Genomic DNA, 43,120 nt, shown 5'->3' with positions numbered 1-43,120 from the left:
GAGAACGACAGCTTTCTGAATTAATTGTTGCTGCGTAGCGGTAACAACAAAGAATTTGCTTGGCGACCATAGCATTTTGGACCCACCTGATCCCATGCCGAACTCAGAAGTGAAACGAAATCGCGCCGATGGTAGTGTGGGGCTTCCCCATGTGAGAGTAGGTCATCGCCAGGCTTTAAATATAGATGTATAGTATTTGACTACTGTAGATCGACAATTTGTGGAGAGATGGCTGAGTGGTCGAAAGCACCGGTCTTGAAAACCGGCAACCGTTAATAGCGGTTCTAGGGTTCAAATCCCTATCTCTCCGCCACATTCGAAAAGCCCGCTGAGAAATCAGCGGGCTTTTTCGTATTTGCTATATAGCTAGAAAAAGGAAGCGTCTGCTTCCTGAACTATTTTCTATCGCAAACCTTAATCAACAATACTTTTCTTTGCTGTTACCTCACTCCACAGTGCTTTTAACAGCGGGTTATCTAACTGTGAGCGTTTACAACAGACACCAAGTTTAAATGGTTTCATTGGAGCAATCGTCGATAGCCGTTGTACCTTGTCTCTGACCGGACTGTTATTGATTACAACATCAGGCGCTATCCCAACACCACACCCAAGAGATACCATACTAACTAGTGCCTCATTACCTGCTATCTGAGCATAGATATTAGGCTTGATCTTCATTTGTTTAAACCAGTTATCTGCCCTAACTCGAGATGTTCCCGTTTGTGGCAAGATAAAGGGGATCTTATTCCAGTCTGGCGATTCTTTTTGCAGTTCTTCGACAAAACTACTGATCCCTGCCGGTCCAATAAAAGAGAGTGGAATTTCACTGATGGTAGCGAACTCAACACGTGGCGAAAGTTGTTCAGGCATGGCCGAAATAGCAATGTCGACTTCATCATTAAGTACTTTATCAATCGCCAGTGCAGGATCGCCAGTTAACAGCTTAAACTCAATATAAGGGTGTTTAACACGAAAGGAGCTCAATAACTCAGGTAAATGACTATAGCTTGCGGTCACTGAGCAGAAGAGCTTTATCTCCCCTTTTAATTCAGCATCTTCATTATTAATCGCAACTTGAAATTGTTTCCACTCATTGACGATTCTCATTGCAACCGGCAATAACTGATTTCCGATGGGAGTGAGTTCTACTCGGCGGTTATCCCTAACAAACAGAGCATGACCAATATCTTGTTCAAGTTTTTGAACTTGGCGACTAAGTGCTGATGGACTTACATGCATAGCTTCTGCCGTTTGGCTGAAATTTTTGCTTTCACATAAGTGCAAAAATAGGCGAAGTGTTCTGATATTCATGGGATTCTCTCTATGTTGCACTTTTTGCAATAACTAGTTGTGAATATATCACTTTAAGCAATTTAATGCCTGAATTAGTATGAAGTCATTCGGTGCCACACCATACCAATGACAGAAGAGCACCGCTTAGACGGAAAGTATCAAAGGAGCATCCTACTATGGCGAATTATTTTAATACCTTAAACTTGCGCGAAAAGTTAGACCAGATCGGTCGTTGCCGCTTTATGGCTCGTGATGAATTTGCAAACGAAGCTGAATATCTCAAAGGTAAAAAAGTCGTCATCGTCGGTTGTGGTGCTCAAGGCCTAAACCAAGGCTTGAATATGCGTGACTCTGGTCTAGATATCTCTTACGCACTACGTGCTGCTGCGATTGCAGAGAAACGCCAATCTTTCAAAAACGCGAAAGATAACGGCTTTGTTGTTGGTACTTATGAAGAACTTATTCCTCAAGCTGATTTGGTGATGAACCTTACTCCAGATAAGCAGCACAGTAACGTGATTGAAACCGTAATGCCACTAATGAAAAAAGGTGCTGCATTAGGTTACTCTCATGGCTTCAACATTGTTGAAGAAGGTATGCAAATCCGCGAAGACATTACAGTAGTGATGGTTGCACCTAAATGTCCAGGTACAGAAGTTCGTGAAGAATACAAACGTGGCTTTGGTGTACCTACATTGGTTGCTGTTCACCCTGCAAACGATCCAAATGGTGACGGCTTAGAAATCGCTAAAGCTTGGGCTGCAGCAACAGGTGGTCATCGTGCTGGTTGTCTACAATCTTCTTTTGTTGCTGAAGTTAAATCAGATTTGATGGGCGAGCAAACTATCCTATGTGGTATGTTGCAAGCTGGCTCTATCGTTTGTTATGAAAAAATGCTTGCAGAAGGTGTTGACGCAGGTTACGCAGGTAAACTACTTCAATACGGTTGGGAAACTATCACAGAAGCTCTGAAATTCGGTGGTATCAGCCACATGATGGATCGTCTTTCTAACCCAGCGAAAATCAAAGCATTTGAACTTTCAGAAGAGCTAAAAGGCCTGTTGAAACCGCTGTACTACAAACATATGGATGACATCATCTCAGGTCACTTCTCATCAACTATGATGGCTGACTGGGCAAATGATGATGCAAATCTTCTAGGCTGGCGTGCAGAAACTGCAGAAACTGGTTTTGAAAACTACCCAGAGTCTGATGCAAAAATTTCTGAGCAAGAATACTTTGATAACGGTATTTTGATGGTTGCGATGGTTCGTGCAGGGATTGAATTGGCATTCGAAGCAATGACTGATTCAGGCATCATTGCTGAGTCTGCATACTACGAATCACTACATGAGCTACCATTGATTGCAAACACCATTGCTCGTAAACGTCTATACGAAATGAACGTGGTTATCTCAGATACAGCTGAATATGGTAACTACCTATTCTCTAACGTTGCGACTCCTCTGCTTCGTGAGAAATTCATGCCTAACGTTTCAACAGATGTTATTGGTAAAGGTCTAGCTGATGCTTCTAATCATGTTGATAACACACGCTTAATTGAAGTTAACCATGTTCTACGTCAGCATCCTGTAGAAGAAGTTGGTGAAAAACTTCGTGGTTACATGAAAGACATGAAACGCATCGCTGTTGGCGACTAATTGATGTCTAAAGGTTCGTTACCCATAAAAATAATCAACGAACCTTTAAAAAAATAACAAGCAAACACAATAAAAAACAAAAGGCTTGGTCTGTCGTGACCAAGCCTTTTTCTTTGTCTCTACTCAATCCAATGAGAGGATATGTAGTAAAAATTAAGCGTCTTTTGCCGCTAGTTTTTCTTCAATCTCTGCCAGTTTCTTTTCCATGTCTGTCAGTTTTTGACGGGTGCGCAAGAGAACTTGTGTTTGCACATCAAACTCTTCACGACTTACCACATCAAGTTTGTTCAATTGACCTTGAATAACTTGACGTACCTTTTGTTCAACATCCGCACCTAGCTCTTTGACTGGTTGAGGCATTGAGTCATGAATTTGCTTTGCAATCTGCTCTAATTTATTTGGATCAAACATTCGGGTTACTCCTATCCTTTACTCCGCATTCTATGCAATTCATAGGCGAAAGTCGTCATTATGGGAGAAAAAAAGATGACTTTCTGTGTTACTGACAATTTTCAGTCCAATTGGATAATCGTAGTGTCTTTGAGACATTAGTGCTTGCCGGTTACTGATAGAGATAATTGATAGGATTTCATGGCAACATGAACAATGAGCCATTATTATTAGCGGCTCAAGAACAGAGAAAGAGTGCACTATGAAGCTAAACCCTAGACAAGATGAAGCCGTTAAGTACGTATCAGGTCCTTGCCTGGTTCTAGCTGGCGCAGGTTCAGGTAAAACTCGTGTTATTACCAATAAGATTGCCTATTTGGTTCAAAAATGTCGTTATAAAGCACGAAATATTGCTGCGGTAACCTTTACTAACAAAGCCGCTCGTGAAATGAAAGAGCGGGTATCTCAAACACTAGGTAAAGCAGAGTCTCGTGGTTTAATGGTGTCGACATTCCATACTCTAGGTCTCAATATTATCCGCCGTGAATATAAGCAATTAGGATTGAAAGCTGGCTTTTCTCTGTTTGATGATCAAGACCAAATGGCGTTGCTAAAAGAATTAACAGAAAAGCAGTTAGATGGTGATAAAGACCTATTGAAGCAGTTGTTGAGTACCATCTCCAATTGGAAAAACGATATGGTGACCCCAGACCAAGCTAAAGCCTTGGCGCAGGGTGAGCAGCAACAGCTTTTCGCATTCTGTTTTGAAATGTATCAGACTCAGATGCAAGCCTATAATGCTTTGGATTTTGATGACCTCATTTTGATGCCAGTTCGGTTATTGCGCACTAATGAAGAGGTTCGTCAGCGCTGGCAGAATCGTATTCGCTATCTCCTTGTGGATGAATACCAAGATACCAATACCAGTCAATATGAATTGGTTAAGCTGTTAGTCGGAGAACGTGGCCGATTAACAGTGGTAGGTGATGACGATCAGTCTATCTATTCGTGGCGTGGCGCTAAGCCGCAAAACTTAGTGTTACTCGGTCAGGACTACCCCGACTTACGCCTCATTAAACTTGAGCAGAACTATCGCTCGACCAGTCGTATATTACGTTCTGCCAATATACTGATTGCGAATAACCCACACGTATATGAAAAATCGCTCTTTTCAGAAATACCTGACGGTGAAAGGCTTAAAGTCATCACTGCAAAGAATGAAGAGCATGAGGCTGAAAAGATTACCGCAGAAATTGTGGCACACAAATTCTTAAATCGAACTGAATATCGTGATTATGCTGTTCTCTATCGAGGTAACCATCAATCTCGGTTGATTGAGAAAAGCTTAATGCAAAACCGTGTGCCATATAAAATTTCGGGTGGTACGTCATTTTTTGCTCGTGCAGAAATTAAAGACATCATGGCTTACTTACGTGTGCTAGTGAACCCTGATGACGACAATGCTTTTCTACGTATTGTTAATACTCCTCGGCGTGAAATTGGCCCTGCAACACTCGAAAAATTGGGTAGCTACGCCAATATGCGGAGTAAAAGCCTATTTGCGGCCAGTTTTGAAATGGGCTTAGAACAACACCTTTCGGGCCGTGGTTTAGAAAACTTACGTCGTTTTACGCAGTGGCTAGTTGCGATTGCTGACAATGCTGAGCGTGGAGATTCGGTGGAAGCCGTTCGGTCACTGGTTCGTGATATCCATTATGAAGATTGGCTGCATGAAACGTCATCAAGCCCTAAGGCGGCTGAAATGCGCATGAAAAACGTCTCAGAGCTCTATTCATGGATTACGTCTGACTTACAAGGCGATAACTACGATCAGGAAGAAAAGTCGCTCAAGGAAGTGGTACAACGTCTTACGCTGCGTGACATGATGGAACGAGGTGAAGAGAACGATGACAGTGATGCGGTTCAGTTAATGACGCTACACGCCTCTAAAGGTCTTGAGTTTCCTTATGTCTACCTAATGGGAGCGGAAGAAGGGATTTTGCCCCATCAAACCAGCATTGATGAAGATAACGTCGAAGAAGAACGGCGCTTAATGTACGTGGGTATTACTCGAGCACAAAGGGAATTAACGTTCACTATGTGTAAAGAGCGTCGCCAATATGGTGAGCTTATTAAGCCTACTCAGAGTCGTTTTCTTGATGAACTTCCATATGATGATGTTGAGTGGGAAGTAAAGAAAAAGCCGCTTTCTCAACAAGAGCGAATGGAAAAAGGTCAGGCTCATATTGCAAACATCCGCGCTATGTTTAAAAAATAGTATTTGTCTGGAAATTCCTTTGGGGATCTGGATAGAAATTTGTTAACATGGCGCAGATTTCAAAGGTACTTGATTAACAATTTTTTTTGCCCCGATCAATGAGTTGCCAATTTCTTACACAGTGATTGAGGGTGTTTATGCTATTATTAGCAGCCATTTGACGAAAAACCCGTCAATCGGTAAAAAAAGTTGAAAAAGTACTAGACGCCGTAGTGTGATATCCGTATTATTCCACTCCGCCGATAGGGCATGCGCCCGTAGCTCAGCTGGATAGAGCGTTGGCCTCCGGAGCCAAAGGTCGAAGGTTCGAATCCTTTCGGGCGTACCATTCTCGGAGGGAATGTCGGTAAAAATTTGTAGTGGTGGCTATAGCTCAGTTGGTAGAGTCCCGGATTGTGATTCCGGTTGTCGCGGGTTCGAATCCCGTTAGCCACCCCATTCGTCGGTGAATAGCGCAGTTTGGTAGCGCATCTGGTTTGGGACCAGAGGGTCGGGGGTTCGAATCCCTCTTCACCGACCACTATTTATAGTTAGGCTTATTAAGCGTGACTAATTCGGCAAAAGCCGGTTAAAACACAAATTGATGGTGGCTATAGCTCAGTTGGTAGAGTCCCGGATTGTGATTCCGGTTGTCGCGGGTTCGAATCCCGTTAGCCACCCCATTTGTCGGTGAATAGCGCAGTTTGGTAGCGCATCTGGTTTGGGACCAGAGGGTCGGGGGTTCGAATCCCTCTTCACCGACCACCATTCGAAGCCTCAGCAGAAATGCTGGGGCTTTTTTGTATGTGCAATTTTTTGATGCTTGTGTTGCTTATCCATCACATATTGGCCATTACGATAGCCTCGCTGCGTTGAACTCCTCTTCACCGAACTTACCATTCAAAGACTTAGATATGCTCTTCCTGATTAGGCGTCGCCAAAGAAATATGGATTTTTCTCGTCTATCTTATTAATTTTTAGAGCAAAATGAGAATTTGCCCACATTAAAGTGATGAACTTTGCATAAAATTGCAAAATGAATGCCGATAGTAGCGGTAACTTTAGATCTGGATCTCTTTGTTATTACTAGCTCATTGTAATGATGTGTGTGGCTTTAATTTTAAGTATTTATGCGAATGATGCATGTTTTTATATTGGGTTTTAATATTAATTAAAGATTGTTTTTAGGCTTTAAATTCTAATTATTATAAATATGTTAGTTTTTTATCTCATTTAATGGTGATAAATTTTATTTATTATCATTGATTAATATTTGAGTAGAGTTTCCACTCTAATGCAATTTTACGCACATAATGAAATTTATTTTATTTTGACCATGTTTGTTTTTTTGGTTTATACCTCTAATTTGTAGCATATTTATCATGTGCCATAAAAGGGTGGTGTTTATCTATTTATTTACATAAAGTGAATTAATATACGATTAATGTGTTGTAAATACACATATATCGCATTTTTATACTATTTGAGTTGCTTTTTATACGTAGATTTGTCAAATTGTTTGGCTAATAAGTGCCAGAATATTGTACTGGCAAGAATGGATTCACATATACCTGATCACATCTGTACTTTAGAGTCTCTAGAGGCATTCAGGTATTCAGACAGGGCAAGAAAACTGTCGAAGCAGTAGAGGTCTGGTTTCAATGTCTCTTTTAGAAGTAAAAAACCTTCGGATAGAATATCCGTCGCGTCATGGTGTGTTCGCCGCAGTCAAGTCACTTTCATTCTCTATCGAACGTGGAGAAATTGTTGGCGTCGTTGGCGAATCTGGTGCTGGTAAGTCAACAGTAGGTAATGCTGTTATTGATTTACTTAGTCCTCCTGGGCATGTAGCTGATGGTGAAGTCTTCCTTGATGGTAAGAAAATATCAGGTTTGAGCAACGAAGAGATGCGGCAGGTTCGGGGATCTAAGATAGGCTTTATCTTCCAAGACCCGATGACTTCTCTAAATCCTCTTTTCACTGTTGAACACCAGTTAAAAGAAACGATTCATGCCAATATGAAAGTCAGTGATAGTGAAGCCTACGAGCGCGCTCTTTCATTAATGAATCAAGTGGGTATTCCACAGCCAGAAAACCGCCTTAAACAATACCCTCACCAATTTTCGGGTGGTATGCGTCAGAGAGTCGTTATTGCTATCGCTCTTGCGGGCGAACCCGATCTGATCATTGCTGATGAACCTACAACAGCACTTGATGTTTCTATACAAGATCAAATTCTTAACTTGATTCGTGAGTTATGTATTGAGCATAACGTTGGGTGCATGTTGGTAACCCATGATATGGGTGTCGTTTCTAACGTCACCGATCGTGTTGCTGTGATGTACCGTGGTGAATTAGTTGAAATAGGTCCAACTAAGAAGGTGTTAGGTCATCCTGATCACCCTTACACTCGCAGTTTAATTTCAGCTGTGCCTCGTTCAGATATTAAGCTGGAGCGGTTCCCTCTTGTTAGCTACATCGAAGAAGCTCAAGAACATCAAGCCATTGATATAAAAAATCACTGGCTGGGTCAGCGTGAAGTTCATCGTGACTACACAGGGCCACTTTTAAACGTAGAAAACGTGAATCTACGTTTTGTGACTAAGGATTCCTTATTTGAAAGTCGACGTGAGTATATTCAAGCGTCGAATAATGTGAGCTTTGAAATCTATGAAGGTGAAACTTTCGGTTTGGTGGGTGAATCCGGTTCAGGTAAATCAACGATAGCGCGTGTTATTGCCGGTTTATATCAGCCTAATTCTGGTTCAGTGCATTTCGAAGGGATTGATCTTACTGCGTTAAAATCTGAAAAAGAACGTCGTCCATTACGTCGTGCAATGCAGATGGTATTTCAAAACCCTTATACGTCTATGAATCCACGGATGAAAGTCTTTGATATTGTGGCTGAACCGATCCGCTTTCATAGCTTAACAAAAAATGAAGCAGAAACTCGCAGCGTCGTTGACGACTTACTCGAGCACGTTGGTCTTGGCAAAGCTGCAGGCTTGAAATATCCCCATGAATTTTCCGGTGGTCAGCGTCAACGTATTTCGATCGCTCGCGCTTTAGCAACTCGGCCGCGTTTATTGATTTGTGATGAACCTACCTCCGCATTGGATGTGTCTGTGCAAGCGCAAATTTTAAATTTGTTGAAAGACTTACAATCAGAGCTTGGGTTAACGATGTTGTTCATTAGTCACGACTTACCTGTGATTCGCCAGGTGTGCGATCGAGTGGGAGTGATGAAAATGGGCACATTGCTAGAAACAGCATCAACAGAGCAGCTGTTTACCAATCCACAGCATGAATATAGCCAGCACCTAATCTCTCTGATGCCGGAATTTACTGGTTTAAGAGAATCAATTAAGGCCTCTTAATTGAGGTCTTAAGGCACTCACCTGAGTGTAACACTTAGAAAATTATTAGATAAAAAAGCAAATACAAACAACTAGGGACACAATCCCGCATAAGGAGTTATGCAATGAAAACCATGAAAAGCAAGATAGCCTTGGCGCTGGTCGCTGCAGGCCTAAGTTTTGCTGCTTTAGCCGCAGATATTACCGTTGCTTATGATGCTGACCCAGTTTCTCTTGACCCTGAAGAGCAGCTATCTGGTGGTACGTTACAACTTTCACACATGGTATTTGATCCACTAGTTCGTTATACCCAAGATATGCAATTTGAACCTCGCCTGGCTACAAGCTGGGAACGTATTAATAAAACAACGATGCGTTTCCACTTGCGTAAAGGGGTAAAATTCCACTCGGGTAACGACTTTACCGCGGACGATGTGGTGTGGACATTTAACCGTCTAAAAACGTCACCAGATTTTAAAGGTATCTTTGACCCATATAAAGAGATGGTGAAAGTGGATGATTACACTGTCGATCTCGTTACAAAAGGTCCATACCCTCTAGTTCTGCAAAACGCGACTTACATTTTCCCAATGGACAGCAAGTTCTACAGTGGCAAAACTAAAGATGGCAAAGATAAAAGTGCAATCGTAAAACACGGCAACTCATTTGCTTCAACTCATGTTTCAGGTACTGGTCCATTTGAGATTACTTACCGTGAGCAAGGTGTTAAAACTGAATTCAAACGTTTCGATAATTACTGGGATAAAAAATCCAAGGGTAACGTAGACGATCTGACTTTGGTGCCAATTAAAGAAGATGCGACTCGTGTTGCTGCGCTTCTATCTGGTGATGTAGACATGATTGCACCGGTTGCTCCTAGTGACCAACGCCGCGTTAAAACAGCCCCTGGTATTAACTTGGTGACCATGTCTGGTACTCGTATCATCTCTTTCCAATTGAATGAAGCGTCTAACCCTGCATTGAAAGATAAACGTGTTCGCCAAGCAATTGCTTACGCGATTAATAATGAAGGTATTGTTAAGAAAATCATGCGTGGTTTTGGTACCGCTGCTGCACAACAAAGCCCGAAAGGTTATGCGGGTTATAACCCAGATTTAAAACCTCGCTATGATCTGAAAAAAGCGAAAGAATTAATGAAAGAAGCGGGTTACGCAAAAGGCTTTAGCCTTTCTATGATCGCACCAAATAACCGTTACGTTAACGATGCGAAAATTGCTCAAGCGACTGCCGCTATGTTGTCGAAAATTGGCATCAAAGTTGACCTGAAAACCATGCCTAAAGCGCAATACTGGCCTGAATTTGATAAATGTTCAGCAGATATGCTGATGATTGGTTGGATGTCAGATACAGAAGATTCGGCGAACTTTACTGAATTCTTGACCATGACTCGTAACGAAGAAACAGGTAAAGGTCAGTACAACTGTGGTCACTACTCAAACCCAGAAGTTGATAAGCTGATTAACGACGCTAACGTAGAAACGGATCCTGCGAAACGTGGCAAAATGCTACAAAAAGTGGAAGCTGTACTTTATAACGATGCAGCATTTATCCCTCTACACTGGGAAAACCTAGCTTGGGCGGCGAAATCTTCACTAGATATTAAACCTATCGTTAACCCAATGAACTTCCCTTACTTCGGTGATTTAGTCGTTAAAGAAAAATAACGTCTAACACTGCTTACACGGCTTTCTAGTGAAAGCCACTGTGCCTATCTAAGAAGTTAGATAGGCTCAAGTAAGGTTTTGGTGCTTAGCTTTGTTTCAGTCGGGCTAAGTGCCATTTTTGAGGCTGAATTGCTTTGTTTTGCTGCAATGTGCAGCAAAAGTCATGGATAGTTTAAGGGGCAAGGAATGTTTTCGTTTCTGGTCAAGCGCCTGTTTCAGGCACTGATAGTGATGTTTGTGATCAGTATAGTGGCGTTTGCCATTCAAGATAACTTGGGGGATCCGCTACGTGAATTAGTGGGTCAATCGGTGTCTGATGCCGAACGGCAGGCTCTGCGCGATGAACTTGGTCTTAACGATCCATTCATTACCAAATATCACCGTTTTATCGTGGGTGCTCTGCACGGCGATTTAGGTACTTCTTATTTCTATAAACGCCCTGCGTTAGATGTCATTTTAGATAAGTTGGTAGCAACTCTTGAGTTAGTGTTTGGAGCTTCCATCATTATCATTGTGCTCTCGATACCGCTCGGGGTTTATTCAGCAATACATCCTAAAAGGTGGCTGACGAAAGTGATTATGGCAGGAAGTAGTATCGGGATATCCATTCCTGTGTTTTTAACTGCCATTCTCTTGATGTATGTATTCTCTATTGAACTTGGCTGGTTGCCGTCTTATGGGCGAGGTGACACAGTAAATGTATTAGGTTGGCAATCGGGTTACTTTACGAAAGATGGGCTGCTGCATTTAATTTTGCCGTGTGTGTCACTCGCTTCTATTATGCTGCCTCTTTTTATTCGTTTAGTACGCTCTGAAATGCTGGAAGTATTGAGTTCCGAATATATCAAATTCGCACGAGCTAAAGGGTTAGCCACCAATAAAGTTCATTATCAACATGCATTAAAAAATACGCTTCTTCCGGTACTGACAGTGGGGGGGGTGCAGCTTGGTTTGATGGTGGCTTATACCATTTTGACCGAAACAGTATTCCAATGGCCAGGTACAGGCTTCCTTTTCCTTGAAGCGGTTAACCGCGTGGATACACCATTGATAACCGCTTACGTTATTTTTGTTGGCCTGATCTTCGTGGTAACCAATACCATTATCGATTTGTTATATGGGCTAATTAACCCAACCGTTAATTTAACAGGGAAAGGAGCATAATCATGAGTAACACTTACGTGGCTCCGTCTCGTTGGGAGCGTTTTAAAAAATCGGATTTTCTTTATTATTTCTTACACGACAAAGTCGCAATGTTCAGCTTTGCTATTTTTCTTGTCTTTGTTGTGTTGGCGCTATTAGCTCCATGGATATCACCGACGAATCCTTATGACCTGACATCGATTGATATTATGGATTCAGAATTGCCTCCATCTTGGATGAGTGGTGGTGAGGCCCATTTCCTTTTGGGAACGGATGACCAAGGACGCGATATTTTATCGACCATGCTGTATGGATCTCGTTTATCGTTAACCATTGGCTTTCTCGCTGTGGCGGTACAGCTGTGTATTGGGGTTTTTGTTGGCTTATGCTCAGGTTACTTTGGCGGTCGTGTTGATAGCTTCTTGATGCGTGTTGCAGATGTGCAGCTTTCATTTTCAACAATGATGGTTGCTATTATTGTTTCCGCTATTTTTAAAGCCAGCTTTGGGGATGAATTGTATAGTGAATATGCAGTCACCATGTTGGTTTTGATTATCGGTTTTGCCGAATGGCCGCAGTACGCACGTACGATTCGTGCATCTGTATTGGCAGAGAAGAAAAAAGAGTATGTCGAAGCGGCAAAAGTGATGGGCTTTAGAGCTCCCCGCATTATGTTTCGTCATATTTTACCAAACTGTTTATCACCAATTTTGGTTATCTCAACCGTTCAGGTGGCAAATGCCATTATGTCGGAAGCGGCGCTTTCTTTCCTCGGGTTAGGTTTGCCGGTCGATCAACCTTCATTAGGGTCACTTATTAATATCGGTTTTTCTTATATTTTTTCCGGCTCTTGGTGGATTACCGCCTTCCCTGGTATCTTGCTGGTGGTGCTGGTTTTAGTGATAAACCTGCTTGGTGACTGGTTACGTGATGTATTTAACCCTAAATTGTACAAAGGGTGATCGGATTCAATTGATTTTATTAGCTAAATCTAACTAAACTAAGAGCCGTAAGTGTTAATTACGGCTCTTTTTTTGCATCCCTGAAAGTATCGTGAACATTTGCCGCTTTAAATCAAGGGATAAGATGGAGATGAGAATGGAACGTCACCACAAAGTTACCCAAGCATTACTTTTGAGCCTGATAGTTATTGCCGCTCCGCTGTACTCATCTTTAGTCAGTGCTCAAAGCTTTCTCTGTGATGCTAAACAAACCAGCAGTAATGCTCTGCCGGTGCTCGATAAGTCATGCCCGATTGGGGATGGTTTATGGGGAGATAGAACACCCAAACATAAAGGCTCTCAGTTTTGGATCCAATGCGGCATGATGCGTGATCATTTGTCGCTAGAAAAAGCAAAACCGTTATATCGCAAGATCACGACTGATGTGTGGTTAAAGCCTGAAAACAACGGAGTTCGTTGCTTAATCGGCCCTTATGAAGACTACAAAAAAGCGAAAGCGGATATGTTGCGAGTAAGGACCTTGCCTAACTACAAAAAAGTATTTATTCGCGAAGTCTCTCAGAAAGGTAAAACCATGAAAGCTCCTGCCATGGTGAAAAAAGCCCCGCAAACCATGACTAAAATGATGGCGGTTGAGAAAAAAGTCCCAGCTAAACGTGTTCCAGTAACGAAGCCGATAGAGCCACAGAATAAAATTCAGATTCGCCGCCAAGCTCAAGTGGGTAAGTTAAACTTTGCGGTACCTTATATTAATGATGATAAAATTCAATTTTATATGGATCAGGATTTACCGTGGAATCGCTTGGATTACGATCATGCAGAGAAAACGTGTAGCCGTATTAACATGCGCCTTGCTACTGAGTTAGAGTGGCGAGATTTGCTGCAATCTGGTGTGATGCAAAAAGAGCGTTGGCCTATCAATTTACCTTATTGGGGCTGGAATCATCGTGGCCTATTTATGAATGGTAAAACCAATAATTTAAAAGGCACATCGTTACTTAATGTTCTCTGTGTGACTTCTAAATAGACGGTATTGTTAAAAAAGAAAACCCCGTGCATTTGCATGGGGTTTTTTTATTGAAGAACGGCTATCAGTTAGTCTTCGATGGTTTTCATCGCTTCTTTCACTGATGTTGATTTCTCTTGGTCTGCCGCTGTCCAGCCACCACCTAATGCTTTGAATAGGTCGATACGGCTGGTTAACAAGTTCAAGTGAGCAGAAAGTTCACTTTCTCGAGCACTAAACAAAGAGCGCTGAGCATCCAATAAATCGATATAGCTATCATTACCTTTTTGGTAACGCATTTGAGCTAACTTGTAATAGTCTTCATTGGCTTGTAGGTTGGCTTTCTGCGCCTTCCACTCTTCCATGTAGTATTCCTGACCTACTAAGGCGTCAGACACCTCTTTGAAGCCAGTTTCAATTGCTTCTTGGTAAGCAATAATTGAAGATTGTTTCTCAATTTTTGCTGCATCCAAGTTAGCTGAATTACTACCCCAATCAAAGATTGGGAGAGAAAGTGACGGTGCAAATGTCCAGTAACCTGAGTCCGAACTAAACAAGTTGCTCATTGAGCTACTCATTGTCCCTGCATTTGCGGTTAAGCTGATGCTTGGGAAGAATGCTGCACGAGCAGCGCCAATGTTCGCGTTTTCAGATTTTAGAGTGTGTTCTGCTGCCAAAATATCTGGACGATGCAAAATCAACTTAGAGTTAGAACCGACTTTCAACTCAGACAGCATTTTGCCGTCTTCTGTTGGTAGGCGATCTTGACCTTTCCATTTAACTGGCGCACCAACAAGTTGGCGTAAGGTGTTTTTCTCTTGGGCAACGGCGAGTTTATATTGCGCGACAGTAGCACGCGCACTATGCAGCGCGGTTTTACTTTGTGCCAATGTTAATGCATCGCTGTAACCTGCTTTGTAGCGAGTCTCAACCAAGTTTAAGGTTTTTTGATAGGCTTTCACTGTGTCTTGCGATAGCTCTAACAATTCCTGATTAGTAATCAAGGTCATGTACGCAGAAGCCACTTGAGCAACCAAACTGATCACGGCACTACGGCGAGTTTCATCAGACGCTAAGTAGCTCTCTAATGCTTGATCGCTCAAGCTCTTAACTCGACCAAAGAGATCGAGTTCATAGCTTGTAATACCGACAGTTGCTAAGTCTTTATTGCTGTAAACTTTTCCTGCACCAGTATAGGCATCAGATGTTCGAGTTCGAGCAAAACTGCCTGAAGCATCTAATCCAGGATAACGTGCGGCATCCTGAACACGATATTGTGCTTTAAGTGATGCTACATCAAGGATGGTTTGTTTCAGGTCTTTGTTGTTTTTGAGTGCCGTTTCAACCAGCATTTGCAGGTGTTTATCGGCCATAAAACTGCGCCAATTTGGCAGCGCAGTTTCCATGTCTTGTTTGCCAGCAGTTTCAGACCAACCCTGTTGCTCCGATGATGAAGATGGTTGCTGATAATCTGGTGCCAAACTACAGCCGCTTAGAGCGGCTGCAACGATTAATGGTAACAGTTTAATTTGCATCACTGTTCTCCTCTACCGTGTCTTCACCAATTTTGTGACGTTTCGTTTTGAACAAACTCATCACAAGGACAAAGAATACTGGTACAAAGAATATCGATAGAATAGTCGCGGATAACATACCTCCAACCACACCCCAACCGATAGCATTTCGGCTAGCGGCGCCAGCACCAGTACTTAGTGCTAGAGGTAACACGCCGAGAATGAAGGCGAAAGAGGTCATCATGATTGGACGTAAACGCATACGACATGCATCAACGGTAGCCTCAACCAGTCCCATGCCATCGTCATACAAGGCTTTGGCGAATTCTACAATCAAGATGGCATTTTTTGCCGATAGACCAATGGTCGTCAACAAACCAACTTGGAAGTAAACGTCGTTTGACAACCCTTTGAACGTTGCTGCTAATACCGCCCCTAAAATACCTAGTGGTACAACAAGGATAACGGAGAATGGTACGCTCCAGCTTTCGTACAATGCCGCGAGAGACAAGAATACGATCAACAATGAAATACCATATAGCATGCCAGAGTTCGATGAGGATTGACGTTCTTGGTAAGAAATACTACCCCAGTCAACCCCAATACCATCTGGCAGTTTTTTAACAAGTTTTTCAATTTCTGCCATCGCTTCACCAGAACTGTACCCTGCAGCGGCAGTACCTTGAATGTTCATTGACGCAGTACCGTTGAAACGTTCCAGACGTGGTGAACCATAATCCCAGTGATAAGTTGCAAAGGCACCGAATGGGACCATATCACCATCTTCGTTACGTACGTGCCATAACTCAAGATCCTTAGGATTCATACGGTAAGGTGCGTCAGCTTGCACGTATACTTTTTTGATACGACCGCCATCGACAAAGTCATTAACGTAGCTAGAGCCCCAAGCTGTAGATAGCATTGAGTTAATATCACTAACCGATACACCCATTGCCATCGCTTTTTCATAGTCGATATCGACTTTGAACTGAGGACCATCTTCCATACCGTTAGGACGCACAGCCGTTAAGACGGGATCTTGTGCTGCCATACCTAACAACTGGTTACGAGCTTGCAATAACTTCTCATGACCTAAGCCACCATTATCAACAAGGTAAGCATCAAAACCACTGGATGTACCTAAGCTAGGAACTGCCGGAAGGTTGAAGGCAAACACTTGCGCTTCTTTGATTGTAGCTAGGAATCCCCAGGCTCGACCAATAATGGCATTAACTGATTGATCTTCACGAGGACGTTTATCCCAGTCTTTCAGTTTTACAAACGCCATCCCCATGTTTTGACCACTACCTGCGAAACTAAAACCGGCGATGGTAAATACAGAGTCGACGTTCTCTTTTTCTTTGGTGAGGAAGTAGTCTTGCAGTTTTTTACCTACCGCCATAGTACGTTCTTGAGTCGCACCGGTTGGAAGGGTAATCATTGCCATAACAACGCCTTGGTCTTCTTCAGGCAAGAAGGAAGTCGGTAGACGTTGGAACAAGACAAGTAAACCACCGACGATCACCACATAAACGACCACATAGCGGATTTTTTTCGACAAACTACCCGCAACAAATCGTTGGTAGCGATCTGTACCACTATTGAAGCTATTATTAAACCAAGCAAATGGCCCTTTCGTGATATGGACTTCACCTTGACGGCGAGGTTTTAAGATCGTTGCACACAATGCTGGTGTCAGAATCATCGCACACAGAACAGATAGAACCATTGCTGATACGATCGTTAGTGAGAACTGACGGTAAATAGCACCGGATGCGCCACCAAAGAAAGCCATTGGAACGAATACGGCACTCAATACCAGAGCGATACCCACCAAGGCGCCGGTGATCTGACCCATGGATTTACGTGTCGCTTCGAGTGGCGATAAGCCATCCTCTTCCATCACACGTTCCACGTTTTCGACCACCACGATGGCATCATCCACCAGCAAGCCAATCGCCAGCACCATACCAAACATGGTTAAGGTGTTAATCGAGTAGCCAAAGCTAGCCATAATACCGAACGTACCAAGCAGTACGACAGGCACAGCAATGGTTGGTATTAATGTCGCGCGGAAGTTTTGCAAGAACACAAACATCACGATGAATACCAACACAACGGCTTCTGCGAGAGTGTGAACAACTTCTTCGATAGAGATTTTAACGAATGGTGTGGTATCAAATGGGTAAACAACCTTCATTCCGTGTGGGAAGTAAGGTGAAAGTTCAGCCATTTTTGCTTTCACATTCTCAGCGGTATCAAGGGCGTTAGCACCACTGGAAAGTTTGATCGCGATACCGGTTGAGTACTTGCCATTATAACGGGCAACGGCGGTATAGCTTTCACCACCAATCTCAACGCGAGCGACGTCTTGGACGCGTACCTGTGAACCATCGCTTTGAACTTTTAGCAGGATATTTTTAAACTGTTCAACAGTTTGTAAACGTCCTTGAGCCGTAATGGTCGCAGTTATTTGTTGCCCCTTCACAGCCGGAGTACCACCTAAAGAGCCGACAGACACTTGCGTGTTTTGGCTTGAAATGGCGCTAGTTACATCACTTGGTGTTAGATTAAATTTGTTCAATTTGTTTGGATCTAACCATATACGCATTGAGTGCTGAGCACCGAATACTTGAACTTCACCAACACCTTGTACGCGGCTTAATGGGTCTTTAATGTGGGATACGGCATAATCAGATAATTCATTGTTATTCATTGAGTTATCGTCAGATATGAAGCCGACCACCATTAAGAAACTCGACGTCGATTTCGCTACAGTAATACCATAGTCGACCACCGAATCGGGTAAGGTGGATTCCACCGCACTCAGTTTGTTCTGTACTTGGACCTGAGCTATATCAGGGTCGGTACCTGTAGCAAAGGTTAACTGAATTTGGAATTGACCTGATGAGTCACTGCTAGAAGACATGTACAACAGGTTATCGATACCATTCATGTTTTGTTCGACAACCTGAGTAACACTACTTTCTACCGTTTTGGCAGAAGCACCAGTATAGGTACCAGAAATGGTAACTGATGGTGGAGCGATCTGCGGATATTGCTCAATAGGTAGGGTTTCAATAGACAGAATCCCCGCGAGCATAATCAAGATCGCGACAACCCAAGCAAAGATGGGTCTATCGATGAAAAAACGAGCCATAAAACAGAATTCCTATTTTTTGTCTACTTCTTTCGGTGCAACTAAGCTACCTGTCTGGATTTTTTGTAAACCAGTAACAACGACTTGATCGCCGTCCTTAAGGCCACTGGTTACTAACCAGTTTTGACCCATCACACGGTCAGCTTCGACAACACGGTCTTCAACTTTGTTATTGCTGTTGACGATATTGACGTGTGCACGACCTTGCGTGTCACGAGAAACTGCTGCTTGAGGAACCAAGAACGCTTTTGCTTTGTAATCTACTGGAACAGTTGCACGAACATATAATCCAGGTAACAGAGTGTCGTCAGGGTTTGGAAGTAGTGCACGAAGGTTTACAGTACCTGTTGACTCGTTAACAGAAACATCTGCAAATTGTAGGGTTGCTTTCTGGTCAACTTTGCTACCATCATCCAGTGTTAGTGTAATACCTGTTAACTTAGGATTTTTCGCATCATCACCGCCTTGTGCTTTAGCGCGTTGGCGAAGTTTTAGCACAGTGCTACTTGGCTGAGAAATATCAACGTAAAGTGGGTCAAGCTGTCTAATGGTTGCTAGGTAGTCAGATTGGTTTGCCGTTACCAAGGCACCTTCAGTCACGGTTGATTTACCGATACGACCAGAAATTGGCGCTTTGATTTTGGTGTAATCCAAATTAATTTGTGCTGTTTTTACAGCGGCTTTCGCAGCAAGAACAGAAGCTTGTGCCGCACGATAAGTGGCCATGGCGTCTTCATAATCTTGTTCACTGATAGCTCGGTTTTTTACCAAGCCAGCGTAACGATCTGCTTGCAGCTTAGATTTAACTAAGGTGGCTTGAGCAGAGGCTAAATCTGCTTTAGCACTTTCTAGGTTTGCTTCATAAGTTGCTGGGTCGATTTGGTAAAGAACATCGCCTTTCTCAACGTTACTACCTTCAACAAACAGACGTTTAATAATAATACCTTCAACTTGAGGACGTACTTCAGCAACGCGGTATGCGCTAGTGCGGCCTGGTAATTGATCGGTAATTTCAATTGGCTGAGAGTGAAGAACAACCGTGTCGACAGCAACTGCTTGAGGTTGTTGATTGGTGACGTTGTCTGAGGCTTCCTTCTGGCAGCCTGTCAATGCCAACGCTAAGCCTATGGCAATCATAGAATTGCGGTATCTAGGCAAGACTTTCGTCATAGTTTATCTCCTGATAACAATTATTTTGTGCTTACCACTGACGTGCTGCATTATCTATAGTTTCACAGCAAAAATGACAGACTAAGCACCTAAGTCTTTATAAACGTTAAGTTCGGTGAATAATGGTATTTGGATAGAATCATAAAATTCTAGTCTGGGGAGGGTTAATACAAGGTTAACACTCCGTGTTGACCGTTTTAAACTTGATCGCTGTGTATATTCCGTACGCTTAAAATCAGCATAACGGCTTAAGTATAGATAGCAAGGTTTTGTTAATGCTCATCTTCCTCTTTTATCACCATAAAACAATGGTCTTACGCAAAAAATAATCACTCGATTAGTAGTGTAAATAGGTGATTTTTGAAATGAATAGCAGAATTTTATTTATATAAAGCAAAGTGATAAATATTTTATACTGTATGAGTGGGCTATATGTTGAATATCAGCACGTGATTCTTTTATGAAATTTTTAAGGCGTAAAGGAATGAAAATATCAAGGAAGGATAAATTGACGAAAGAGATAAGAAAAAGCATGGCTAACCAGATAGCCATGCTTGAAATGTAAAGCTTTGTGCCTAACGCATTGTTACAAATTCTTCCGAACCTGTCGGGTGAATTGCTACCACAGAATCAAAATCTGCTTTGGTTGCGCCCATCTTCATTGCTACACCGAAACCTTGGATCATCTCATCCATAGTGAAACCAATGCCGTGTAGACCAACTACTTTTTCTTCAGGGCCCGCACAAACTAGCTTCATCTTACAAGGTTGGCGGTGTTGAGTCACTGCGGTGTACATGGCGGTAAAGCCTGATTTGTACACTTTAACGTTTTCTTCACCGTATTGAGCGATAGCTTCAGGTTCAGTTAGACCAATGGTTCCGATTGGAGGGTGGCTAAATACCACGGTTGGTACCAGATCATAGTCCATCTTGGCATCTTTCTTACCATTGAATAGACGTTCTGATAGTTGACGACCTGCTTTTACCGCCACTGGGGTCAATTCAATACCGCCTTCCATGATATCGCCAACGCAGTAAATACCGTCAACGTTAGTGGTTTGGTATTCATCAACTTTAATGTAGCCGCGTTCGTTAGTCGCTACACCTGTTGCTGCTAAATTGATCGCATCTGTTGCTGGGTGACGACCGATCGCCCAAATTAGTTGATCGACGTTTTGGCTGTTGCCGTTATCAAAGTGAACGGTAAGGCTACCATCGGCTTCTTTGATCACTTCTTTTGGCACGCTGTGCGTATGAAGTTTTGGACCTTCTGCTTCCATGACTTCAACCAAGGTTTCGATAACCATAGGATCGAATGAACGCAGTGGGGATTCTTTACGGCAGAATAGATGTGTTTCTGTACCAAGTGCATTGAGCACACCAGCAATTTCTACAGCGATGTAACCAGCACCAATAACAGCAACACGTTTTGGCTGTTCTTTCAGTTCGAAGAAGCCATTGGAATCAATGCCGTACTCCGCGCCTGGGATGTTTGGAATGGTTGGACGGCCACCCACTGCGATAAGAATATGATCTGCGGTGTAATGTTCGCCATTTACTTCTACCGTTTTGGCATCTACAAATTTTGCAAAGCCACGGATAACTTCCACTTTGTTATTACCCAATACGCGGTCGTAAGATTGGTGAATTCGACCAATATACGCTTGGCGGCTTTCAACAAGCTTGCCCCAATCAAATTTTTTGATGTCAACATCAAAGCCGTAGTCGGCTGCGTAGAGGTTCATTGCTTCTGCAACTTGCGCTCCATGCCACATTACTTTCTTTGGAACACAACCAACGTTGACACAAGTGCCGCCAAGATCTTTGGTTTCAATCAGCGCGACTTTGGCGCCGTACATGGCTGCACGGTTAGCTGAAGCGATACCGCCACTGCCACCACCGATACAGATATAATCAAAATGCGTTGCCATTACTTTCTCCATTTTTAGTCACTCCGATACTCGGTTGAGAACGAGTTCAATGTCGTGAGCGCCATTTCATTGTTAACCTAATGAGATTGGGATCGAATTACCGAACTCAAGTTTTCTTACCGCTTTTTCGTTTCTGCTATTTGTTATGCCTGATTATTCAGGAACAATCCAGTCTACCTTAAAGTGGCCTGTTGCTGGTGCAATCGCTTGTTGCAGAAATGGAAGAACAACTTTCATCTGGCTCTCTAATTTCCACGGCGGGTTAATCACGATCATGCCAGAGGCAGTCATGCCTCGTTCATTGGTATCGGGAGATACACCCAGTTCTATTTGTAAAATTTTACGAATACCTAAAGCTTCTAATCCTTCGATCATATCTTCGATATCGCAGCGATTGACCACAGGATACCAAATAGCGTAAATGCCTGTTGCCCAACGTTTGTAACTTTGTGCGATAGCATTCACTACGTCACGATATTCGTGAGCTAACTCATAAGGTGGATCGATTAAAACTAATCCACGACGCTCTTGGGGCGGTAAGCTGGCTTTTAAGCGAGCAAAACCATCTTCTTTAAAGATTTTTACTTGTCGATCGCGATGGAACTCTTGTTCTAAAAGTGGGTAGTCACTCGGGTGTAATTCCGTTAACACCATGCGATCTTGTGGACGTAAGTGAGTACGTGCTACGCGAGGAGAGCCTGGGTAGTAACGCAGTTCGCCATCGTTATTGAGTTCGCGGATTGCATCGAGGTAACTTTGAATGTCTTCTGGAATATTATTTTGCTGCCATAAGCGCGCAATACCTTGTTTGTATTCGCCTGTTTTTTCTGACCATTCATGGGTGAGATCGTAACGGCCAACACCTGAATGCGTATCATGATAAACGAAAGGTTTCTCTTTCTGTTGTAACGAAGACAAGATCAAGCTTTGTACGATGTGCTTAACGACATCGGCATGGTTGCCAGCGTGGAAGCTGTGACGATAACTTAGCAAATTATTCTCTCAAAACCCGGTTCGGGCGATCATCAGTAGATAAAATATAAACATGATTATATACGTTAACGTTCGGCTTTTGGAGAGTCATGCAGGAGAGCTTCGAGTATCAATTGTGAACTTATCGTAAGCATCACTATTGAAAATTACTTAATCTACCTATATTTAACTAATTGTCTCGGTCGAAATTTAGCGACCCACCGTTTTACTGAAAAAGGAACGTCATATGTCTAATCCACTTCTTACTTTTACGGATTTGCCACCGTTCTCAGCGATTAAACCGGAACATGTTAAGCCGGCTGTTGAGAAAGCAATTGAAGATTGTCGGACACAAATTGAAGCTGTTCTTAAAGAGAATACTCAGCCTACTTGGGACAACGTGATAGCGCCGATCGAAGAAGTGGATGATCGCCTAAGCCGTATTTGGTCACCTGTGAGTCATATGAACTCAGTGATGAATAGCGAAGAGCTGCGTGAAGCTTATGAAAGCTGTTTACCTTTATTATCAGAATATGGCACTTGGGTTGGTCAACACAAAGGTCTGTTCCAAGCCTATAAAGCGATTAAAGCGAGTGCTGAATTTGCGGGTTACACTCAGGCACAAAAGAAAACCATCACAAATGCACTACGTGATTTTGAACTGTCTGGTATTGGTCTGCCTGTTGCAGAGCAAAAACGTTATGGTGAAATCAGCAAACGCCTTTCTGAGCTAGGTTCGAAATTCTCTAACAATGTACTGGATGCCACCATGGGGTGGAGCAAACAGGTTACCGACGAAAAAGAACTGTCTGGTATGCCAGAGTCTGCATTAGCAGCGGCGAAGGCTGCATCTGAAGCAAAAGGCATCGACGGTTATCTATTAACACTGGATATTCCTTCGTATTTACCTGTTATGACTTATTGTGATAACCAAGCACTACGTAAAGAACTTTACGAAGCGTATGTGACTCGAGCTTCAGATCGTGGCCCGAATGCGGGTAAATGGGATAACACTGAAGTGATGGCGGAAGAGCTAAAACTACGTCATGAAATTGCACGTATGCTTGGTTTTAACTCTTATAGTGAAAAATCACTAGCGACCAAAATGGCTGAATCGCCAGAACAGGTACTGAAATTCCTTAACGACTTAGCGGTGAAAGTGAAGCCTCAAGGTGAACGCGAAGTTGAAGAGCTACGCCAATTCGCTGAACAAGAGTTTGGTGTTACCGAGCTGCAGTTATGGGACATCGCTTATTACAGTGAAAAACAGAAACAGCACCTATTCCAAATCTCTGATGAAGAGCTGCGTCCTTACTTCCCTGAAGACAAAGTTGTTAATGGTCTATTTGAAGTCCTAAACCGCGTGTTTGGTATGAAGGTTGTTGAGCGTACAGGCGTCGAAACTTGGCATGAATCGGTCCGTTTCTTCGATATCTTTGATAGCAACGAGCAACTGCGCGGTAGTTTCTATCTTGATTTATACGCCCGTGAACATAAACGTGGTGGCGCATGGATGGATGAATGCCGTGTGCGACGCATTACCAAAGATGGCGAGCTGCAGACTCCAGTTGCTTACCTAACGTGTAACTTCAACCGTCCTGTTGGTGATAAGCCTGCGTTATTTACCCACGATGAAGTTGTGACGCTCTTCCATGAGACGGGGCATGGTATTCACCATATGCTGACTCAAGTTGGCGTTGGCTCTGTATCGGGTATTAATGGTGTACCTTGGGATGCGGTTGAGCTGCCAAGTCAGTTCTTAGAAAACTGGTGCTGGGAAGAAGAGGCGCTTGCGTTTATTTCTGGTCACTACGAAACGGGTGAGCCGCTACCAAAAGAGATGTTAGATAAGATGCTCGCTGCGAAAAACTTCCAGTCTGCGATGTTTATCTTGCGTCAGCTTGAATTTGGTTTGTTTGATTTCACTCTGCACACCAATTACGACCCAGAAGTGGGACCTCGTGTATTGGAAACGCTAGCGGAAGTGAAACAGAAAGTCGCGGTTCTACCAAGCTTAGAATGGAATCGTTTCTCACATGGCTTTAGTCATATCTTTGCTGGTGGCTATAGCGCAGGTTACTACAGCTATTTATGGGCTGAAGTTCTTTCTTCGGATGCGTATTCACGCTTTGAAGAAGACGGTATTTTCAATGCAGAAACTGGTCAAAGTTTCTTGAATAACATTCTTGAAATGGGTGGTAGCGAAGAGCCTATGGAGCTATTCAAACGCTTCCGAGGTCGTGAGCCAAAAATTGATGCGCTTCTGCGTCATGCTGGAATTGCTGCATAAGCTAATTCTTATTAAATCAGCCTCGCATTTGCGAGGCTGTTTTGTTTTTGGCGCAAAGAAATGGAGCGTTGCAGCCTTGATTTTTATTCAAGCAGAGTAAATTTCTGTAAATGTTATTAGCCAGCTTTTAGCGTCAATGCCTTCAACTCGATGAGAATTTTAGAAAAATTCCCATCTTAAAATAAGAAACACTGTTCAAAATAATTTTATTTTAATTCTTTGTTTACCAAAGCTATTTTGTTACATCACAAGATGAATTTCAGAGGGGTAGGTGCTGGGCTGTCTCGAATGTTGGCACCAGTTTCACCACTTGTTAGGCGATTTTCTCCACGTTTTTGCTGGGTTTTCCTTCGTGAATTTTGCTGTAAAATCGTTCAGCAAGATGAATTGTTTAGGAGTCATCATATGAAAACTTTAATGAAAGGTTTGCTTGTGCTAGCAGTGGTTGCAGGTATGTCTGGTTGTATTCCAATGCCAGGAATGCATGGTGGCCCACATTTCGGTAATGTTATGCCAACCAATCAACCGACTGATCTGCCATCTTAAGTTGAATAAAAATTTTTCCGCATCAGCCCCTCTCGCTGATGTGGAATGTTTCCTTTCTCGCAAATTCCCTTCTCTTGAAAAAGAAATTGCCTACAACACGAGCATCTTGGTGCCATTTAGGGTTATACTCTTTGCCATTATGTATAAATAACCAGTAGCTTAACCATGATTGATCCCTCTCTTTTACTCGACGGTTTAAACGACAAACAACGTGAAGCTGTAGCCGCTCCACTCGAAAACCTTCTCGTACTGGCGGGGGCAGGTAGTGGTAAAACGCGGGTGCTGGTGCACCGTATTGCTTGGTTACTCTCTGTTGAGCAGGCGTCACCATTTTCCATCATGTCGGTGACCTTCACGAATAAAGCGGCAGCCGAGATGCGTGGCCGGATTGAAGAGCTAATGATGGGAAGTGCTTCAGGCATGTGGAATGGCACATTCCATGGTATTTGCCATCGCATTTTGCGCGCCCATTATCTTGATGCCAAATTACCTGAAGATTTTCAGATTATTGATTCAGAAGACCAACAGCGTCTATTGCGTCGTTTAATTAAAGCGCAGAACTTAGATGAGAAACAGTGGCAACCTCGTCAGGTATCTTGGTGGATCAATGGTAAAAAAGATGAAGGATTACGTCCTTCTCATATTGATGCTTACCATGATCCTGTGACGCAAACCTATTTGCAGATTTATAGTGCTTATCAAGAGGCGTGTGATCGTGCAGGTTTGGTCGATTTTGCCGAAATATTACTGCGTGCATTAGAGCTGCTGCGTGATAACAAGTTTATCCGAGAACATTATCAAGCTCGCTTTAAACACATTCTGGTCGATGAATTCCAAGATACCAACAATATCCAATATGCATGGCTGCGTATGATGGCTGGCGCTGACACTCATGTCATGATTGTCGGCGATGATGACCAATCCATTTACGGTTGGCGTGGTGCTAAAGTTGAAAATATTGAGAAATTCACCTTAGAGTTTCCAAGCGTTAATACTATTCGTCTTGAACAGAACTACCGTTCAACAAAAACGATTTTGGAAGCATCGAACACCTTGATCTCAAATAATACTGAGCGAATGGGTAAAGAGTTGTGGACTGATGGTAGCGAAGGCGAACCTATTTCGGTGTATTCAGCTTATAACGAATTAGATGAAGCGCGTTTTGTCGTCAATAAAATTAAAGATTGGCAAGACAAAGGTGGGGCACTCACCGACAGTGCTATTTTGTATCGTAATAACGCCCAGTCTCGCGTGCTGGAAGAAGCCTTGCTACAAAGTAATCTGCCATATCGTATTTATGGTGGGATGCGATTCTTCGAACGCCAAGAAGTGAAAGATGCCTTGTGTTATCTCCGTTTAATGGCTAACCGTCACAATGATGCATCGTTCGAGCGTGTGGTGAATACACCAACGCGCGGGTTGGGTGAAAAAACCTTAGAAACGATTCGTTTTGCGGCTCGTGATCGCGGTTGTACTTTATGGGAAGCCAGTGTTGCTCTTCTTGAAGAGAAAGTACTTGCTGGCCGGGCAGCAACGGCTTTAAGCCGTTTCGTAGAACTAATTAATGCGCTGGAAGATGATACGGCTGAGTTACCACTTTTCGAACAAACCAACCATGTGATTCATGCATCAGGCTTGTACACTATGTATGAGCAAGAGAAAGGTGAAAAATCCAAAGCTCGTTTAGAAAACTTAGAAGAGTTGGTCACAGCAACTCGCCAATATGAAAAGCCTAAAGAAGCTGAGGAAATGACGTTGTTAAACGCATTTTTGACTCATGCAGCTTTAGAGGCCGGTGAAGGTCAAGCCGACGAGTTTGATGATGCAGTGCAATTAATGACGTTGCACAGTGCAAAAGGTCTAGAATTCCCGCTTGTATTTATGGTTGGTGTTGAAGAAGGCATGTTCCCAAGTCAAATGTCAGCTGAAGAAGCAGGGCGTTTAGAAGAAGAACGTCGCTTGTGCTATGTGGGTATGACTCGGGCGATGGAAAAGCTCTATATCACGTATGCAGAAATGCGTCGTTTGTACGGGCAAGACAAATACCATAAACCATCGCGCTTTATTCGTGAGATGCCAGAGAACTGCCTAGATGAAGTGCGCATGAAAGCACAGGTGAGTCGACCTGCTTCTAGTGGTCGTTTCAGTCAAACGGTGGTGAAAGAAAGTTTTAACGAGACAGGCTTTACTCTAGGTGCTCGCGTGAAACATCCTAAGTTTGGTGAAGGCACTATCATTAACTTTGAAGGCAGTGGTGCTCAGAGCCGAGTACAAGTCGCGTTTAATGGCGAAGGGATTAAATGGCTAGTTACCGCTTATGCGAAGTTAGAAAAAATGTAGTCAGACGTTTTAAGTAAGAGAGCGCCTTAAACCTCAGTATGCATCAGCGACTGGGGTTTTTTATTGGGTGACTATTTTATAGAGGGAAAGCAGATTATTGTGCGTTTTGGTCAGTGCATTGCAGGGATAGTACTGACGGAAAATGATAGCGTGACTAAAAAGAAAAACCCCGAGGGCAAAAGCCCATCGGGGTCATAGTCTTACTCGCAGCAATCCAGCTACTAATAGGTGCTCCCTGCATCTATTCCTTGATAAGTGTGCTGAATCCTTCAGCTTAATCCGTTCGTCGCCTTCCTAGCGGTGTCCTTGACCTATCCTGGTCCACTAACTATCCTAGTTAGCTCTCATCACTTGTTCCTTGAGCGGTGTCCCTGACATCATCCTGATGTTAAGTCCTTACCTCATCCAGAGGTGTTTCCATTGTCATTCCCTTGTAGCTACCATCCTAGTAACTAATCGAGTCCGTTCAATGTCCACTTCGCTATCCTTGCCGATTACTCATCCTAAGTAATCGATTCTTCATCCTGAAGATAACCAAATCCGTGGTTTTTCCAATCCGTGTCAGCATCCTGTCGACAAGATTCATCATACTGATTTACCCCTAACGAGCAATGGCAGATCGAGATATTATCCCTAGTGAAATCGAATACAAATGATGTTTTTTATTTAAAAACAACAAGTTAATATTTTTAATGGTATTTAATCCCACGTAAAAAGAGAGTTTTCCTCACGTCCTTGTGAGAGATCTCTTACAAATTGATCGGGCGATCTGCCATGTAAGGCTTATTCGCCTATCGCAACCCCTTCACGGCGAGGATCGGCAGCGCCTTCTAAACCGTGATCAGTGACACGTATTGCGTGTAAACCTGAGTTAAGATCTTGCACTTTGACTTGATAACCCATTTTCTGTAAACGGGTCGTCAATGTTTCTGCACCTGTGCCTTTCTCTAACTCCATTGGGCCAAATCGATTGAGAATGTGAGGCAAGCTGACGGCTTGTTGAATATCCATTCCCCATGCAAGGTGAGCAATGATGGCCTCTGCTACATAACCAATAATTCGGCTACCACCTGGTGAACCGATCGCCAAGTACGGTTGTTTATCATGCAAGACAATCATTGGGGACATAGAAGAACGAGGACGTTTACCTGGCTCAACTCGGTTTGCAACTGGCTTACCGTCGACTTGAGAGCGGAATGAGAAGTCTGTGAGTTCATTATTTAAAATAAAGCCATGCACCATTAGACGCGAGCCAAATACATTTTCGACGGAAGTAGTCATCGAGATCACGTTACCTTCGCGGTCGACAATATTGAAATGACTAGTACAAGGCAGTTCTATTGACTCATCAGGACTACGCACTTGGGCATGTTGCCAAATTGGTGTGCCAGCTGAAGCGTCTTTAAGAGGTTTGCCTGGATGGATAAGAGCAGCACGCTGTTTAATGTAATCCTTATTCAATAAGCCTTGTTTTGGCATTGGTACAAAATCTTCATCTGCGATGTACATACCACGGTCAGCAAACGCGAGGCGTGATGCATCGCCAATGACTTGCCATGACTTAGCACTATTGGGGCCCCATTTGGGCAGATCAAAATATTGAGTCATCCCCACTATTTGTCCAACAGTCATGCCACCTGAAGTAGGAGGTCCCATGCCACAGATATCGTAGCTGTTATAACCGGTACAGACGGGCTCGCGTTCTTTCACCTGATAAGTATCGAAATCTTTTTGGCTTAAGACTCCCGGATTTCCCTTAGCAGTTTGAACATGTTCAACAATGTCTTTGGCTATTTGTCCATGATAAAACGCATCGGCGCCACCTTCAGAAATGGCGGTTAATGTGGCTGCGTACTCTGGGTTTTTTAATAAAGTACCGACGGTTTTCGGTGAGCCATCAGCATTAAAAAAGTAATGGCGGGTGTCAGGATAGCGACTCAGCTTTTCTTGATCTCCCGCGATAAGTTTGGCTAAGCGAGGACTGATTTTAAAGCCTTCTTGAGCGACTTTGATCACTGGCGCGACTAATTGTTTCCATGGGAGTTTTCCGTATTTCTCATGGGTGGTCCAAAGCAGTTTTACGACACCAGGAGTCCCAACAGATCGACCACCTACGACAGCATCATAAAAAGAGAGTGGCTCTCCTTTTTCGTTTTGAAATAGAGTGGGTTTAGCATCAAGTGGAGCCGTTTCTCGTCCATCAAAGGAAGTGAGTTTTTTGTGTTTTGCATCCCAATAGACCATGAATGCACCACCACCAATGCCAGATGACTGAGGTTCAACTAACCCTAACATCAATTGCATCGAAACCATGGCATCTACGGCATTACCACCTTCACGTAATATTTGGGCACCGACTTGCGATGCGTGTGGGTTTGCTGCTGTAACCATCCAGTGCTGAGATGTCACTAACGATTTATCTTCAACTCCGGTACTTTTTTCTGGTGCAAATGCATCAGCGGCTTGTCCAGCGGCATAAGTGCTTGAGGTCAGGGCTAGCCCGGAAAGGGCGAGCCACTTAATCATCCACTGCATATAATTCATCTCCTTGTTTTTAATCACGTTTGAGAGTGACAGCACCTGAGATAAAGATCTAGAGCCAGAATGATAATTATTCGTTCTGGTTCATATTTATTCTGAATGTGAGTGATGGCACTAATACATTCATTAAGATTTACATGGGGATTGATGGTAAAAAATGGAGTGGCCAACCACAATTAACGGGTGTTATTGGGGGATAGATCGAAACCGCGACGAATTTGCGGTTTTATTCACCATCGAACCCCACTACAATACCGAGTCTTATTTTTTATCATTAGTGTGTACGCCTTAGGCTTACAACAGAGATCTTCATGACTGCTACCTTATCCTCCGAACAATCCGACTCTTCACCAACACCGGCTTCTGTTTTACGTGATGTCTTTGGCTATCAAAGTTTCCGTGACGGGCAGGCAGAGGTGATTGATGCGGCGGTAAATGGACGAGATAGTTTAGTTATTATGCCCACGGGTGGTGGGAAGTCTCTCTGTTATCAAATTCCAGCGTTAGTGCACGATGGTATTACCTTGGTTATTTCGCCGCTGATTTCTTTGATGAAAGACCAAGTCGATCAACTTAAGGCAAATGGCGTTGCGGCTGAGTGTGTCAACTCGACAATGTCTCGTGAAGCCCTGATGTCAGTCTATCAGCGCATTCATGCAGGTCACCTCAAGTTATTGTACGTGTCTCCAGAACGTGTTCTGACCAATGATTTCATTGAGCGTTTAGAGACAATGAATCTCTCTTTGATCGCGGTTGATGAAGCCCACTGTATTTCTCAGTGGGGACATGATTTTCGACCTGAATATGCAGCATTAGGCCAGTTAAAGCGTCAGTTTGCGCATGTACCTGTGATGGCATTAACGGCTACTGCTGATGAAGCCACCCGCAGTGATATTCTGGCTCGTTTAAGCCTGAACGACCCTCATGTTTATCTGGGCAGTTTTGATCGCCCAAACATCCGTTATACCTTAATGGAAAAGCATAAGCCGGTCTCACAAGTGATTCGCTATTTGGCTACGCAGAAGGGGCAGTGTGGCATCATTTATTGTGGCAGTCGCAAGAAAGTCGAAATGCTGACTGAAAAACTGTGCAATAACCACATTCGTGCCGCTGGGTATCATGCTGGGATGGAAACGGATGAGCGTGCCTGGGTACAAGAGGCATTTCAACGAGACGATGTTCAGGTTGTTGTCGCTACCGTTGCCTTTGGTATGGGGATTAACAAACCCAATGTGCGCTTTGTTGTACACTTTGATATTCCTCGTAACATCGAATCTTATTACCAAGAAACAGGCCGCGCTGGGCGTGATGGCTTACCTGCAGAAGCTGTTATGCTGTACGATCCAGCAGATATGACTTGGCTGCGTCGTATGTTAGATGAAAAGCCAGATGGGCCGCAAAAGCAGGTTGAAACTCATAAATTAAATGCGATGAGCAGTTTCGCGGAAGCGCAGACTTGCCGTCGTCAGGTACTGTTGAATTATTTTGGAGAATACCGCGAAGAGCCGTGTGGTAACTGTGATGTTTGCCTAGACCCACCCAAGCGTTTTAACGCCACAGAAGAGGCTCGTAAAGCGCTTTCTTGCGTATATCGAGTGAACCAGAATTATGGCATCGGCTATGTGGTTGAAGTGTTACGAGGTATGCAAAATATCCGTATTCGTGAAAATGGCCACGACAAAATCTCTACCTATGGGTTAGGACGTGATCATAGCCATGACTATTGGGTGAGTATTTTTCGCCAGTTAATCCATAAAGGTTTGCTACACCAAAATATTACTCGGAACTCAACATTACAGCTAACCGAAGAAGCTCGCCCGGTTTTGCGTGGTGATGTGGAACTTGAACTGGCTGTTCCACGTTTAGATACTGCCGCTCGATCAGCGAAAGCAGATAAATTATCGAGTAAAAATTACGATAAGCCGTTATTTGCTAAGCTACGTAAGCTAAGAAAAGCCATTGCCGATGAAGATGGATTGCCACCTTATGTGGTATTTAGTGATGCAACCTTGATTGAAATGGCTGAGATGTTGCCAACGTCATACGGTGAAATGCTGGCGGTCAATGGCGTCGGCCAGCGTAAATTGGACAAATACGCAGATCCATTCCTTGATTTAATTCAGGAGCATTTGACTCATCATGGCTAATTGGAGTGTCAGAGATTATCAACCCGATTCCGGCAAACTGGTGTTAGCCGCGCCACGATTTGAGTTTGATGATTTTGAATCAATTGCGGAACAATTACTCTCGATATTATCGGCGCAAGTGGTTGAAAAACAGAGTCACGCGGATTTACATATTTGGTTAATTGACTTTGAAGGTTGCCGTTTGCTACTTAAAGCGGAGTATTACAGCGAAGCCGTTTGGCTTGAAACGTTATCTGCTCATGAAGGACAAGAAGAGCTACAGTTCATTACCCAATTTATTACTCAAATCACTTCCAATCATTGATGGCGATTCCACAAAATTCCTTTTTCTCGCATTTTTCGTGATTTTCTTCAAATTTTGGACTTAATTACTTTAACGAATTCTAAAATAAACATGGACATTTATTAATCACATTGTGTTTAATGGAACTAATCCCACACTTAATTGAGTGGAATGAGCATCTAAATTCATAGAAGTTTGTCTTCTTGGCAAAGGAGTATGCCATGCTTATACGTCAAAAGTTGTATTTGGGCAGTGCCACCTTATTTATTGCAGCATTAGCTGTGTTATACGCTGTCGTGCATTTTCAAGTTACCCCTCTTATTCAAAAGCAAGCCATCCAAAAAGCACAACTACAAGCACAAGTTATTGCTGATAATTTATCTGAGAACCTCACGGAAAATGCCACGTTGACACGTAGCATGGCGGCACTCGCACAAAGCTTGCCTCTTGATCGCCAGATGATTGAGCAGCATGTTGCCTCGTTAGTGAAAAGTGGTAGCGGGATCGCTGGTGGTGGTATCTGGCCTGAACCAAATAAATTGGATACCAATAAAGCCAAAGACTCGCTATTTTGGGCGAAAACAAGTTCCGGTGATTTTTCTTTGCTAGATGATTACAACGCGGCAGATGCTGCTCCTTATCAGCAAGAAGCATGGTATACCTCGGCAAAAGCGGCTAAGCCAGGGCAGTGTGTTTGGTCTGAAGTGTATGTTGACCCTGTTTCCAATGTTCAGATGGTCACCTGTTCTGTAAAAATAGAGCGTGATGGTGCCTTTTGGGGGGTGGCGACAATAGACGTAGAGCTCTCAGGGATTGAGAAACGTTTAATTACAGAACATGAGCAGAATGGTAGTTATGGGCTATTGGTTGACCAAGCTCAACAGTTAATCGGTATGCCGTTATTGCGTTCAAACGATTTAGCGATGAAAACGTTGCAGCAAATTCAGCAACAAGATAACTCCCTTACACCTCTAGTCGCGGCATTGATGAATAAGCAGCAATCGGTAACAGAGCTACCGAAAGGTGTCGTTCCTGATGAATCTGCATTATTAGTACACAGTGAGCTCTCTAAACAGGGATGGGTTGTGGGTGTGATTGTTCCTGATAGTGTAGCTCTAGCTGCGGTGAACAGTTTGCAAATCACACTGTATATTGCCTTTATTGTCTTGCTGATTGTCTTTGTCGGCGTATTGCTATTTTCTGGTAGTAAGTTAGTTGGGCAAATTAAGCTCATTACCCAAAAAGTGACACAAATTACGTCCGGCAATACGACTGATAAGTTGGTCATTACAACGCGCGATGAAGTTGGGGAACTGTGCGAAGCGATTAATGATTACGGCGACCATCTCGTCGCTATTTTGCAAGAAGTACATCGCGAAGCAAAAGTGGTTCAACAAAATTCAAGTGCTTTAGATACGTTAAGCCAAGAAAGCCAGCAGCGTGCGAGCGGTTTGATGGAAGAGAACACGGCATTAGCTACAGCGATCAACCAAATGTCCGCGACGGCCTCCACTATTTCTCAAGACGTTACGGCAGTAGCGGAAGTCACTGGTGAATCGACGGCGATGGTACAAAGTGGTTTCACCTTGATTGAGCAAAGTACTCAGTCGATCAGTGAAATGTTTGAAAAGCTGACCCTATCTGTTGACAGTGTGGAGCAGTTGTCGAAAAATTCTCAAGAGGTTGGTCAGATCCTCGATGTCATCATGGGGATCTCCGAACAAACGAACTTACTGGCATTAAATGCGGCCATTGAGGCGGCTCGTGCTGGTGAAAGTGGTCGTGGGTTTGCAGTTGTGGCTGACGAAGTAAGAACACTAGCGAGTCGTACACAACAATCCGCATCGGAAATTGAAGCAATGATCGCACAGCTACAAAATACGGCAAAAGAGAGTGTTGCGATTTTAACTGCTTGCCAAGCTGATTCACAAAAAGTAAATGACAGTGCTTCTCATACCTTTGAACAGTATGAACGTATGGTAGATATTTTTGCTGATATAGAGCAGCGCTGCGCGCAAATCGCAGTTGCCACCGAAGAGCAGGTGAGTGTTACCGATAATGTTGCGGAAATGGCGGTCCGTATTCGTGATATTACTGATCAAAATGCGAAGGATGCGGATGAGTTCCGTCGCGTGAGTCAAGATACTCGCGAGCAAGCTGATCGCTTGTATCAAATTAGCCAAAAATAGATCGATGAGCTCTAAAATAGAAACGCCCCACCGTTCATTTGAACGGAGGGGCGTTTTAATATTCACCCGTTATAAACGTTAAATATCACCAATAAAACCACCTGTTTGATGGTTCCATAGCTGAGCATAGGCCCCATTTTTAGCGAGCAGTTCTTGGTGTGAACCTTGCTCGATAATTTGGCCTTCATCCATAACAATCAATCGATCCATTGCTGCGATGGTTGATAGGCGGTGTGCTATCGCGATAACGGTTTTGTTTTCCATCAGTTTTTCTAGGTTATCTTGAATTGCGGCTTCCACTTCTGAATCGAGTGCGGATGTTGCTTCATCCATGATAAGTATCGGGGCATTTTTTAAGAGAACGCGGGCAATTGCGATACGTTGGCGCTGACCACCTGATAATTTGACGCCACGTTCACCCACTTGAACGTCATATCCGTTATTACCCATCTCGTCTTTTAGCTCTTCGATAAAGTGGTGTGCTTGCGCTTGTTTCGCCGCTTCAATCACTTGTTCTTGGCTGGCGGTTGGGTCGCCATACAAAATATTGTCGCGAATTGAACGATGCAATAGCGAGGTATCTTGTGTAATGAGGCCAATTTGTTGGCGGAGTGACTCTTGCGTTACTAGCGAAATATCTTGGTCATCAATACGAATGTTACCTGCTTGAATGTCGTAAAAACGCAGCAGTAAATTCACTAAGGTTGATTTACCCGCACCTGAACGGCCTACAATACCGACTTTTTCTCCAGGTTTTAATTGCAGATCGAGCTGCTCAAAAACGGATTTTCTATCCGTGTAGCGAAAATCAATATGGTTAAAATGAATAGCCCCTTGTTTCACAACCAAAGGTTTTGCATCCGCACTGTCGACGATTTCAATATCGTTGGAAATGGTGTTCATGCTATCAATAACTGTCCCGATACTTTCAAACAGAGCTCGAACTTCCCACATAATCCATTTCGACATGCCTTGTAGGCGCAACGCAATACTGATAACAATTGCGATGACACCAACGGTGACGGATTCGCTCAGCCACAGCTCGATAGATAAGGCTGCAACAGTAAATAACAGTAGATAGTTAATGATATCAACACTGTATAGCAATGCGGTTAAAGTACGCATTTGGCGATATACCGTCTGTAAGAACTGCTTCATGCCAGATTCTGCGTAATCTTTTTCGCGTGATGCGTGCGAAAACAGTTTAACGGTGGTGATGTTGGTGTAGGTATCGACAATGCGACCAGTCATATTCGATTGGGCATTGGCTTGAGCGGTTGAGATTTCTTTTAGGCGCGGCAAAAAGTAAACTTGAATCAATGCATAAATCACCATCCACACCAAAATTGGAATCACTAATACTTTGTCTGCTTGACCAATCATCACCAGCATCGAAATCAGGTAGACAATGATGTACACCGAAAGGTCGACTAATTTCATGACTGTCTCTCGTACGGCATTCGCGCTTTGCATGACTTTTGTCGCGACTCGTCCTGCGTAATCACGTTGGAAGAAGCCAATACTTTGTTTGAGCAAATAGCGGTGAACAAGCCAGCGAATCGACATTGGGTAATTTCCCAATATGGTCTGATGCAATAGCATTGAGTGAAAAAATGCGAGTATCGGCATCGCCACTAGTACCAATAGAGCCATCATACCTAATTGGTGACCATGTTCAGCCCAAAAGTGTTGTCGATTGGCACTGCTAAGAATATCGACAATATCCCCCATATAGCGAACCAGCATGACTTCTGCAATGGCCACACACGCACTGAGAATTGACATCATTAACAGTGGTTTTTCAAAGCCACGCGTGTAGTAACGGCAAAAGCCAACGAGGGTGTGTGGCGGCTTTTGAGGATCCTCATTTGGGAATGCCTCGGTGAGGTTTTCAAACCATTGGAACATGTGTGAGACCTTTGTTCTGTATCAAGTACAGGAGAAGTATTGGGTAGCCGACTTTCCATAATGAGAATAATCGGTAAAATAGCGAATTCCGTATAGTAATGATAATTAAAATGGTTCTCAATCTTCCTGTGGGTGAATGAGGGCAAAGAGGAGCAATCGATGTTTACGTTATCGAACGTAGAAATGGTGCGAGGCGGCAGAACAATTTTGTCGGTGGATGAATTAACCATCCCCACTGATAAGTTGACCATCGTACTCGGTCATAATGGTTCAGGTAAATCGACGTTGATGAGCTTACTCTCTGGTCAACAAGATCCCGATAAGGGGTTAGTGCAATTAAATGATCAGGATATCAGCCGTTTCGATACCAAAGCGTTAGCTAAGCAGGTGGCTTTTTTGCCGCAAAAACTGCCTGCGAGTGCGGGTCTTACTGTAAGAGAATTGGTTCGTTTAGGTCGCTTCCCGTGGCGTGGCGCATTAGGCCGCTGGCGTAAAGAAGACGCGACCATTATTGATGATGCAATGGAAAAAACCGGTGTGACACCTTTTGCTGATGCGCTGGTGGATGAGTTATCTGGTGGTGAACGTCAGCGTGCGTGGGTAGCAATGCTATTAGCCCAAGAATCGCCAGTTTTAATTTTGGATGAACCGACGTCTGCACTTGATATTCAGCATCAATACCAACTCATGGCACTATTAGCGGAATTAAATCAGCAACAAGGATGTGGTGTGATTGTTATTTTGCATGATCTTAATCTTGCGTTACGTTATGCCACTCATATTGTTGCTCTTAAACAAGGTCACATTGCCTTTTCTGGACCAGCGACGGAACTTGACGATGAGCAGCGCTTATCTTCTCTTTACCAAACGCCAATTAAATTGATTGACCACCCTCACCCTAATCATGACTCGACGACGAATAAGGTGGCTATCGTATGCGCTTAATGTTTTCCCGCTCTCGAATTTTCTTACTTCTTTTGAGTTCTTTTTTTCTTACTGCAACGGCTTTAGCAAAACCCATTACGGTCACCGATAGTCTCGGCCAACATACCTTAGCAAGCGTTCCCCAAAGAGCCGCGGTGTTAGATTGGAACCTGCTGGAGCAGGTGATTGAACTAGGTGTGACACCAGTGACAGCAACGGATGTGGATTCTTATAAAGAGTGGGTAGTTAAACCAGCTATTCCGTCGTCAACTCAAAATGTAGGGACTCGTGGAGAGCCTAATTTAGAGAAAATTGCTGCGTTAAAACCAGATGTGATCTTAATTACTAAATCGCAGAAGGCATTAATGCCGAGGTTAAAAGAGATTGCGCCAGTACTGTATTACACCAACTTCTCAAAAGACGTGAATCAGGGTGAAGTGGCTATTCAAGAATTTAAACAATTGGCACATGTGTTTGGTAAAGAAGAGGTTGCCAAGAAAAAATTAGCACAGATGCAGGCTCATTTTACTCAATTAAAAGCAAAATTACAGCAACATTTCGGGCAAACATTGCCTAGTGTTGTGACCATGCGGTTTGCGAGTACCACATCAACGTATATCTACACCAAAAATTCGATGGCGGATTATGTGCTCCATCAACTTGGTTTAAAACAGGCCATCGAGCTACCGCCTAGCCAATGGGGTATTACGCAAAAACCGATTTCTTCTTTGCAGCACATTACGCAAGGTTATGTGCTGTACATTTTGCCATTCGCTCAAGAAAAAGAGCTGCAACACTCTATTTTGTGGCGTGCAATGCCGTTTGTGCGTAATCACCATATTCACTCAGTGCCTTCGGTATGGAGTTACGGTGGCGCCATGTCATTGATGTTTACTGCAGAAGCCTTTACCAACAGCTTGTTAGAGGTAGCACCACAGTCATGACATGGAAAACATTAGTCGTAGGTTGTGCGCTGGTTGTTATCGCTATTTTTGCCAGCTTGCAAATTAATCAAGCATTACCTGTGAGCCACCAATGGCACTTGGTGTTTCATCCTCTAGGCGCCGAATCGTTTAACGATTTTAACTTTGTTTATGCCCAATTGCCTCGGGCTGTTATTACGTTATTGATTGGCGCCATGCTTGGGTTAGTGGGCAGCTTGATGCAGCAGCTTACTCAAAATACCCTGACATCTCCTTTGACTCTGGGCACTTCTTCTGGTGCGTGGCTGGCGCTCATTATTATTAATATTTGGTGGCCGGATGCTGCGAAAGATTATAACGCAGTGGCCGCTATGGTCGGTTCTTTAGTCGCATTTGGTTTGATTCTACTTATTGCAGGTATGGAAAACATGACTGGGTTGCCAATGGTAATCTCTGGCATGGTGATCAATATTCTGCTCGGGGCCATTGCCAGTGCCATTATTTTGTTGCATCAAAACTATGCGCAAAATGTGTTTATGTGGGGCGCGGGTGATCTCGCGCAAAACGGTTGGGACTGGATTCAATGGTTATGGCCACGACTATTACCTACATTGCTACTGATTATCTTTGCGCCGAGAATTTTAACCTTACTGCGTTTAGGCCATCAGGGGGCTGAAGCGCGTGGTTTGGCTGTGATACCCGCGTTTTTTACCTTAATGATTATTGGTATTTGGTTAGTCTCTGCCGCGATTACAGCTGTCGGCCTAATCGGCTTCATTGGTTTGTTAACACCCAATATTGTGCGAGCCATGGGGGCGAGGACACCTAAGATGGAACTGTTTGCCAGTTTGATTTTTGGGGCTCTGCTACTTTTGATAACCGATATCTTAGCTCAATTGATCAGTCTGTGGTTAGGACAAGTCGTTCCTAGTGGTGTAACTGCGGCAGCGATAGGGGCGCCTGCTTTGATTTGGTTTAGCCGCCGGCAGCTTAAAGCTCAAGATGGGATGGCTGTTCAATTGCCTGAGTCATTACAGCATGTCAGTTGGCGTTTGGTTGGTTTGTTTACTGGTGTGTTTATTCTAGGCTTGTGTTGCTACTTTATGTTGCAGCCGAGTGATCAAGCTTGGCAGTGGAGTCTTCCTTCTCATTACCAATGGGCTCTGCGTTGGCCTCGCGCTCTGACGGCTATTGGTGCTGGGCTTGGATTAGCTCTAGCGGGAACGGTTTTACAACGTATGATCTATAACCCGTTAGCGAGTCCAGATATTTTAGGGGTCTCTTCGGGGGCTACATTTGCTTTAGTTGTTTCGAGCTTGTTCTTTGGTCAATCGTTAATGTCGATGCAATGGGGAACAGCATTGATTGGCAGCTTAGCGGTATTGGTGGTGCTGCTCGTATTAGGGCGTCGACATCAATATGCACCTTCTAGCGTTATTTTAACCGGTATAGCGATGTCGGCTTTATTGCAGGCTTTTGTACAGTTTTGTTTGGCAAAAGGAAATCAAGATAGCTACGAAATTTTACAGTGGTTGGCGGGTTCGACTTATCGTGTTACTGGCAACCAAGCGCTACTGTTAATTGGATTAATCGCTGCAATGTTGCTGGCAAGTTTAGCCGCTTCACGTGGGTTAACCTTGTTATCTATTAGCCGTGAGTTTGCTCAGGCTCGTGGCTTAAATACCTCATTAATGTCGCTGTTACTGCTTTCTCTTGTTGCTGCATTATGTGCGGTAGTGACTGCAACCATGGGGCCTGTATCGTTTGTTGGTCTAGTTGCGCCACACTTGGCACGGATGTTGGGGGCTCAACAAACAAAACCGCAACTGTTACTTGGAGGATTAATCGGTGCCACGGCTATGTTGTGGTCTGATTGGCTGGGGCAAGTAGTGTTGTATCCAAACCAAGTGGCTGCTGGGACATTAGTGGCTATTATTGGTGCGATCTACTTTTTAGGTTTGCTTATTTTTAATCGAATTAGGCAGCGGTTGGCTTTTTAATACTCCCTTCCTAAATACGAGGAGAAAGCTTAAGCGTCTCCTTGTATTTCATGTATTTCTCATTTTTATCCTATTGATATTACTAACCTATTCAACCGGTTCATTATTGAAAACAGTTTTCATTAAACATAATATAAGTGCTAATAAAAACAATTCTTATTAACAATTAATTTACTCATATTCTATAGCAGGGGTTATCATGTCTACGTTTCGTCTTTCCCGTGTAGGGTTAAGTGTGTTTGCTGCACTTACTCTAGGCACCACTTCCGTCGCTTGGTCAGCGGATTCCACAACCGATTCAACGAAATCTGCCGATACAAACAAAACTGAAGTGATTACTGTCCATGGTTCTCAAGTTGATCTCGGTGGTGAATACGAAGGTGGTCAAGTTGCCCGTGCTAGCCGAGCAGGTTTGCTCGGTAACGTAGATATGATGGATGCACCATTTTCATCAACTAGTTACACCTCAAAATTGATTGCGGATCAGCAAGCGAAAAGTGTGGCGGATGTGTTGCAAAACGATCCAACAGTTCGAGTTGCTAAAGGGTTTGGTAACTTCCAAGAGCTTTACATGATTCGCGGATTTAACGTGTATTCTGATGACATGACCCTAAATGGAGTTTATGGCATCTTGCCTAGACAGTATGTTGCTGCAGAAATGATTGAACGTGCGGAAGTCTTTCGTGGTGCGAACTCGTTTCTAAACGGTGCGGCTCCTGGTGGCAGTGCGATTGGTGGTTTGGTGAATATTGTACCTAAACGCGCAGGCAGTGAACCGCTTAATCGTGTAACACTTGGTACTCAATCTGGTGGCCAAGGTTATGCCGCAATGGATTGGAGTCGCCGTTTTGGTGATAATCAATCAGATGGTTTACGCATTAATGTTGTTGGCCGTAATGGCGAGGATGGCATTGATAATGAAGATACTCAATTAGGTGCAATGACCATTGGGTGGGATCATCAAGGTGATAAGCTACGTTTGTCTGCCGATTTAGGTTACCAAGATCATCATATTGATAGCCCTCGCCCAAGTGTGACGCCTAGCAGCAGCGCTCCGTCTGCTCCTGATGCTTCTAGCAACTATGCTCAAGATTGGACTTACACTGATGAAAAACAACTATTTGGTGTTGTTCGTGGTGAATACGATTTTTCTGATGATACCTCGGCGTGGTTAGCGGTTGGTGGTCGTCATGGTAAAGAGCACAATTTATTAGCAAACCCATCTTCCGATAGCGATGGCAATCTATCTATCTATGCCTATGAGAACGTACGTGAAGATAATATTATTTCAGCAGATACCGGCGTACGTCATGAGTTTGAGACAGGCAGCATCGGTCACAGTGTCGTTCTTTCTGCTTCTGCTTATCATGCGGCTCTTGGTAACGCTTATACTATGACAGGGTATTCAGATGCAGGTACTCTTTATGATTACTCCCAAGTTGGTCAAGATACGGATATTACCTATAGCGGTGGTGACTTAGACGATCCTAAGGTGACGGAACGTGATAACTATTCAAGCTTAGCGTTAGCGGACACGATATCCATGTTTGAGGATCAAGTGAAAGTGACTCTAGGTGGACGCTATCAGCGTATTGATGTGATCAGCTATGGGTATGACGGTAAAGATGGCGATCGCTACGCGAAAAATGCAGTAACACCATTCACTGGCGTTGTTTATCAACCAACTCTAGATTGGACTTTATATGCTAACTATGCAGAAGCTTTATTACCCGGTGATACAGCGTCTGCGACCAATAATGGTTCCTCGGTAACAAATGCTGGTGAGGTAATGTCTCCACTGCGTTCTAAGCAATATGAGATGGGCGCGAAATACGACAATGGTCATTTCGGTGGTACGGTGAGCGTGTTCCAAATTAGCAAACCAAGTTATCGTTACACCTCTGATAATACCTTTACCGATAACGGTGAACAACGCAACCGTGGTATTGAACTATCTGGTTTCGGTAAGGTTCTTGATCAAGTGAAAGTCTTGGGTGGTGTGACTCTTATCGATGCAGAGCTAGTGAAAACTGATGATGGTGAAGACGAAGGCAATACAGCAATCGGCGTGCCAAAAGTTACCGCTAACCTAAACCTAGAATGGGCGACTCCATTTGTTGATGGTTTGACGCTTGAAGGCCGCAGTGTTTACACTGGTTCACAATATATCGACGAAGATAACGATAATAAAATCCCATCGTGGGTTCGTTTTGACCTAGGTGCTCGCTATAAGATGATGGTTGATAAGAAACCACTTACGTTGCGTGCACGAGTAGAAAACGTTGCCGATAAAGATTACTGGGCTTCAACAGGTGGTTACCCTGGTAGTAACTACCTAGTACAAGGCGCACCTCGTACCTTTGTGGTATCAGCAAGCTACGACTTCTAAGCTTAAATCTTAAATACAATAGAAACCGGCCTTAAAGGCCGGTTTTTTCATTTATCAAATTTATGAAAAATAGAAATATCTAATAGATTAAAATTGGGAACGATCTCATAAAAGAGCGTAAATAAAAGTAATAATTGTGA

Annotated in this window: 26 protein-coding genes, 6 tRNA genes and 1 rRNA gene; 24 read left to right on the top strand and 9 right to left on the bottom strand. The window is 43.5% G+C overall.

Features of this window, described 5'->3' with window-relative positions; translation table 11 throughout:
• The first annotated feature begins 58 nt into the window (after positions 1-58).
• Positions 59-174 (top strand): 5S ribosomal RNA (gene rrf / locus F9817_RS18840).
• Between the two features lie 48 nt (positions 175-222).
• Positions 223-313: transfer RNA gene (locus tag F9817_RS18835), tRNA-Ser, on the top strand.
• 101 nt (positions 314-414) lie between these two features.
• On the opposite strand, the gene ilvY is transcribed toward F9817_RS18835, so the two are convergent.
• Complete coding sequence (ilvY, locus tag F9817_RS18830) at positions 415-1,311, bottom strand: HTH-type transcriptional activator IlvY (RefSeq protein ID WP_161157713.1); 897 nt, start codon at positions 1,309-1,311, stop codon at positions 415-417.
• Positions 1,312-1,469: 158 nt separating this feature from the next.
• Between ilvY and ilvC the strand changes: the two genes are divergently transcribed.
• On the top strand, positions 1,470-2,954 hold the full coding sequence (ilvC, locus tag F9817_RS18825) for a ketol-acid reductoisomerase (RefSeq protein WP_161157712.1): 1,485 nt from the start codon (positions 1,470-1,472) through the stop codon (positions 2,952-2,954).
• Positions 2,955-3,107: 153 nt separating this feature from the next.
• Here the strand turns inward: ilvC and ubiK are convergent, their stop codons facing one another.
• Entirely contained in the window at positions 3,108-3,365 is a 258-nt protein-coding gene (ubiK, locus tag F9817_RS18820; RefSeq protein WP_161157711.1) for a ubiquinone biosynthesis accessory factor UbiK, read from the bottom strand.
• Between the two features lie 241 nt (positions 3,366-3,606).
• Between ubiK and rep the strand changes: the two genes are divergently transcribed.
• From rep to F9817_RS18765, 11 genes are all read left to right on the top strand, one after another.
• Positions 3,607-5,622 (top strand): DNA helicase Rep, encoded by a 2,016-nt coding sequence (gene rep, locus F9817_RS18815; protein ID WP_161157710.1) that lies wholly within the window; start codon positions 3,607-3,609, stop codon positions 5,620-5,622.
• Positions 5,623-5,873: 251 nt separating this feature from the next.
• Positions 5,874-5,950 (top strand) — tRNA-Arg (locus F9817_RS18810).
• Between the two features lie 34 nt (positions 5,951-5,984).
• Positions 5,985-6,060, top strand: a tRNA-His gene (locus F9817_RS18805).
• 5 nt (positions 6,061-6,065) lie between these two features.
• Positions 6,066-6,142, top strand: a tRNA-Pro gene (locus tag F9817_RS18800).
• 66 nt (positions 6,143-6,208) lie between these two features.
• Positions 6,209-6,284, top strand: a tRNA-His gene (locus tag F9817_RS18795).
• 5 nt (positions 6,285-6,289) lie between these two features.
• Positions 6,290-6,366: transfer RNA gene (locus F9817_RS18790), tRNA-Pro, on the top strand.
• Between the two features lie 896 nt (positions 6,367-7,262).
• On the top strand, positions 7,263-8,978 hold the full coding sequence (locus F9817_RS18785) for an ABC transporter ATP-binding protein (protein ID WP_161157709.1): 1,716 nt from the start codon (positions 7,263-7,265) through the stop codon (positions 8,976-8,978).
• Between the two features lie 104 nt (positions 8,979-9,082).
• Entirely contained in the window at positions 9,083-10,642 is a 1,560-nt protein-coding gene (locus F9817_RS18780; RefSeq protein WP_161157708.1) for an ABC transporter substrate-binding protein, read from the top strand.
• Positions 10,643-10,828: 186 nt separating this feature from the next.
• Positions 10,829-11,806, top strand: a complete 978-nt coding sequence (locus tag F9817_RS18775) for an ABC transporter permease (RefSeq protein WP_161157707.1) — start codon at positions 10,829-10,831, stop codon at positions 11,804-11,806.
• Between the two features lie 2 nt (positions 11,807-11,808).
• Entirely contained in the window at positions 11,809-12,747 is a 939-nt protein-coding gene (locus tag F9817_RS18770; RefSeq protein ID WP_161157706.1) for an ABC transporter permease, read from the top strand.
• Between the two features lie 136 nt (positions 12,748-12,883).
• Positions 12,884-13,774: an SPOR domain-containing protein gene (locus tag F9817_RS18765; RefSeq protein ID WP_237476290.1), complete on the top strand. Its 891-nt coding sequence runs from the start codon at positions 12,884-12,886 to the stop codon at positions 13,772-13,774.
• A 68-nt stretch (positions 13,775-13,842) separates the two neighbouring features.
• On the opposite strand, the gene F9817_RS18760 is transcribed toward F9817_RS18765, so the two are convergent.
• The 5 genes from F9817_RS18760 to F9817_RS18740 all read right to left on the bottom strand — a co-directional run bounded on the left by F9817_RS18760 (position 13,843) and on the right by F9817_RS18740 (position 22,521).
• On the bottom strand, positions 13,843-15,288 hold the full coding sequence (locus tag F9817_RS18760) for an efflux transporter outer membrane subunit (protein ID WP_161157704.1): 1,446 nt from the start codon (positions 15,286-15,288) through the stop codon (positions 13,843-13,845).
• A complete protein-coding gene (locus F9817_RS18755) occupies positions 15,278-18,427 on the bottom strand; it encodes an efflux RND transporter permease subunit (RefSeq protein WP_161157703.1) in 3,150 nt (1,049 codons plus the stop codon). The genes F9817_RS18760 and F9817_RS18755 overlap by 11 nt, the downstream gene beginning before the upstream one ends.
• A gap of 12 nt (positions 18,428-18,439) precedes the next feature.
• Positions 18,440-19,597 (bottom strand): efflux RND transporter periplasmic adaptor subunit, encoded by a 1,158-nt coding sequence (locus F9817_RS18750; RefSeq protein ID WP_161157702.1) that lies wholly within the window; start codon positions 19,595-19,597, stop codon positions 18,440-18,442.
• A gap of 575 nt (positions 19,598-20,172) precedes the next feature.
• On the bottom strand, positions 20,173-21,528 hold the full coding sequence (gorA, locus tag F9817_RS18745; RefSeq protein ID WP_161157701.1) for a glutathione-disulfide reductase: 1,356 nt from the start codon (positions 21,526-21,528) through the stop codon (positions 20,173-20,175).
• A gap of 153 nt (positions 21,529-21,681) precedes the next feature.
• Positions 21,682-22,521, bottom strand: a complete 840-nt coding sequence (locus tag F9817_RS18740; protein WP_161157700.1) for a 23S rRNA (adenine(2030)-N(6))-methyltransferase RlmJ — start codon at positions 22,519-22,521, stop codon at positions 21,682-21,684.
• A 226-nt stretch (positions 22,522-22,747) separates the two neighbouring features.
• Here F9817_RS18740 and prlC point away from each other — a divergent pair, with 226 nt between their 5' ends.
• From prlC to uvrD, 3 genes are all read left to right on the top strand, one after another.
• Positions 22,748-24,790: an oligopeptidase A gene (gene prlC, locus F9817_RS18735; RefSeq protein WP_161157699.1), complete on the top strand. Its 2,043-nt coding sequence runs from the start codon at positions 22,748-22,750 to the stop codon at positions 24,788-24,790.
• 405 nt (positions 24,791-25,195) lie between these two features.
• Positions 25,196-25,336: a hypothetical protein gene (locus F9817_RS18730; protein WP_161157698.1), complete on the top strand. Its 141-nt coding sequence runs from the start codon at positions 25,196-25,198 to the stop codon at positions 25,334-25,336.
• Between the two features lie 165 nt (positions 25,337-25,501).
• Positions 25,502-27,676, top strand: a complete 2,175-nt coding sequence (gene uvrD, locus F9817_RS18725) for a DNA helicase II (protein ID WP_161157697.1) — start codon at positions 25,502-25,504, stop codon at positions 27,674-27,676.
• A gap of 783 nt (positions 27,677-28,459) precedes the next feature.
• Here uvrD and ggt read toward each other — a convergent pair.
• Entirely contained in the window at positions 28,460-30,211 is a 1,752-nt protein-coding gene (ggt, locus tag F9817_RS18720) for a gamma-glutamyltransferase (RefSeq protein WP_161157696.1), read from the bottom strand.
• Positions 30,212-30,528: 317 nt separating this feature from the next.
• On the opposite strand from ggt, the gene recQ reads away from it, so the two are divergent.
• From recQ to F9817_RS18705, 3 genes are all read left to right on the top strand, one after another.
• Entirely contained in the window at positions 30,529-32,364 is a 1,836-nt protein-coding gene (gene recQ, locus F9817_RS18715; protein ID WP_161157695.1) for an ATP-dependent DNA helicase RecQ, read from the top strand.
• Entirely contained in the window at positions 32,357-32,668 is a 312-nt protein-coding gene (locus F9817_RS18710; protein WP_161157694.1) for a DUF3630 family protein, read from the top strand. Before recQ ends, F9817_RS18710 begins: the two co-directional genes overlap by 8 nt.
• A 200-nt stretch (positions 32,669-32,868) precedes the next feature.
• The gene (locus tag F9817_RS18705; RefSeq protein ID WP_161157693.1) at positions 32,869-34,836 is read left to right on the top strand and encodes a methyl-accepting chemotaxis protein; all 1,968 of its coding nucleotides are present in this window, start codon (positions 32,869-32,871) and stop codon (positions 34,834-34,836) included.
• Between the two features lie 78 nt (positions 34,837-34,914).
• Here F9817_RS18705 and F9817_RS18700 read toward each other — a convergent pair whose 3' ends face one another.
• Positions 34,915-36,744: an ABC transporter ATP-binding protein gene (locus F9817_RS18700; RefSeq protein WP_161157692.1), complete on the bottom strand. Its 1,830-nt coding sequence runs from the start codon at positions 36,742-36,744 to the stop codon at positions 34,915-34,917.
• A 159-nt stretch (positions 36,745-36,903) separates the two neighbouring features.
• Between F9817_RS18700 and F9817_RS18695 the strand changes: the two genes are divergently transcribed.
• From F9817_RS18695 to F9817_RS18680, 4 genes are all read left to right on the top strand, one after another.
• Positions 36,904-37,689 (top strand): ABC transporter ATP-binding protein, encoded by a 786-nt coding sequence (locus tag F9817_RS18695; protein ID WP_161157691.1) that lies wholly within the window; start codon positions 36,904-36,906, stop codon positions 37,687-37,689.
• Entirely contained in the window at positions 37,680-38,612 is a 933-nt protein-coding gene (locus F9817_RS18690) for an ABC transporter substrate-binding protein (protein ID WP_161157690.1), read from the top strand. The genes F9817_RS18695 and F9817_RS18690 overlap by 10 nt, the downstream gene beginning before the upstream one ends.
• Positions 38,609-40,591, top strand: coding sequence for a Fe(3+)-hydroxamate ABC transporter permease FhuB (gene fhuB / locus F9817_RS18685; protein ID WP_161157689.1), 1,983 nt, complete (start codon positions 38,609-38,611; stop codon positions 40,589-40,591). The genes F9817_RS18690 and fhuB overlap by 4 nt, the downstream gene beginning before the upstream one ends.
• 199 nt (positions 40,592-40,790) lie before the next feature.
• Positions 40,791-42,980 (top strand): TonB-dependent receptor, encoded by a 2,190-nt coding sequence (locus F9817_RS18680; RefSeq protein WP_161157688.1) that lies wholly within the window; start codon positions 40,791-40,793, stop codon positions 42,978-42,980.
• Positions 42,981-43,120 lie beyond the last annotated feature (140 nt).

It is taken from the genome of Vibrio eleionomae (assembly GCF_009874545.1).
GTDB classification, from domain to species: Bacteria; Pseudomonadota; Gammaproteobacteria; order Enterobacterales; family Vibrionaceae; genus Vibrio; species Vibrio nitrifigilis.
Note: the sequence above shows the minus strand (reverse complement) of the source record. Positions and strands in the feature narration are given on the sequence as shown.

Bases quoted from the DNA above. Each gene is read 5' to 3' on its own strand.
- ilvY (WP_161157713.1), bottom strand. From the start codon at position 1,311: ATGAATATCAGAACACTTCGCCTATTTTTGCACTTATGTGAAAGCAAA.
- ilvC (WP_161157712.1), top strand. From the start codon at position 1,470: ATGGCGAATTATTTTAATACCTTAAACTTGCGCGAAAAGTTAGACCAG.
- ubiK (WP_161157711.1), bottom strand. From the start codon at position 3,365: ATGTTTGATCCAAATAAATTAGAGCAGATTGCAAAGCAAATTCATGAC.
- rep (WP_161157710.1), top strand. From the start codon at position 3,607: ATGAAGCTAAACCCTAGACAAGATGAAGCCGTTAAGTACGTATCAGGT.
- F9817_RS18785 (WP_161157709.1), top strand. From the start codon at position 7,263: ATGTCTCTTTTAGAAGTAAAAAACCTTCGGATAGAATATCCGTCGCGT.
- F9817_RS18780 (WP_161157708.1), top strand. From the start codon at position 9,083: ATGAAAACCATGAAAAGCAAGATAGCCTTGGCGCTGGTCGCTGCAGGC.
- F9817_RS18775 (WP_161157707.1), top strand. From the start codon at position 10,829: ATGTTTTCGTTTCTGGTCAAGCGCCTGTTTCAGGCACTGATAGTGATG.
- F9817_RS18770 (WP_161157706.1), top strand. From the start codon at position 11,809: ATGAGTAACACTTACGTGGCTCCGTCTCGTTGGGAGCGTTTTAAAAAA.
- F9817_RS18765 (WP_237476290.1), top strand. From the start codon at position 12,884: ATGGAACGTCACCACAAAGTTACCCAAGCATTACTTTTGAGCCTGATA.
- F9817_RS18760 (WP_161157704.1), bottom strand. From the start codon at position 15,288: ATGCAAATTAAACTGTTACCATTAATCGTTGCAGCCGCTCTAAGCGGC.
- F9817_RS18755 (WP_161157703.1), bottom strand. From the start codon at position 18,427: ATGGCTCGTTTTTTCATCGATAGACCCATCTTTGCTTGGGTTGTCGCG.
- F9817_RS18750 (WP_161157702.1), bottom strand. From the start codon at position 19,597: ATGACGAAAGTCTTGCCTAGATACCGCAATTCTATGATTGCCATAGGC.
- gorA (WP_161157701.1), bottom strand. From the start codon at position 21,528: ATGGCAACGCATTTTGATTATATCTGTATCGGTGGTGGCAGTGGCGGT.
- prlC (WP_161157699.1), top strand. From the start codon at position 22,748: ATGTCTAATCCACTTCTTACTTTTACGGATTTGCCACCGTTCTCAGCG.
- F9817_RS18730 (WP_161157698.1), top strand. From the start codon at position 25,196: ATGAAAACTTTAATGAAAGGTTTGCTTGTGCTAGCAGTGGTTGCAGGT.
- uvrD (WP_161157697.1), top strand. From the start codon at position 25,502: ATGATTGATCCCTCTCTTTTACTCGACGGTTTAAACGACAAACAACGT.
- ggt (WP_161157696.1), bottom strand. From the start codon at position 30,211: ATGCAGTGGATGATTAAGTGGCTCGCCCTTTCCGGGCTAGCCCTGACC.
- recQ (WP_161157695.1), top strand. From the start codon at position 30,529: ATGACTGCTACCTTATCCTCCGAACAATCCGACTCTTCACCAACACCG.
- F9817_RS18710 (WP_161157694.1), top strand. From the start codon at position 32,357: ATGGCTAATTGGAGTGTCAGAGATTATCAACCCGATTCCGGCAAACTG.
- F9817_RS18705 (WP_161157693.1), top strand. From the start codon at position 32,869: ATGCTTATACGTCAAAAGTTGTATTTGGGCAGTGCCACCTTATTTATT.
- F9817_RS18700 (WP_161157692.1), bottom strand. From the start codon at position 36,744: ATGTTCCAATGGTTTGAAAACCTCACCGAGGCATTCCCAAATGAGGAT.
- F9817_RS18695 (WP_161157691.1), top strand. From the start codon at position 36,904: ATGTTTACGTTATCGAACGTAGAAATGGTGCGAGGCGGCAGAACAATT.
- F9817_RS18690 (WP_161157690.1), top strand. From the start codon at position 37,680: ATGCGCTTAATGTTTTCCCGCTCTCGAATTTTCTTACTTCTTTTGAGT.
- fhuB (WP_161157689.1), top strand. From the start codon at position 38,609: ATGACATGGAAAACATTAGTCGTAGGTTGTGCGCTGGTTGTTATCGCT.
- F9817_RS18680 (WP_161157688.1), top strand. From the start codon at position 40,791: ATGTCTACGTTTCGTCTTTCCCGTGTAGGGTTAAGTGTGTTTGCTGCA.